Annotated in this window: 48 protein-coding genes (1 of these 48 only partly in view); 39 read left to right on the forward strand and 9 right to left on the reverse strand. The window is 62.3% G+C overall.

Translation table 11 applies throughout. The features are described 5' to 3' along the window. The 5 genes from FJ979_RS28005 to FJ979_RS28025 form a co-directional block, all read left to right on the forward strand. A protein-coding gene (locus FJ979_RS28005) for a ParB/RepB/Spo0J family partition protein (protein WP_140584370.1) crosses the window boundary here: on the forward strand, positions 1 to 1,596 show its 3' portion. 537 nt of this gene lie to the left of the window's left edge; 1,596 of the gene's 2,133 nt are visible here — the last part of the coding sequence; its start codon lies off the left edge, out of view; its stop codon occupies positions 1,594 to 1,596. Positions 1,597 to 1,689: 93 nt separating this feature from the next. Continuing rightward, a complete protein-coding gene (locus FJ979_RS28010; RefSeq protein ID WP_140562144.1) occupies positions 1,690 to 2,166 on the forward strand; it encodes a hypothetical protein in 477 nt (158 codons plus the stop codon). 323 nt (positions 2,167 to 2,489) lie between these two features. Beyond that, positions 2,490 to 6,818, forward strand: a complete 4,329-nt coding sequence (locus FJ979_RS28015) for a strawberry notch family protein (protein WP_140562142.1) — start codon at positions 2,490 to 2,492, stop codon at positions 6,816 to 6,818. After that, a complete protein-coding gene (locus FJ979_RS28020; protein ID WP_181172813.1) occupies positions 6,815 to 7,852 on the forward strand; it encodes a toprim domain-containing protein in 1,038 nt (345 codons plus the stop codon). The genes FJ979_RS28015 and FJ979_RS28020 overlap by 4 nt, the downstream gene beginning before the upstream one ends. Positions 7,853 to 8,193: 341 nt before the next feature. After that, positions 8,194 to 9,114, forward strand: coding sequence for a DUF2493 domain-containing protein (locus tag FJ979_RS28025; RefSeq protein ID WP_140562141.1), 921 nt, complete (start codon positions 8,194 to 8,196; stop codon positions 9,112 to 9,114). A 201-nt stretch (positions 9,115 to 9,315) separates the two neighbouring features. Here the strand turns inward: FJ979_RS28025 and FJ979_RS28030 are convergent, their stop codons facing one another. The 3 genes from FJ979_RS28030 to FJ979_RS28040 all read right to left on the reverse strand — a co-directional run bounded on the left by FJ979_RS28030 (position 9,316) and on the right by FJ979_RS28040 (position 12,047). Further along, positions 9,316 to 10,179, reverse strand: coding sequence for an aldo/keto reductase (locus FJ979_RS28030; protein ID WP_140562139.1), 864 nt, complete (start codon positions 10,177 to 10,179; stop codon positions 9,316 to 9,318). 54 nt (positions 10,180 to 10,233) lie between these two features. After that, entirely contained in the window at positions 10,234 to 10,830 is a 597-nt protein-coding gene (locus FJ979_RS28035; protein ID WP_140562137.1) for a flavodoxin, read from the reverse strand. 71 nt (positions 10,831 to 10,901) lie between these two features. Beyond that, positions 10,902 to 12,047: an aldo/keto reductase gene (locus FJ979_RS28040; protein ID WP_140562136.1), complete on the reverse strand. Its 1,146-nt coding sequence runs from the start codon at positions 12,045 to 12,047 to the stop codon at positions 10,902 to 10,904. A gap of 215 nt (positions 12,048 to 12,262) precedes the next feature. Between FJ979_RS28040 and FJ979_RS28045 the strand changes: the two genes are divergently transcribed. The 29 genes from FJ979_RS28045 to FJ979_RS28185 all read left to right on the forward strand — a co-directional run bounded on the left by FJ979_RS28045 (position 12,263) and on the right by FJ979_RS28185 (position 36,453). Continuing rightward, on the forward strand, positions 12,263 to 13,201 hold the full coding sequence (locus tag FJ979_RS28045; protein ID WP_140562134.1) for a LysR family transcriptional regulator: 939 nt from the start codon (positions 12,263 to 12,265) through the stop codon (positions 13,199 to 13,201). 498 nt (positions 13,202 to 13,699) lie between these two features. Beyond that, the gene (locus tag FJ979_RS32700; RefSeq protein ID WP_008877981.1) at positions 13,700 to 13,867 is read left to right on the forward strand and encodes a hypothetical protein; all 168 of its coding nucleotides are present in this window, start codon (positions 13,700 to 13,702) and stop codon (positions 13,865 to 13,867) included. A gap of 132 nt (positions 13,868 to 13,999) precedes the next feature. Further along, positions 14,000 to 14,440 carry a hypothetical protein gene (locus FJ979_RS28050; RefSeq protein ID WP_140562133.1) on the forward strand — a complete coding sequence of 147 codons (441 nt, stop codon included), beginning with the start codon at positions 14,000 to 14,002 and terminating at the stop codon, positions 14,438 to 14,440. Positions 14,441 to 15,044: 604 nt separating this feature from the next. After that, positions 15,045 to 15,371, forward strand: a complete 327-nt coding sequence (locus tag FJ979_RS28060) for a DUF736 domain-containing protein (protein ID WP_140562131.1) — start codon at positions 15,045 to 15,047, stop codon at positions 15,369 to 15,371. Between the two features lie 177 nt (positions 15,372 to 15,548). Further along, entirely contained in the window at positions 15,549 to 15,809 is a 261-nt protein-coding gene (locus tag FJ979_RS28065; protein WP_140562129.1) for a DUF2285 domain-containing protein, read from the forward strand. Between the two features lie 134 nt (positions 15,810 to 15,943). Then, entirely contained in the window at positions 15,944 to 16,192 is a 249-nt protein-coding gene (locus FJ979_RS33205; RefSeq protein WP_140562127.1) for a DUF6499 domain-containing protein, read from the forward strand. Continuing rightward, on the forward strand, positions 16,164 to 16,709 hold the full coding sequence (locus FJ979_RS28075; RefSeq protein WP_246678485.1) for a DUF2285 domain-containing protein: 546 nt from the start codon (positions 16,164 to 16,166) through the stop codon (positions 16,707 to 16,709). Before FJ979_RS33205 ends, FJ979_RS28075 begins: the two co-directional genes overlap by 29 nt. A gap of 141 nt (positions 16,710 to 16,850) precedes the next feature. Next, positions 16,851 to 17,132, forward strand: coding sequence for a helix-turn-helix domain-containing protein (locus tag FJ979_RS28080; RefSeq protein ID WP_140562126.1), 282 nt, complete (start codon positions 16,851 to 16,853; stop codon positions 17,130 to 17,132). 17 nt (positions 17,133 to 17,149) lie between these two features. After that, positions 17,150 to 18,310: a replication initiator protein A gene (locus tag FJ979_RS28085; RefSeq protein WP_140562124.1), complete on the forward strand. Its 1,161-nt coding sequence runs from the start codon at positions 17,150 to 17,152 to the stop codon at positions 18,308 to 18,310. Beyond that, positions 18,307 to 18,795 (forward strand): DUF2840 domain-containing protein, encoded by a 489-nt coding sequence (locus FJ979_RS28090; RefSeq protein WP_140562122.1) that lies wholly within the window; start codon positions 18,307 to 18,309, stop codon positions 18,793 to 18,795. Before FJ979_RS28085 ends, FJ979_RS28090 begins: the two co-directional genes overlap by 4 nt. After that, positions 18,792 to 19,337: a S26 family signal peptidase gene (locus tag FJ979_RS28095; protein WP_140562121.1), complete on the forward strand. Its 546-nt coding sequence runs from the start codon at positions 18,792 to 18,794 to the stop codon at positions 19,335 to 19,337. The genes FJ979_RS28090 and FJ979_RS28095 overlap by 4 nt, the downstream gene beginning before the upstream one ends. A 70-nt stretch (positions 19,338 to 19,407) precedes the next feature. Then, a complete protein-coding gene (locus FJ979_RS28100; RefSeq protein ID WP_140562169.1) occupies positions 19,408 to 19,743 on the forward strand; it encodes a DUF736 domain-containing protein in 336 nt (111 codons plus the stop codon). A 111-nt stretch (positions 19,744 to 19,854) separates the two neighbouring features. Continuing rightward, positions 19,855 to 20,520, forward strand: a complete 666-nt coding sequence (locus FJ979_RS28105) for a lytic transglycosylase domain-containing protein (RefSeq protein WP_348640429.1) — start codon at positions 19,855 to 19,857, stop codon at positions 20,518 to 20,520. A 519-nt stretch (positions 20,521 to 21,039) separates the two neighbouring features. Beyond that, positions 21,040 to 22,779 (forward strand): VirD2 family relaxase/mobilization nuclease, encoded by a 1,740-nt coding sequence (locus FJ979_RS28110; protein ID WP_140562117.1) that lies wholly within the window; start codon positions 21,040 to 21,042, stop codon positions 22,777 to 22,779. A gap of 26 nt (positions 22,780 to 22,805) precedes the next feature. Continuing rightward, a complete protein-coding gene (locus FJ979_RS28115; protein WP_140562116.1) occupies positions 22,806 to 24,791 on the forward strand; it encodes a conjugal transfer protein TraG in 1,986 nt (661 codons plus the stop codon). A 7-nt stretch (positions 24,792 to 24,798) separates the two neighbouring features. Then, a complete protein-coding gene (locus FJ979_RS28120; protein WP_140562114.1) occupies positions 24,799 to 25,254 on the forward strand; it encodes a ribbon-helix-helix protein, CopG family in 456 nt (151 codons plus the stop codon). A gap of 393 nt (positions 25,255 to 25,647) precedes the next feature. After that, the gene (locus FJ979_RS28125; RefSeq protein ID WP_140562168.1) at positions 25,648 to 25,995 is read left to right on the forward strand and encodes a type II toxin-antitoxin system RelE/ParE family toxin; all 348 of its coding nucleotides are present in this window, start codon (positions 25,648 to 25,650) and stop codon (positions 25,993 to 25,995) included. Then, positions 25,992 to 26,309, forward strand: coding sequence for a helix-turn-helix transcriptional regulator (locus FJ979_RS28130; RefSeq protein ID WP_006338687.1), 318 nt, complete (start codon positions 25,992 to 25,994; stop codon positions 26,307 to 26,309). Before FJ979_RS28125 ends, FJ979_RS28130 begins: the two co-directional genes overlap by 4 nt. Before the next feature lie 215 nt (positions 26,310 to 26,524). Beyond that, positions 26,525 to 27,541, forward strand: coding sequence for a P-type conjugative transfer ATPase TrbB (gene trbB, locus FJ979_RS28135; RefSeq protein ID WP_140562113.1), 1,017 nt, complete (start codon positions 26,525 to 26,527; stop codon positions 27,539 to 27,541). 35 nt (positions 27,542 to 27,576) lie between these two features. Further along, positions 27,577 to 27,870, forward strand: coding sequence for a TrbC/VirB2 family protein (locus FJ979_RS28140; protein ID WP_246678489.1), 294 nt, complete (start codon positions 27,577 to 27,579; stop codon positions 27,868 to 27,870). Further along, a complete protein-coding gene (locus FJ979_RS28145; protein ID WP_181172812.1) occupies positions 27,870 to 28,166 on the forward strand; it encodes a VirB3 family type IV secretion system protein in 297 nt (98 codons plus the stop codon). The genes FJ979_RS28140 and FJ979_RS28145 overlap by 1 nt, the downstream gene beginning before the upstream one ends. Before the next feature lie 13 nt (positions 28,167 to 28,179). Then, complete coding sequence (gene trbE, locus FJ979_RS28150) at positions 28,180 to 30,633, forward strand: conjugal transfer protein TrbE (protein ID WP_140562109.1); 2,454 nt, start codon at positions 28,180 to 28,182, stop codon at positions 30,631 to 30,633. Then, positions 30,630 to 31,388: a P-type conjugative transfer protein TrbJ gene (gene trbJ / locus FJ979_RS28155; RefSeq protein WP_140562107.1), complete on the forward strand. Its 759-nt coding sequence runs from the start codon at positions 30,630 to 30,632 to the stop codon at positions 31,386 to 31,388. The genes trbE and trbJ overlap by 4 nt, the downstream gene beginning before the upstream one ends. 10 nt (positions 31,389 to 31,398) lie before the next feature. Beyond that, positions 31,399 to 31,800, forward strand: a complete 402-nt coding sequence (gene trbK-alt / locus FJ979_RS28160; protein ID WP_140562106.1) for a putative entry exclusion protein TrbK-alt — start codon at positions 31,399 to 31,401, stop codon at positions 31,798 to 31,800. Between the two features lies 1 nt (position 31,801). Further along, entirely contained in the window at positions 31,802 to 33,163 is a 1,362-nt protein-coding gene (gene trbL, locus FJ979_RS28165; protein WP_140562104.1) for a P-type conjugative transfer protein TrbL, read from the forward strand. A gap of 2 nt (positions 33,164 to 33,165) precedes the next feature. Beyond that, positions 33,166 to 33,849 carry a conjugal transfer protein TrbF gene (gene trbF / locus FJ979_RS28170; RefSeq protein ID WP_140562103.1) on the forward strand — a complete coding sequence of 228 codons (684 nt, stop codon included), beginning with the start codon at positions 33,166 to 33,168 and terminating at the stop codon, positions 33,847 to 33,849. Next, positions 33,846 to 34,985 (forward strand): P-type conjugative transfer protein TrbG, encoded by a 1,140-nt coding sequence (trbG, locus tag FJ979_RS28175; protein ID WP_246678484.1) that lies wholly within the window; start codon positions 33,846 to 33,848, stop codon positions 34,983 to 34,985. Before trbF ends, trbG begins: the two co-directional genes overlap by 4 nt. After that, positions 34,982 to 36,226 carry a TrbI/VirB10 family protein gene (locus FJ979_RS28180; RefSeq protein ID WP_140562101.1) on the forward strand — a complete coding sequence of 415 codons (1,245 nt, stop codon included), beginning with the start codon at positions 34,982 to 34,984 and terminating at the stop codon, positions 36,224 to 36,226. Before trbG ends, FJ979_RS28180 begins: the two co-directional genes overlap by 4 nt. A 2-nt stretch (positions 36,227 to 36,228) precedes the next feature. Beyond that, positions 36,229 to 36,453: a DUF2274 domain-containing protein gene (locus FJ979_RS28185; protein WP_127365941.1), complete on the forward strand. Its 225-nt coding sequence runs from the start codon at positions 36,229 to 36,231 to the stop codon at positions 36,451 to 36,453. Between the two features lie 43 nt (positions 36,454 to 36,496). Here the strand turns inward: FJ979_RS28185 and FJ979_RS28190 are convergent, their stop codons facing one another. After that, positions 36,497 to 37,456, reverse strand: coding sequence for a LysR family transcriptional regulator (locus tag FJ979_RS28190; protein ID WP_140584371.1), 960 nt, complete (start codon positions 37,454 to 37,456; stop codon positions 36,497 to 36,499). An 11-nt stretch (positions 37,457 to 37,467) separates the two neighbouring features. Beyond that, on the reverse strand, positions 37,468 to 38,460 hold the full coding sequence (locus tag FJ979_RS28195) for a class I SAM-dependent methyltransferase (RefSeq protein ID WP_140562098.1): 993 nt from the start codon (positions 38,458 to 38,460) through the stop codon (positions 37,468 to 37,470). 274 nt (positions 38,461 to 38,734) lie between these two features. Between FJ979_RS28195 and FJ979_RS28200 the strand changes: the two genes are divergently transcribed. The 3 genes from FJ979_RS28200 to FJ979_RS28210 all read left to right on the forward strand — a co-directional run bounded on the left by FJ979_RS28200 (position 38,735) and on the right by FJ979_RS28210 (position 42,334). Then, entirely contained in the window at positions 38,735 to 39,622 is an 888-nt protein-coding gene (locus FJ979_RS28200) for an AraC family transcriptional regulator (RefSeq protein WP_140562096.1), read from the forward strand. A gap of 107 nt (positions 39,623 to 39,729) precedes the next feature. Next, complete coding sequence (locus tag FJ979_RS28205) at positions 39,730 to 40,932, forward strand: MFS transporter (protein ID WP_140562095.1); 1,203 nt, start codon at positions 39,730 to 39,732, stop codon at positions 40,930 to 40,932. Between the two features lie 217 nt (positions 40,933 to 41,149). Beyond that, positions 41,150 to 42,334: a hypothetical protein gene (locus FJ979_RS28210; protein ID WP_140562093.1), complete on the forward strand. Its 1,185-nt coding sequence runs from the start codon at positions 41,150 to 41,152 to the stop codon at positions 42,332 to 42,334. 262 nt (positions 42,335 to 42,596) lie between these two features. Here the strand turns inward: FJ979_RS28210 and FJ979_RS28215 are convergent, their stop codons facing one another. The 4 genes from FJ979_RS28215 to FJ979_RS28230 all read right to left on the reverse strand — a co-directional run bounded on the left by FJ979_RS28215 (position 42,597) and on the right by FJ979_RS28230 (position 47,444). Beyond that, positions 42,597 to 44,438, reverse strand: a complete 1,842-nt coding sequence (locus tag FJ979_RS28215) for a family 16 glycosylhydrolase (protein ID WP_210240557.1) — start codon at positions 44,436 to 44,438, stop codon at positions 42,597 to 42,599. 297 nt (positions 44,439 to 44,735) lie between these two features. After that, positions 44,736 to 45,566, reverse strand: coding sequence for a glycosyltransferase (locus tag FJ979_RS28220; RefSeq protein WP_140562090.1), 831 nt, complete (start codon positions 45,564 to 45,566; stop codon positions 44,736 to 44,738). A gap of 181 nt (positions 45,567 to 45,747) precedes the next feature. Continuing rightward, entirely contained in the window at positions 45,748 to 46,356 is a 609-nt protein-coding gene (locus tag FJ979_RS28225) for a hypothetical protein (protein WP_140562088.1), read from the reverse strand. Further along, entirely contained in the window at positions 46,353 to 47,444 is a 1,092-nt protein-coding gene (locus FJ979_RS28230; protein ID WP_140562087.1) for a hypothetical protein, read from the reverse strand. Before FJ979_RS28230 ends, FJ979_RS28225 begins: the two co-directional genes overlap by 4 nt. A 752-nt stretch (positions 47,445 to 48,196) precedes the next feature. On the opposite strand from FJ979_RS28230, the gene FJ979_RS28235 reads away from it, so the two are divergent. Continuing rightward, entirely contained in the window at positions 48,197 to 50,599 is a 2,403-nt protein-coding gene (locus FJ979_RS28235; protein ID WP_140562085.1) for an AAA family ATPase, read from the forward strand. After that, positions 50,592 to 52,490, forward strand: a complete 1,899-nt coding sequence (locus FJ979_RS28240) for a UvrD-helicase domain-containing protein (protein ID WP_140562083.1) — start codon at positions 50,592 to 50,594, stop codon at positions 52,488 to 52,490. Before FJ979_RS28235 ends, FJ979_RS28240 begins: the two co-directional genes overlap by 8 nt. Positions 52,491 to 53,006: the final 516 nt, after the last annotated feature.

Genomic DNA, 53,006 nt, shown 5'->3' on the forward strand with positions numbered 1-53,006 from the left:
CTCGATCAGCTCATGGCCTTCACCGTGGCCGACGATCACGCCCGTCAGGAACAGGTCTGGGAGGCGCTCGAACATTCGTGGTCGAAGGAGCCGCATCAAATCCGGCGCATGCTGACCGAAACCACGGTCCGGGCAAGCGATCGCCGGGCGCTGTTCGTCGGTGTCGAGGCCTATGTCGCAGCCGGCGGGATAGTGCTGCGTGACCTGTTCGAGGCCGACAATGGCGGCTGGCTGCAGGACCCTGTGCTGCTCGACCGCCTGGTTCGCGACAAGCTGAAATCGATCGCAGATGAGATCGCCGCCGAAGGCTGGAAGTGGATCGTGGTCGATGTCGATCTGCCCTATGGCCACAATCACGGCCTGGGGGCGCTCGCTGGCACGCCCGCCGATCTGACCGAACCGGAGCGGGCACAACGTGAAGCGTTGCGCAAGGAATACGATCGGCTGGAAGCCGAGTATCGCGAAGCCGACGAACTCCCCGACGAGGTCGATCAGCGCCTCGACGAGATCGAGTCCGCGCTCGAGGCCTTCGAGAGCAGGCCGATGAACTACGATGCGGCCGAGATCGCTCGCGCCGGGGTGTTCATCAGCATCGATCGTGATGGCGATCTCGTCATCGATCGGGGCCATGTGCGCCCCGAGGATGAAGCGACACAGGCGGTCGGCGGCGACTCCGCCCAGCCCTGCGGTGCGACCGGGAGTGAGGATGGCAGCGACGAACTTTCGGTTCGCAGCGCGACCATCACCACCGGCGCGCAGGCGTCCGAGCCCGAGGAGGATGAGGGCGACACCATCAAGCCGCTGCCCGAGCGCCTGGTGATCGAACTCACCGCTCATCGCACCTTGGCGTTGCGCAATGCCGTGGCCGAGAACCAGCATGTGGCCATCACAGCGCTCTTGCATCGGCTCGTCCTCGACACATTCGGTCAGCGTTCCGCGACCGGCTGCGTCGAGGCGTTTGTCCGGCATATCCACCTGCCGGCGCAGGACGCCGACCTCAAAGACAGCCCGGCGGCCAAGGCGGTCGATGAGCGCCATGCGGCATGGAAGGGCGACATCCCGCTCGGTGACGACCAGACTCTGTGGGTCTGGCTCGAAAGTCTCGATGAAGCCAGCCGACAGGCGCTGCTGGCACACTGCGTCAGCTATGGCATCAACGCCCTGTTCGAACGGCCCAACCCCTATGGCAGCGGCGTCTCCCAGCACGGGCTGGATCAACGGCTGCGCGAGGCCGATCGGCTGTCTCTTGCCACCGGGCTCGACATGGTGGCTGCGGGTTGGCGCCCAACGGTCGCAAACTATCTCGGCCGGGTCACCAAGTCCCGGATCCTCGAAGCCGTGCGTGAGGGCGCTGGCGAGCAGGCGGCCCAGCTCATCGATCATCTCAAGAAGGGTGACATGGCCAAGGAGGCCGAACGCCTCCTGGCCGATAGTGGCTGGCTGCCTGAACCACTCCGTCTGACCGCTCAGGACGCACCGGCCATGCAGCCGGACGAGGGCGAGGAGGGTAACTTGCCCGAATTCCTCGCCGGCGATGATGAAGACGACTCGGTGGCAGCCGATGAGGTCACGGCTCACGCGGTCGCAGCCGAATAGAACCTATCGACAGCGCGGCTCCGGTCGCGACGTTCCCCTTCACCTCACGGCCCGGCTCCCAGCCGGGCCATTTTCGTTTCAGGAGATATGTCCATGTCAGCCCACATCGTCTACGACAACGCCCCGCTCGGTTCGCTCATCCGCTATTCGGACGGTGCGCCGAAGCCGCCAGCGCGCTTCACCCGAAAACTCGCGGACTGGGAGCGCCGCAACGGTCTCGGCAGGCTGGTCCGCAAGTCACCCCCGCGCGACCGTCCGACCTACAGCGCTCCGGCCTCAATCACGCTCAACGAAGGGAATTTTTCCTCCGGCGGCATCATCCTCGTGACCATTATGCGCACCTACTCGCTCGACAGCCCGCTCAGCTTCGAGATCGTCGAGCGGCCCACGATCGGCATGGTCCGGGTCCTGCAGCAGATCGGCGACCACGACGAGTTGCTGCACCTCGCCGAGAGCCGCGATGCGGCCGAACTCTGGAGGGCCAAGACCGGATACCGCAATGCGCGTCTTGAAGACATCACCGCCGACGAGGTCGGCGCCGATGTCGTCGAAGGGCGGGCGGCGGCCTGACCCGCGCGGCGTCACACCGCACACCCATAGCGTCGATCCTTCCACCCTCGCGGCCCGGATTCGGAGGAGCGCCGGACACCTTTTCAGGATCAGCACGACGACCGCAATCGTTTCCTGCGGAAGCCGGAGCCCGACGGCGGAATATGATCGAGGTCGGTTGATACCGGCAAGCGCTCCACCTCTTGGCGGGGCGCTTGTTTTCATTTTTGGCTTCGGCCGACGCCCTGAGAGGGAGAGGTAGGCCGGGATGGGTTTGAATGCGCGCGGTCCAGAGAGAGCGCCGCGCGGCTCGATCCTGTCCCCGCTCTCCCGAGGTTCACACCATGTACATGATCTCGCCCGCTGCGACGGTTCCCGCTGCCGCGCCGATCTCGCCCGCCCAGTCCTGTGCAGCCGGTGCTATCTTCGCCGCCGCCGGCCTGCTGCTTCCCCGTCTCGAACGTGGCGAGCGCATCGACGCGCCAAAGCTGCGCTCGGCGATGGAAGCCGCATTCGGCGCCTCCGACACCGCCGGCGCCTGGGACTGGAGGCAGGCCTACGATGCCTGCGAGGCCGCCACGGTCCTGTTCCTTCGCAAGTATGGAAAGGCGCTGTTTCGCAAAGCCGCGTCGCCAGCGCTCCGGCTTTCCGCATTGTCGAAGATGGCCCGGCTCATGCCGACGCATACCCGCCGATCCGAAGAGGCGCAGACCTTCCAGCAGTTCTCGACGCCGATTCCGCTCGGCCTGGTCGCGGCAACGGCCGCCGCCATCACCCCGGCCGACCGTGTGCTGGAGCCTTCTGCCGGCACTGGGCTGCTCGCCATCCTGGCCGAGATAGCCGGCGCCTCGCTCGTCCTCAACGAGCTTGCCGAGACGCGCGCGGCACTTCTCTCCTTCCTCTTTCCAGCCGTCTCCGCCAGCCGCTTCGACGCCGCCCAGATCGACGACCATCTCGATCCCGGCGCCGTTCCGAGCGTGGTGCTGATGAACCCGCCCTTTTCGGTCATGGCTAACGTCGAGGGCCGCATCGCCGACGCGGCCTGGCGGCATATCGCCTCGGCGCTGGCGCGCCTTGCGCCCGGCGGACGGCTGGTGACGATCACCGGTGCCAACTTCGCGCCCGATCATCCGGCATGGACCGCCGCCTTCACTCGCCTGCAGGAACGTGGGCGCGTCGTCTTCTCCGCCGCCATCGACGGCTCGGCCTACGCCAAGCATGGCACGACCTTCCCGACACGCCTGACCGTCATCGACAAGCTGCCGGCAAAGGATCCCACCGTGTTCGCGGATGCTCCCGGCATTGCCTCGGACACGGCGACGCTCCTCGCGTGGATTGAGGAGCGCCTTCCCGCACGGCCAACGGTAGTGATGGCCGCCGTTTCCAGCGCGGCATCGGCGGTCGCCAGACCCCGCACCGTGCACGGCTATCTCACACGCTCGGCGAGAACCATGCCACCCATGTCGATCGCCGAACCGGAAGCCATCGACCTCGCCTATGAGGCCGTCAACTGGCAGGCGGCCGAGGACGGCCAGATCAGCGACGCCATCTATGAAGCCTACGGGCTTCAGGCGATCCGCATTCCCGGCTCGCGGGCTCACCCCACCCAGCTCGTTCAATCGGCAGCCATGGCCTCGGTGGCGCCGCCCAAGCCGAGCTATCGGCCGCGCCTGCCGCGGAACGTGTTCGACCTGCTGTCGGATGCGCAACTCGAGACCGTCATCTATGCCGGCGAGGCCCACACCGACTATCTGGCCGGCGCCTGGACCCTCGACGACACTTTCGACGTGGTGAGCGCCGCAGCCGACGACGCAGCAGGTGCCGTTCGCTTCAGGCAAGGCTTCATGATTGGCGACGGCACCGGTGTAGGCAAGGGCCGCGAGTCTGCCGCAGTAATCCTCGACAATTGGATGCATGGCCGTCGCAGGGCGGTCTGGATCTCGAAGTCCGACAAGCTCATCGAGGATGCGCAGCGCGACTGGTCCGCGCTAGGCATGGAGCGCTTGCTGGTCACCCCGCTCTCCCGCTTCCCGCAGGGCAGGCCGATCGTGCTGCCGGAAGGCGTCCTGTTCACCACCTATGCCACGCTACGTTCCGAAGACCGCGGCGAGAAGGTTTCGCGGGTCAAACAAATCGTCGAATGGTTGGGTCCGGATTTCGATGGGGTCATCATTTTCGACGAGGCGCACGCCATGCAAAACGCCGGCGGCGGCAAGGGCGAACGCGGCGACGCCGCTCCCTCCCAGCAAGGCCGTGCCGGCCTGAGGCTCCAGCACGCCCTGCCGAATGCCCGAATCGTCTATGTGTCGGCGACTGGCGCCACCACCGTGCACAATCTCGCCTATGCCCAGCGGCTCGGCCTCTGGGGCGGCGAGCATTTTCCATTCTCGACGCGCGCCGAGTTCGTCGAGGCGATCGAGGCCGGCGGCGTGGCGGCGATGGAGGTGCTGGCACGCGACCTCAGGGCACTCGGCCTCTATACGGCCCGCTCGCTTTCCTTCAACGGCGTCGAATACGAGCTGATCGAGCATGAGCTGACGCCGGAACAGATCCGCATCTATGATGCCTATGCCGACGCCTTCGGCATCATTCATAACAATCTCGATGCGGCCATGCAGGCCGCCAACATCACCGGCAGCACCGGCACGCTCAATGCCCAGGCCAAGTCGGCCGCGCGCAGCGCCTTTGAAAGCTCCAAGCAGCGCTTCTTCGGTCATTTGTTGACCAGCATGAAGACGCCGACCCTGATCCGCTCCATCACCCGCGATCTAGAGGAGAGCCATGCGGCGGTTGTCCAAATCGTCTCGACGGGCGAGGCACTGATGGAACGGCGGCTGGCCGAGCTGCCGACCGAGGAATGGAACGACGTCCGAGTCGACATCACGCCGCGCGAATACGTCCTCGACTATCTCGCCCATTCCTTTCCGGTGCAGCTCTATGAGCCCTTCACCGACTCCGAAGGCAATCTGTCGTCGCGTCCGGTCTACCGCGAAGGCCAGCCCGTCGAGAGCCGCGAGGCGGTCGCCCGGCGCGACGAGCTGATCGCCAAACTCGCCAGCTTGACGCCTGTCCCCGGCGCGCTCGACCAGATCGTCCAGCATTTCGGGGTGGACATCGTGGCCGAGGTCACCGGCCGCTCGCGCCGCATTGTCCGCAAGGGCGAGCGCCTTGTCGTTGAAAACCGCGCCGCGTCAGCCAACCTCGCCGAGACGCAGGCCTTCATGGATGACCAGAAACGCGTTCTGGTTTTTTCGGACGCGGGCGGGACGGGGAGGAGCTACCACGCCGAACTCTCCGCACGGAACACGCGGCTGCGTGTGCATTATCTGCTCGAAGCCGGCTGGAAGGCCGACACCGCCATTCAGGGCCTGGGCCGCACGCATCGCACCAATCAGGCGCAGCCGCCGCTCTTCCGGCCGATCTCGACCAATGTGAAGGCGGAAAAGCGCTTCCTCTCGACGATCGCGCGGAGGCTCGATACGCTAGGCGCGATCACGCGCGGCCAGCGGCAGACCGGCGGCCAGGGCCTGTTCCGGCCAGAGGACAATCTGGAAAGCCACTATGCCCGCGATGCGCTACGGCAACTCTATCTGCTGATCGTACGTGGCAAGGTCGAGGGCTGTTCGCTCGAGCGTTTCGAGGCAGCGACCGGTCTCAAGCTGATGGATGCCAATGGCATCAAGGACGAGTTGCCGCCGATCACCACCTTCCTCAATCGCCTGCTCGCACTGACCATTGCGCTGCAGGGCGTCCTGTTCGGTGCCTTCGAGCAACTGCTGGCGGCGCGCATCGAGGGCGCGATCGCATCAGGCACCTACGACGCCGGGCTGGAGACGCTGCAGGCCGAAAACTTCGTCGTCACCGATCGGCAGGTGATCTACACCCATCCTCGCACCGGCGCCGAAAGCCGCCTGCTCACGATCACCGAACGCAAGCGCAATCGGCCCGTCACGCTCAATGCGGCGCTCGATCATCTCCGCGATCGGCGTGCCGCACTGCTCATCAACGAGCAATCAGGCCGCGCCGCCGTGCAGATCCCGACCCCCAGCGTGATGCTCGACGATGGCGAGGTCGAGCGACGTGTCCGCCTGATCCGGCCGATGGAAGGCCAGAACATGCCGCTCAAGGCCATGGGCGAAACACGCTGGGTCGAGGCCGACCGCGAGGCTTTCACAACTGTCTGGACGGCCGAACTCGCCGGAGTGCCGGAGTTTTCGGACTCGGTCCTGCACATGGTCACCGGCCTGCTGCTGCCGATTTGGAAGCGCCTGCCCAACGAGTCGACCCGCGTTTATCGACTTCAGACCGACGAGGGCGAGCGCCTCATCGGCCGCCGCGTCTCGCCGGCATGGGCCGCCGAGGCCTCTGCGACGAACATGGTTGCGCTGTCGCCGGAGCAGGCGTTTGCGGCGCTGATGGGCGGCCGGACCATCCTCGATCTTGCCGAGGATCTCCAGCTTCGCCGCAGCCGTGTCATGGGCGCATGGCGCATCGAACTGTCGGGCTTCACCGACGCGATGCGCGAGCGCCTCACCGCATACGGTCTCTTCCACGAGATCATTTCGTGGAAGCTCAGGATGTTCGTGCCGATCGACGCCAACGGGCTCGCCGTGCTGGAGCGCGTGCTCGAGCGCTTCCCAATCGAGCGGGTCAGTGAGCGGGAGGCTGCATGATTGCGCGTCACGCTGCATCCGAACTCGCACACCGCCTCGGCGAACATGCCGAGGCGGTGTGCCGCCACTACCTCTACAATGGCCGTCGCCAGGGCAGATATTGGACCGTCGGCGACGTTCGCAACGCGCCGGGCCGCTCGATGTTCGTGCGTCTGCAGCCATCCCCGAAGGGGCCGCCAGGCAAATGGACAGACGCCGCCACCGGCGAGCATGGCGATTTGCTCGACGTCATCCGTGAATCCCTCGGCCTAGCCGATTTCAAGGAGGTGGCCGAGCAGGCACGCGCGTTTCTCGCCATGCCGGATGTTGAGTCCGTGCTACGGCCTACGACGAAGCCAGCGGCTCGCACCGGTTCTCGAGAAGCAGCCCGACGACTTGTCGCCATGTCGAAGCCCATCATCGGCACCGTCGTGGAAACGTATTTGCGCGGACGCGGCATTACGACTTTGCACGGCACCGGATCGCTGCGGTTCCATCCGCGCTGCTACTACCGGCCCGACGATCTTGGACTGACCGAGACCTGGCCGGCGATGATCGCCGCTGTCACCGACCTCGATGGACATCTCACCGGCGCGCACCGCACCTGGCTCGCACCGGACGGCACCGGCAAGGCACCCGTCGACACACCGCGTCGGGCAATGGGTGACCTTCTCGGTCACGCCGTTCGCTTCGGCGTGCCTGGCACCGTCATGGCGGCAGGCGAAGGCATAGAGACGACGCTCTCGCTAAGGTCGACGTTGCCCGACATGCCGATGGCTGCGGCACTCTCGGCAGCCCATCTCGCCGCCATCCTGTTGCCTCCGAACCTGCGGCGGCTCTATGTCATCCGCGACAACGATCCGGCCGGTGAAGGTGCCCGTGACAGCCTGATCGAGCGCGCGACGGACCTTGGAATCGAGGCAATCGCGCTGTCGCCGGCGATGCAGGACTTCAACGACGACCTCCGCCATGTCGGACTTGGCGCGTTCCGGACCTCGATTGCGGACCAGCTCATGCGCAAAGATCGCATCTGCTATCTGACACGGCCGGCATGAGCCGGGAGGTGAAGCGTGCGTTGTGGGGTGTGGCCGCATCGCATGGATCGAAGCCCACCGGCAGAGAACCGCGGCCCGGCCTTCAAGAGGGCGATCGGGCCCACATCCGTGCCGGTCAGGCAATGGCGGCGGCCGACTATTTTCCGGCGGCACGCGACTGCTCGCGAATGGCAGCGATTGGTCGCGACGCCTTTCCATCGCGAGGCAAAATAGCCGGCCGCCGCCATCCTCCGCCTGCGCTCCGGCCCTCCGCTTCGCTGCGGGTGTCGGGACCGTCCCGCCCGTGGGCTCTCGTCGCCATGAAGGCCGCGAGGGTCGCGGTCACCCGACGGGAGCATCCGATGAGCGAGCACGACGACATAGAACCGCACCACGCCGCTTCTCCGACCGATCACATCCTGACCGAACTCCAGCTCTATGGCTGGCGCCCATTTGCCGACGAGCCCGATCCGCGACCGCTCCCCGGCGGCGACCACGTGGCCGGAGCGGTGGCCGACATCTTTGACGCCCTCGTCGCCACCTTGGCCGATACGCGCCTCGAACCCGACCTCGATGACCTCCTCTGGTCCGTCACCAATGTCTTCCACCGAGCTGTACAACGGATCGAGCGGCAACTGGACGACAACGAGCAGTCCCAGCGCCGCCTGCAGCGCGAACAGGACGGCACCGAGATCAAGGCAGTTGAACTCGAGACACTCACTGCCCAGGGCCAGACCATGATCGAACGGCGCGACGCCTTCGAGCTCATGCGTGACCAGGCCGCCGACCACTACGATCAGTACACCGGCTCGGCCTGGCGACCGCGCACGGGGTCGATGGTCAACCGCCACCATCTCACCGCCGCAATGATCGATAGCCGCGACTTCCTCGCAGCAAGGCGGCGCGCGGAAACCGAAATCATGTTACCCGCCGGCCCCAAGATCGCCTTCTCCGGCGGCGATACCGCCGATCACCAGTTGATCTGGGCAAAGCTCGACCAGATCCGCGCCAAGCACCCCGACATGGTGCTGATGCACGGCGGATCGCCGAAAGGCGCCGAAAAGATCGCCGCCCGCTGGGCCGATCATCGCAAGGTGCCGCAGGTCGCCTTCAAGCCCGACTGGAGCAAGCATGCCAAGGCCGCTCCCTTCAGGCGCAACGACCAGATGTTGGCGGTCATGCCGATCGGCGTCATCATCTTTCCGGGCACCGGCATTCAGGAGAACCTCGCCGACAAGGCCCGCAAACTCGGCATTCCGGTATATCGGCTCGGCAGCTCGTAGCGCCCGCCTTCCTCAACGCACCGAAATCCCAGGGTGGCCAGCGTTATTCCGCAATGTCATCGAAGTGGCCGAACGTCACAATGCGAACGGCGGCTTTGCGCCTCATAGTGGACGGTCGTGTACACTTCGCTGCCACACAAAAGCGGATGCTCAGCCGGATCTGATGGCTGGAGTCGTCTGAAGCCGCCTAGGCGAGGCGATTTAAGCTTGGAGTTTCCGGGTTCCCAGCCGCTTGACCATAGCAGGGTCGCGATGATCGAAGAAGCTGCTGGCCTTCTGGTCGAGCGTAGCGATCTCGGTGAGATCGTCGTCGTCCAGCTCGAAATCAAAGATCGCGAAGTTTTCGGCCATACGTTCCTTCCGCACCGATTTCGGAATGGCGACGATCCCCCGCTGATTGAGCCAGCGCAGCACGACCTGGGCAATGCTCTTGCCGTGCTTCTGGCCGATCGATCGGAGCACATCGTTCGAGAACAGGCCGTTCTTGCCCTCGGCGAACGGCCCCCATGCTTCGGGCTGAACCTTGTATTCGTCGAGGATCTTCTGCGCATCGTCCTGTTGGTGGAAAGGATGGATCTCGATCTGGTTCACCGCGGGGGTGATCTCGTTGTGGAGCACGAAGTCCACGAGGCGATCGGGATAGAAGTTGCTGACGCCGATGGCGCGGATGCGGCCGGCGCGGTGCAGTTCCTCCATTGCTCGCCACGCCCCGTACACATCGCCATAGGGCTGGTGGATCAGCCAGAGATCGAGATAATCGAGCTGCAGTTTGTCCATCGAGCGGTCGAAGGCGGCCTTCGCGCCTTCATAGCTCGCGTCCTCGATCCAGAGCTTGGTCGTGACGAACAGCTCGCTTCGGTCGATCCCGTGGTTCTTGATTGCGGCGCCAACCGCCTCCTCGTTGCCGTAGGAGGTCGCAGTGTCGAGTAGCCGATATCCAACATCGATCGCGTCGCGGACGCTGCGTTCGCACTCGGCTGGGTCCGGCACCTGGAAGACGCCGAACCCGAGGCTCGGCATCCGTACGCCATTGTTCAGTGTCACTGCGGGGATGTTGGTCGTCATTCTCATATCCTTTCGATAGATGAGGCTGTGACGGAGAGCTGCTACGCACTTCCGTTATTTGTCGACGCTCACTTTGGTGAGCCACTTCCGAACACTTTCCGTCGTGCGCCGTTCCTGGAGCCCTTCCATCACGAAGCCTTCGGCAAAACGCGCTTGTGGCGCGGCGCGGGTAATGACCTCGAGACTGTCTCCCAACCCGAAGCCGCCGTGCAGGTTGAACGGCACGACCGCCAAGCCGGTAAAGTCGTGAGCTGCAAGGAAGGAGCGGATGACTGAGGGGGCAGAGCCGCCCCACACCGGGAAACCGAGAAAGACCGCATCATAGGGGGCGAGGTCGCGAACGATAGCTTTCAGCGGTGGCAGATAATCCCGCTCGCGTTCTTTCCTCGCTTGCTCCACGGTCTCGAAGTAGTCTGCCGGATAAGGCCTCGCCGGTTCGATCTCGAACAGATCGGCGCCGAGATCGCGGCTGAGGAGACCGGCAATGGTGCGCGTATTACCACTGCGGGAGAAGTAGGCGACCAGCGTTTTACTCCCAGCTTCAGATGCGGCTGTGGCCGGCGAGGTCAAGGCGCCGGCCCCCGCCGCAAGCGGCAGGAGCAGCGATGACATGAGGATCTTTCTTCGGGCTGGATTGTCGATATCGGTCATGAGCGTGAATCCAGGCTTGTCGCCAGCGTGCGCTGCGACGCGTTCCGGTCTCCTTGCGACTGATGGTGCACTCAGCTTTTCGCGGGCGCCTCAACGCCAGAGTAGGCCAGGACAGCATCCGGCAGGCGCGCACCCTGAACTTGTATTGCTCGCACCGCCGCGTTGAGTTCCGCGATTTCCTCCGAGGTGAACCGCACCCCGCCCGCGCCAATATTATCTAGCAAGTGGGTAATTTGAGTGGTGCCGGGAATAGGCACGATCCAAGGTTTCTGGGCCATGAGCCAGGCCAGCGCGATTTGCGCGGGTGAACTCTGCTTGCGTTCCGCCCAGCTTTTCAGGAGATCGACGAGCGCGAGATTGTGCGACAGGTTCTCCGGCGCGAAACGGCCTTCGATGCCGCGAATATCGCCCTCGGCGAACCGCGTCCGGCTGTCGATGGCGCCGGTCAGAAATCCGACCCCCAACGGGCTCCACGGCACGAAGCCGATGCCGAGTTCTTCGCAAAGCTGCAGAACATCCTGCTCGGGGCCGCGCCACAGCATGGAATACTCGCTCTGCACCGCGGCCAGCGGTACGGCCCCGTGGGCGCGCCGGAGCGTTTTGAGACCCATTTCGGACAGACCCCAGTGCCGGATCTTGCCTTGGTCCATTAGGTCCTTGACGGCGCCGGCGACATCCTCGATCGGCACCTGTGGGTCGACGCGGTGCTGGTACAGCAGGTCAATGTGGTCCGTCCGAAGGCGCTTAAGGGAGCCCTCGACGGCGAGCTTGATATGCTCGGGCTGGCTGTTCAGTCCTGGCCGGCGCTCGCCGGTCTCCAGATCGATGTTCCACCCGAATTTCGAGGTGACTACGACTTTGTCACGAAAAGGCGTAATGGCGTCGCCAAGGATCCGCTCGCATTCATGCGGGCCATAGGCTTCGGCCGTGTCGAAGAACGTAACGCCCCGGTCGAATGCCGTGCGGATCAGGTCGATCATCTCAGGACGATGGGGAATGGTCGTTTCATAGGTCCGATGCATATTCTGTACACCCAGGCCGATGCTGGAGACCTCGAGCGTGCCAAGCTTGCGCCGATCGGTCAGCGCCACGGTGCTGGCGTGAGTAGAGGCTTGTTGTCCTGTCGCCTGGGTAATTGTGGCTGCGAGCAGCGGCGCCGCCGCGGCGACACCCAGGAAGCTGCGGCGGCCCATTTTCGGTGCGTTATCAGAGGTCATGTTGGCGGATCCTTTTGATCGGTCGGTTCAACGGTTGACGAAGCGCTGGTGGGACGCCGGGTAGCGGCCGCCCTGGACGGTATTGCCGGCGAGCGACGTTTCAATTCGGGTGAGATCATCTGTGCTCGCTCATGTGCTCAACATAGGGCATGCCCCACCTTGCGATAACCTGCTACAATCGGGATTAGCCTTTAAGCAGAGCTAAGCAATCCATCATGCAGAACTTCAATGACCTGGCCGCCTTCGCCGCAGTCGCCTGCGAGCGGAGCTTCACGCGAGCCGCAGCCAAACTGGGCGTGTCGCCCTCCGCTTTGAGCCAGACCATCCGCAATCTTGAGGAGCGGCTCGGCCTCAGGCTTCTGACCCGTACGACGCGCAGCGTCGCGCCCACTGGTGCAGGGGAGCGGTTGTTGCGTACGGTGGCGCCACGCTTCGAGGAGATCGAGACCGAACTAGCAACCCTGAATGACTTACGCTCTACGCCCGCGGGCACGGTACGAATTACCGCCGGCGAGCATCCCGCGATTTCCGTGCTCCAGCCAGCGCTGAAGCGGTTCTTGCCCGATTACCCGGACATTCAAGTCGAGATCATCGTCGATTATGGCCTGACCGACATTGTGGCTGAAGGATACGACGCCGGCGTGCGCATGGGGGAACAGGTGGCCAAAGACATGATTGCGGTCCGCATCGGACCGGATCTGCGCATGGCCGTCGTCGCTTCGCCAAGCTATTTTGAGCGCTTCCCAATTCCGGAAACCCCGCAGGATCTGACTGGGCACAGATGCATCAACATGCGTCTGCCGACTTATGGCGGGCTCTTTCCCTGGGGCCTAGAGAAAGATGGCCGGGAGGTGAAGGTCCGCCCCCAAGGGCAACTGGTGTTCAACAACCTCGGTATGCGCCTAAGCTCCGCCCTGGACGGGCTAGGTGTCGCCTACATGCCGGAAGATCAGGTGTTGCCACACATTCAGGCAGGGCGCCTGGTGCAGGTCCTGGGTGACTGGTGCCCATATTTTCCAGGCTATCACCTCTACTATCCGGGCCGGCGTCATACGTCGCCGGCCCTGTCGCTGCTCGTGGACGTCCTGCGCTATCGGGGCAATGATAGGCCCCGCTCGGGCCGCGATAGAGCCAGCTCCATACGTCCTAGGTGACGGATCTCCTAACGGAGTGCTCAACTACTTGGCAGCTCGCTGCCCTGCAAAAGCAAAACGCCCCTCGCCAATGGAACTATTGTGGGCGTGCGTTGCTTAAAGTCCGAGCTTGAACGGCAGCAATCTGCCGAACGCTGCCCGATAGCGGACTGACGGCTTTCGGTCCCAAAATCAGCTATTCGACTGGCGGCGGACGACCACTCTTCGAGCCGAGGTGCGGCGTTCACCCGGAAGGAATGGGGCAGGCGGGTTCGGCAGATCGCCTGTCGCCGGCCATTGTCCATCCCTCAGTTTCCTGGAACGAAGCACCATCCCTGCTGTACGACGCTGATCCTTGGTTCAGCCGATGGCCTGACGCCATCAACCCGCAAGGGGTCGGACTACGCGTAGCGTGCCGCCGCTCCGGCTTCGCCTTCGCGGTGATCGCGGCCATCGGCCGAACACATCGGGCGCCTGTCAGCGGGGGAGGGTCCTCCGCTTCAAACAGGAGCCGGATCAATGTCCTTCGCCGACGCACATGCCTTCGCCTTCAGCCTCGCCGCCACTCTCATGGTCACCATCGTCATCTTTCGTGCCGGCGACGGCACTCTCTCGGTCGTGCCGGCGAACGAGTATGACGGCGACGACACCGCCATCATCGGCGAAATCGACCCGTTCGCCCCATGACGGGGCGGACATCGCGCCTGGCGAAAGAATACCGGCGGGTTTCACCCGCGCTTTTCCTTTGCTATGCTGTGCACTGCGCCAGGTGGTGGTGGAAGGCGCAATCGCCAGAGTCATTCTCTCGGAGACACCACCATGATCATCCTCGGCATTCTCCTTTGCGTCGCGGCCATCGGCATCTTGTGCTGGTTGCTCTTCACGCTTGCTATCGTCGCCCTCCCGTTGTTCGTCGGCGTCAACGCAGTTGCATGGGCATTCAACAGCGCTGCCGGCTGGCTTGGCGCGCTCCTTGTCGGCATCCTCGCAGCCGGGTTGACGCTCGCCATTGGCCAAATCCTCCTCGGCCTCATCAGGCCGATTTGGGCGAAGCTGGCGATAGTGATGGTCTTCGTCGCTCCCGCGATGGTTGCCGGCTACCATGCCACTCATGGCATTGCGAAGCACATAATGCCTTCGGAAACTTGGCAGGTCGTCTTTTCCGTCATTGGCGCGATCGCCGTCGGCGTCACGGCATATCTGCGTGTTGCGGGCATGGTCGCCGCCGACCAATCCGGCAGGGACATGGTTCAAGCTTAAACCCGCGCCAGCGAGGCGGGTGGACCAGACCGACGAGGGCTAGCCTCCTCGTCATCGGTGGTTGGAGCAATCGGGCTGCATGCCAAGGATCGAGCAACGGCCACGCCGGCGCGGCCTTGTTTGGACTTGGACTTTCTGTCGACGCCGGAAGGCAGGCGACCATTCGGGCAGGATGGCAGCGCGACCGGTCGCCCGGTCGTTGGAGGTGCGCGGATCAGATGCCTGGATTTAGGCGATGCCAGTGAAGCTCGCAGCGATCTGCTGGCGGCGCGTTGGACGCCGAACGTCTCCGAAGCCAATCCGTCCCAAGAGCGCTCCAAACGGCCTCTTCAATGGGCTGATCTGGCCGAAGGACGGCTGAAGCCTCGACCGCCTGAGCCGCAACGGCGCGTCCCGACTTTCTTCCCCTGCCGGCTCCCACCCCATGCAGCAAGCGCATGGGGACCCCGCGCGCCGTCATTCCTCGCGAGACAACAAAGTCGTTCCTGCGCCGTCCTCCGCGTTGCTCCGGTCGCAAGCGATGCGTCGTCGGTCGCCTCCGGCCAAGTGATCGCCATCGAGGCCGCATGGTGCGGGCTCGGGAACAGAAAACGGAGACTTTACAATGGCTACCATCGGCACCTTCAAGAAGACCACCGCGAACGAGTTCACCGGCGAAATCGTCACCCTCAGCGTCCTGGCCAAGAACGTGCGCATCGTCCCAGACACCCGCGCCACTGGCGAGAACGCTCCCAGCCACCGGGTGCTGGTCGGTCGCGCCGAGATCGGCGCCGCCTGGTCGAAGACCTCCAACGAAGGCCGCGACTACCTGGGTCTCAAGCTCGACGATCCGAGCTTCAACGCCCCGATCTACGCCAACCTCTTCGACGACGAGGAAGGTGAGGGTTTCTCGCTCATCTGGTCCCGCCCGAACGCGCGGCGGGGTGACTAAGGACCCGCGCAGGCCCCGGCCGGAAGGCCGGGGCCTTCTTCCGCGGACGTCCGGTTCGGTTCACTCAAGCCGAGAGCGATGCTGAAACCGCATCGCCTGATGCCGATCAACCGTCCTCCGTCGGCGCTGTTGTTTCTATAAAATGCAGGCTTTAACTCTGTGAAGACGAGGCAAGCGATGATCGAGCCGTTTGACGAAACCGCGCCGACCAGTGACGAACTCACCGAATACGATCGCGAACACGTCAAGCTCTATGCGCGGCTGCTTGACGCCGCCGACGACGGCGCGGACTGGCGCGAGGTGGTCGAAATTCTCTTCGGCATTGACCTGACGAAGGAGCCACAACGCGCACGGCGGATCCATGACAGCCATCTGGCGCGAGCGCGCTGGATGGCGCGTGCTGGCTACCGCCATCTCTTGCGTCAACCCGGCAGCTAGCACCGCCGCTCCTGTCGTTCCCGGGTGATGCCGAAACGGCATCACCCGATGCCCGGCAAGGGTCTTCCGCCAATCGCTACAACCCGGAATCGTTTTGAGGCGGGGTCTGCGCGTTTCTTGCGAGGAGCTCTTGGATGAGGCCGGATACATCGCATTGGCGAGACAATGCCAGCTATGATTATTTCGATACATTGCCCATCGAAGGGCTCGCCTGGGAGTGTCTGCGGCGTCACGAACCCTATCAACGGCACTACCAAGCGCTCCTGACCACCAGATCCGAAAAAGCACCCTTCCACCCTGAGACACAGCGGCTGTGGGGGTTACGATTTCCCGGCCAGGCCGGATTTGTCCGCCTTGGCGCAGGATGTTCTGTGGTCGCCTGACGTCGATCCAGCTGTGGTTTCTCTCGTGCCGGCGCCGGAATTTCTGTCGTCCTTGCGATCGGTGCCTTTGACCGGTCTGGGGGCGGTCCACGACAGCCCGGAAGGACGTCACATCGTCCACAGTGCGGGCGTCGCGACCCAACTTCTCCTTCTGCCCGGCAGTGATCCGCACGGCCACCTGGCGGCGCTGATCCCCTTGGATGCAGAAACGTTGGGACGGATCGAAGCACTCACCCGTTTCTGGCGTTCCTTGCAGGGGCGCCCAACGGCTTCGGACACGCGTATGACCCCACAGCAGCGCCGCCGGTTTCGTCTGATGATCCAGGCCGCTGACGGCCGTGCGAACGGCGCGAGCTACCGCGACATTGCGGTTGCGTTCTACGGATACAGGCGCATCGCCGCCGATCCTTGGAAGACCTCGGCGTTGCGCGACGCGGTGATCGGCCTGGTCGAAGGCGCCACCGCCATGATCGGCGGCGGCTATTTGCAGATCCTGCGTCATCGCCGTCGACCGTAGCGGTTCTGGCTCCGGACGAGGGGGTGGGATTTTAGCCTCCCTCAACTTCCCCATCCCTTGCGAAGCCCATTCTCCGCCACCGTGGTCGCCGTCCACCGCTGAACGCCAGCGGCTACCCAAAACCCCACGGAGGTCCGACCCATGCGACCCGATATCGCCGTCTTGCCGCCGCGCTTCCTGCGCACCAAGGAAGCCGCGGATTTCCTCAGCCTGTCCGCCCGCACGCTCGAAAAGCACCGTACCTATGGCACTGGTCCTTCCTACCGCAAGCTTGGCGGCCGTGTCGTCTATGCCGTCGACGATCTTCAGGCTTGGGCCGAACGCGGCGCTGTCACCTCTACATCCGATCCGCGTGGATCGGTCCTGCCGGCCAAGCGTCACACAGCGACGCCGCCGGCGCATGGCGGACGATACGCACGCTGACCGCGCGCGGATTTCAAATGGTGGCGCGAAACCAATCCCTTTCGGAGCGCGGGCAACTCGACCTGTTCCGGGCGCTGCCTGGCGACTTTGCCCCACGCGACGCGCAGGATCTCATGGCCTATCCGTTCTTCTCCCTTTCCAAGACCCATCGCATCACCCCGATCGATTTTGCCGCAGGCAACGTCACGATCCGGGTCGAAGCCGTACCCGATCATGGGATGGCGACCATCTGGGACGCCGACATCCTGATCTGGGCCGCGAGCCAGATCGTCGAGGCGCGCGACACCGGGCTTCGTACCTCGCGCCTGATGGCCACCACGCCCTATGAGATTCTCACCTTCGTCGGCCGCGGCAAGAGCCTTCGCGACTATCAACGCCTGAAGGCGGCGCTTGACCGGCTGCAGTCGACCACTGTCTCGACGACAATCCGTCAGCCCGCCGAAGGCCGGCGTCACCGCTTCTCCTGGATCAATGAGTGGCAGGAGCGCATCGATCGCCATGGCAAGCCTGCGGGGATCGAATTGATCGTCCCTGACTGGTTCTACCAGGCAGTCCTCGATAGCGCGCTCGTGCTGACGATCGATCGCGCCTATTTCGGCCTGACTGGCGGGATGGAGCGCTGGCTCTATCGCCTGGTGCGCAAGCATGGCGGGCGCCAGCGCGACGGCTGGCGCTTCGACTTTCGTCACCTTCACCTGAAATCCGGCAGCCTCTCGCCCTACAAGCGCTTTGCCTTCGAGTTGCGCGACATCATCCGCCGCCAGCCGCTGCCCGGCTACACGCTCTTCCTCGAAGTGGAGATGGGCGGCCGGACGCTGCTCGCCTTCGAGCGGATCGCCGCCCGTGGAAAGCCTGTGGACGGCCTCGTGCTATCGGGAACCGGGCCTGTCGTGCCATCGGGAACCGCAGGCACGTGCTATCAGGAACTCAAGCAGGCACTAACCTCCAGAAAGCAAAGCCGAAATCGCGCCCTTAACTTAGACTCTAACCCAGAGTCTAACTTTGAAGAGCGCGCGCTTGATGCGCAAAAGTTCGTCCGACGAACCAGCGACGCACTCAGCATAGACACCGACAAGACCACGAATGCGTCATCGGCTTCTGACGACAGCAGCACAGCAACCAGCGTCTCCGAAGCCCCTAATCCGCCTCTTGATCCGCGCTCGGGAGCCATCCGATGATCGGCGCCACGCACCACGCTCGCGACAATCTCGTCCATGTCGAACTGATCTGGGTCGAGAAGAGACAAGAGAACTGGATACGGTTCGGCACCCACGCCCAAGAACAGATTGTTGATCGTCGCCGGCGTATCCTGTCCTATCGTCCCGGCACGGTCTTCGCGTTCGTTCGCTGGGCCGCCAACGACTTCGGAACGATCATTTCACGCATCGATATCGTGCGTGCGGTCGCACGCGGCGATGCCTATCAGACACTGCCCTTCGTGCGCCCCGGCGGCGACATCCTTCTGAAGGTGGAGAGCTGGCCCAAGGTCGAACGCGTGCTGCAGGCAATCGACGCCGTCCAGGGCCTCGACATCGAGCCGGAGTTGGTGTCGCCCGATCATTGGCGGCACATCCACAACCGGATAACTGCCGGTCAGGAGCCGCGCGCCTACACGCTCGACCAACATCGCGCCTTCCTGCTGCGCAAGAGGACCGAGCCGTGAGCCGCGCCGGGATCATCGTCGCTAGCGTTCTCGCTACCGTGGGCGTCGGCTATCCCGGCCTCACTTCGATGCCCACGAAGCTCATCTGGAATGCGTCGGCTAGCGCGCCGATCGGCTTCTATACGATCGACTACGACGGACCCTTCGAGGTCACCGATCTTGTCGCCGTCGACGCGCCCGAGCCACTCGCGGCGTTCCTCGCTGATCGCGGCTATCTGCCGAGGGGCGTGCCACTGTTGAAGCGCATCCTTGGCGTTTCCGGGCAAATTGTCTGTCGCTCGAACCTCACCATCACCGTCGATGGTGTCGAGGCGGGCGTGGCGCTCGAGCGTGATCGAGCCGGCCGTGACCTGCCTGTCTGGCAGGGCTGCCGCCGCATCCCGACCGGCGAAGTCTTCCTGATGAACTGGCAGGTCCGCGACAGTCTCGACGGACGTTACTTCGGCCTCCTCGCCACCAGCCAGATCATCGGCCGCGCCGTCCCGCTGTGGACGGACGAGGGCGGCAATGGCCGCTTCGAATGGCGCGCGCCAACGCGGTGAGCGCGCGACCGGCGGCGCGCGTCGTGCCGCCAGCCATCATCACCGCACCACTGAAAAACGGGAGCCAGACATGCAGCAGATCGGAGAATTCACGCGCCAGAAGACTGGCTATAGCGGGCGCATCCACACGCTCAGCCTCAACCTGGATATCGCCATCGTGGCGGCAGAGGCTAGCGAAACGGAGAATGCGCCAGACTACCGCGTTCACGCTGGAAGCGAGGACGGTCCCGAGATTGGCGCGGGCTGGAAACGCTCCAGCGAAAAAGCCGGAGACTATGTTTCGATCCAGCTCGACGACCCGACCTTCGCGCAGCCGATCCGCGCGAACCTCTTTCGCAATGGCGATGACAAGTCGTCCTGGTCGCTGCACTGGGCGCGACCGCGCGACCGCAGCGAGAAGGATTGAACGATGCGCGCTCGGCGTCCGTCGACGAGCCATCGCGGTGCGCCCGGGCCGCTTCGTGCTGCCCGGCGTATGGCTGTCTTCCTCCTTTGCGGCTTGTCCGTTGCGACCGCAATGCCGGCAGCGGCAGTGGCGCAAGGCTTGGTCCTCGCGCGGTCGTCGCAACGCGATCCGTTCGGCGCGCACATCGCAGAAGCCTCGCACCGCTTCGGCGTTCCGGCCGCTTGGATACGCGCCGTCATGCGCACGGAGAGTGCGGGCGACGCGCGCGCCGTCTCCAGCGCAGGCGCCCGCGGCTTGATGCAGATCATCCCCGGCACATGGGATGATCTACGCGCCCGCTGGTCCCTTGGCCGCGATCCGTTCGACCCTCGCGACAATATCATGGCAGGAACGGCGTATCTGCGCGAACTGCACGATCGCTACGGTTCGCCGGGGTTTCTGGCCGCCTACAACGCCGGGCCTGCGCGCTACGAAGCTTACCTCGCCGGGCGTCCGTTACCGGCCGAGACCCGCGCCTATGTCGCAGCACTTGCCCCGCTTGTTGGAGGCCCCGCGACTACCCGCCCTTTCGCCATCACGTCTGCCGAGGCCATTCCCTGGAAGGATGCCTCGCTTTTTGCAGGCCAGCCGAGCCGCCAACAGGCTGTCGCCTCCGTACCGGCCGAGCGACCGCCAGATGATGCTGGCTCTGCAGCTCCACTGCGCGATGTCTCCGCAATCGTGCCGCTGTCCGAAGGCCTCTTCGTGGCGCGAGCCGGCGAAGGGATCCAGCCATGAGCACGTTTGGGCGTTTTCGCGCAACCGCAAGCTCCAGCGCACCGTGGCGTGGATGGAGCCCCAAGGCGGGCAGAACAACCGAACAACCTAACAACCGCGCCGCGTCGTTGCCGGCGAAGTACTTCAGCCAGCGATCGAGCGTGTCCTTCGTCAGGCGATGCACACGGCAATATTCCGTCCGCGTCAGACCGCTGCGCCGCCACGCCTCGACGTGAACCACCCAATAGGATTGCCGCGCCTTGTTCTCGAAATGTCTCAAATTCACCGGACATCCTCCATGCAACGAAGGAGCCCGACATGTCGCGCCATTGCACTACGCAATCTGGGTGCAGAGACCGGACGCTTACTAACAACCGGAGGATGGCGAGATAAAAGGCCGCGAGGTGCGGCGTCGGTCGGTTGTGTCATTTCAATAGGTTATGCAGGGTTTCGGCGAGGTGCGAGGATTTGGCGCACCTCGCCGGAGCGCTGGTTTGCCTGTGATTTCCGTGCCTTGGCACGAGGTGCGAGATCTCTCAGATGACTGGCGAGGACGATCTTCGAATCCGCCCAGGCCGCATCCGCTCATCGGGCGCCCAGCGCGCCAGGCCCTTCGTCGCGCAGGCGCTTGCCGCTGCCCAGAAGGCCGGCGCCCGCATCTCCCGCTCCGGCCGGATCAGTCCGGGCAATCGCTCGACGTTTGGGCGTGGCCGCTCCGCCAGCGTGCGGGCCAATCGTCTCCTCAACGGCCGCTCTCGAATCGTGATCATCAAGACACGGCTGGTGCGTCATCAAGCGCGCGGCGCCCCGCTTGCCGCCCATCTCACTTATCTACGCCGCGAGGGTGTCACCCGTGACGGTGAGAAGGCAAGGCTGTTCGGGCCGGGGACCGGGGAGGTGGATGGCGGTGCTTTTGCCGAGCGGTGCGGCGACGATCGGCACCACTTCCGCTTCATCGTCTCGCCGGAAGATGCAGTCGACATGGCGGATCTCAAGTCCTTCGCCCGCGATCTGATGCGCCAGATGGAAAAGGACCTCGGCACAAAACTCGATTGGGCTGGCGTCGATCACTGGAACACCGACAACCCGCACCTTCATATCATCCTGCGCGGCCAGACCGATGACGGGCAGGATCTCGTGATTTCCCGCGATTACATCAAGGAGGGGATGCGCGCCCGCGCGGCCGATCTTGTGACCCTGGAGCTCGGCCCGCGCACCTATTTCGACATCCGTCGCAATCTGCAGCGCCAGGTCGAAGCCGAACGCTGGACCCAGCTTGACCGGCAGCTTGTTCGCGACGGCCGCGACACCGGCATCATCGACCTTGCCACGGCCGCGAGCGCCCAGCCCGATGAATATCACGTGCTGAAGGTGGGGCGGGTGCGCAAGCTCGAGACCCTCGGCCTTGCCGAACAGGTCGGCTCGGGCCAATGGGTGATCGACGACAAGGCCGAGGCGGCGCTGCGCGAGCTTGGCGAACGCGGTGACATCATCAAGCGGATGCATCGCGCCTTGACCGAAAGGGGCATCGAGCGCGGCTCGGCGAACTATGTGCTAGCGGCGGAGCCCCTTGAGACGCCGATCGTCGGTCGGCTGGTCGACCGCGGTCTCGATGATGAGCTGAAGGGCAGCGCCTACGCCGTGGTCGATGGCACCGACGGCCGCACACATCACATCAAGCTGTCCGACCTCGACGCCGCCGGCGACAGCGCTCCGGGTTCGATCGTCGAGCTGCGCAAGTTCCATGACGCGCAGGGACATCCGCGCGCAGCACTCGCTGTCCGTTCCGATCTCGACATTGAGCAGCAGGTTGCCGCCGCCGGCGCAACCTGGCTTGACCGCCAGAATATCGCCCGCGAACCGATTGCGCTTTCAGAAGGCGGTTTCGGCGCCGAGGTCCGGCAGGCGCTGCAGCGCCGTGCAGACCATCTCGTCGAACAGGGTCTCGGCGAGCGGCATGGCCAACGCATCAGCTTCAAGCCCAATCTGATCGACACGCTGCGTCGCCGCGAACTGGAGGCACTCGGCGAAAAGCTCTCGGCCGAAACTGGCCAGCCCTTCAACCGCGCCCGCGGCGGCGAGTACGTCACCGGTTCTTACCGGCAGCGCTTCACGCTCGCCTCCGGCCGTTTCGCCATGGTCGATGACGGCCTCGGTTTCCAACTGGTGCCCTGGACGCCGTCTCTCGAAAAGCATCTTGGCCGCCACGTCTCCGGCATCGCTCGCGGTGACGGCGGCGTCGACTGGAGCTTCGCCCGCAAGCGTAGCCTCGGTCTCTAACCTCTTGTGAAGAAAGGACCGCTTCTATGTCCGCCACCAAGATACTCTGGGGCCAGATCCTGGCGGTCGTCGCGATCGTACTGTTCACGACATGGGGCGCAACGGAGTGGGTGGCCTGGCGCCTGGCGTTCCAGCCCGAGCTCGGCAGGCCATGGTTCCGTGTCCTGGGCTTTCCGTTTTACCTTCCGCCGTCATTCTTCTGGTGGTGGTATGGCTTCGATGCCTACGCGCCGTCGATCTTCGTCGAGGGAGCCTTTATTGCGGCTTCCGGCGGTTTCGCCTGCGTCGCCGTCGCCATCGGCATGTCGGTCTGGCGGGCACGCGAGGCCAAGAAGGTCGAGACCTACGGCTCCGCCCGCTGGGCCGACAAGCAGGAGGTCAAGGCAACGGGCCTTCTCGGCCCCGATGGTGTGGTGCTTGGGCGATATGACGACGACTATCTGCGCCACGACGGGCCTGAGCATGTGCTGTGCTTTGCGCCCACACGCTCGGGCAAGGGCGTCGGCCTTGTCGTCCCGTCATTGCTGACCTGGCCGAGCTCCGCTGTCGTGCATGACATTAAGGGCGAGAACTGGCAACTCACCGCGGGCTTTCGCGCCAGGCATGGTCGCGTCCTGTTGTTCGATCCCACCAATCCGAAATCCTCATCCTACAACCCGCTGCTGGAGGTGCGCCGCGGCGAATGGGAAGTCCGTGACGTCCAAAACATCGCCGACATCCTCGTCGATCCGGAAGGATCGCTCGAGAGACGCAACCATTGGGAAAAAACAAGCCATGCTCTGCTCGTCGGCGCGATCTTGCATGTTCTCTACGCCGAGCCGGACAAAACGCTTGCCGGCGTTGCCGGTTTCCTCTCCGATCCAAAGCGTCCGATCGAATCGACGCTGTCGGCGATGATGAAAACAGCGCATCTGGGTGAGGGCGGTCCGCACCCGGTCATCGCCAGTGCCGCGCGGGAGCTCCTGAACAAATCCGACAACGAGCGCTCAGGGGTACTGTCTACCGCCATGTCGTTCCTTGGCCTCTATCGCGATCCTGTGGTGGCAGAGGTGACCCGCCGCTGCGACTGGCGCATCACCGATCTTGTCGATGACAAGCATCCGACGACACTCTACCTCGTCGTACCGCCGTCCGACATCAACCGGACCAAGCCGCTCATTCGCCTGATCCTCAATCAGATCGGTCGCCGCTTGACCGAAGATCTGCAGGTGAGGGCGAAAGGGCACCGGCTGCTCCTGATGCTGGACGAGTTCCCGGCGCTTGGCCGCCTCGACTTCTTCGAGTCGGCGCTGGCCTTCATGGCCGGCTACGGGCTGAAGAGCTTCCTGATCGCTCAATCCCTCAACCAGATCGAGAGGGCGTACGGCGCCAACAACTCGATCCTCGACAACTGCCACGTCCGGGTAAGCTTTGCCACCAACGATGAGCGCACCGCCAAGCGGGTTTCCGACGCGCTCGGAACAGCGACGGAGATGAGGGCCATGAGGAACTATGCCGGCCACCGGCTGTCGCCGTGGCTCGGTCATCTCATGGTCTCCCGCTCCGAAACGGCTCGCCCGCTGCTCACGCCGGGTGAAGTGATGCAGCTGCCGGCCACCGACGAGATTGTCATGGTCTCGGGTGCGCCGCCGATCCGCGCCAAAAAGGCGCGCTATCATGAGGATGCTCGCTTCAATGAGCGCATCTTGCCGCCCCCGGCGTTGGTAGCGACAGTGGAGGGGAGACCGGATGACTGGACCAGATTGCCTCTGCCTTCCCGTCCTGGGATTGCCGAAGCCACGTCGGCGCCCTCGGCCACGGATGAGGACCAAACTGAATCCGAGCGTCGTCGGCAACCCGAGCTCAGTCGCGTCGAGCAGGTCGTGAAGTCTTCGACCGAGAACGAGTTCGAGATCGATCACCTCGATAACGTCGACGAAGACAATGTTGCGCGCAATCGTCGATTGACGCGCCTCATGCAGGGCATTGCGCGGCAGGCGTCGCTCGACCCCGGCGACGGCGTGGATATGTGAGGCTCCCATGGTAAAGACACCACGCAAACAACGCCTGTCCGTCTATCTCGATCCGAAGGTCATGAGCAGGCTGGCCGAACATGCGGCGCGCCGTGATCTTTCGCGGTCGCTCGTCGCGGAGGCGGCGATCGAGTCGTTCCTGTCACCCGATGCCGCCGAACGCCAGGAGGCGGCGATCACCAAGCGGCTCGACCAGATCGATCGGCGTATCGCACGCCAAGAGCGCGATCTCGCAATTGCGGTGGAGACGCTCGCCGTCTTCGTCCGCTTCTGGTTGGCGACAACACCAGCGTTGCCCGAGCCCGCGGCGCAGGCCGCCCATGCCAAGGCGGGCGAGCGCTATGATGCCTTTGTCACCGCGCTCGGCCGGCGCCTGGCGAAAGGTCCAAAGCTTCGACAGGAAATCTCCGAGGACATCGATGGCGGCCTGGAGACACTCCAGCCAGGTAGGCCCGTGGGCTGAATGGACGGCGGAATGAGCTTTTGCAAGCATCGATATGCTAAATTTATCAAAGCGTTGGAATCACATGTTGTTCTCATAGATCAAGGTTTGCCAACCTGTCGAGTTTGGCAGAACAGAACTAGTCAGCTGCGGGTGGGTCGCTTGCAAGGGAACCACGTTGAGCCAACGATGCGGCAAACACGGCACAGATCTGGCTGGAAATCCGCAATTTGCGATCCGTGGCTACATGAAGGACCACGTCTTCAGGAGCTTCCATGATCACTTGCAAAAAACAGCCGAGTTCTCCCGGATAACATTTTCGGTGGCCAAGCGCTGTCGGGATTCGTCGTTGAAAATTATAGTCTGTATGCTATAAGGCAGGGGAGAATGAAGAACCAAAAGCCCGCTGTATGGATGGGGTCGTCGAAGGCCGACTTGCGCGAGTTTCCGGTCGATGTTCGCCGGTTGATGGGTGTCGCAATCAACGACGCCCAGAATGGTGAGGAACACCCGGCTGTCAAAGCCCTGAAAGGGTTTGGCGGCCGCAGCATCCTCGAGGTGGTCGACGACTTCGACGGAGATACCTATCGGGCCGTCTATGCGGTGCGCTTTGCCGGGGTGATCTACGTGCTTCATTGCTTCCAGAAGAAGTCGAAGAAGGGCAGGGAAACACCCAAGCACGAAATCGATGTCGTGACAGTGCGATTGAAGGCGGCCGAGGCGCACTACCGCGAAAACTATGGGAAAGGAACAAAGTCATGACAGAAGACATCACCGCCGAAGTGAGCAGCGGCAACGTGTTTGCGGACCTCGGCTTTGACAATCCCGAAGAGGAATTGCTCAAGGCCAAGCTGGCCCGCGAGATCCGCGCCATTATCAAGCGCCGGCGCCTGACCCAGGCGAAGTCGGCTGAACTGCTCGGAATGAAACAGCCCGACGTCTCCGCGATTGCCACCGGGCGCACGGGCAAGTTTTCAATAGACAGGCTGGTTCGCTGTCTGGACCGGCTCGACTACAAGGTCGACGTGGTGGTTCGCCACAAGCCTCGACGGTCAACTCGTGCTGAAGCCGCTTGATCAGACGGCTTTGCCGACGAGCGGACAATTGACGGCGAGCGCTACCCTTGCCTGAAGATCGTCAGCCTTGATTTCAGGTCGGCACCGCCAATTTCCTGTATTTGCACGCTACGCCACTACGCCTCGATATAGGTGTTGAAACCACTCGAGATGCGGCTCTCTTAATCATCCCCGTCCAGGGGCCGCCGATGTCCCCGGATCGAAACGGGGACAGGATGGCAGCTTCCCATCACAATTCAGAAGGTCTGGCGCGCGGCGCACGTATGCTGCGCACAGCGCTCGGACCCGCGATCGCGCGCTATCTCGACGACGCGGGCGTAGTTGAAGTGATGCTCAACCCCGATGGGCGGTTGTGGATTGATCGCCTGTCCGAGGGGTTGTCCGATACCGGCGAACGTTTGTCGGCAGCGGACGGCGAGCGCATCGTTCGCTTGGTCGCCCATCACGTCGGCGCTGAGGTCCACGCCGGGAATCCTCGCGTCTCGGCCGAGCTGCCCGAGACGGGCGAGCGGTTCGAGGGGCTTCTTCCTCCCGTCGTCGCGGCGCCCGCATTCGCAATCCGCAAGCCGGCCGTCGCCATCTTCACCCTCGAAGATTACGTCGGGACCGGGATCATGTCGGCGCAGCAGGCGGACGCGCTGCGCCAGGGCGTTGCCAGCCGCGCGAACATCCTGGTCGCGGGCGGCACATCCACGGGCAAGACCACGCTGATCAACGCGCTGCTCGCCGAGGTGGCCAAGACCGACGACCGCGTCGTCATCATCGAGGATACGCGCGAACTGCAATGCGTCGCGCCAAATCTGGTGGCAATGCGCACGAAAGACGGCGTCGCGTCTCTATCTGATCTTGTTCGCTCATCGCTGCGCCTGCGCCCCGACCGCATTCCGGTCGGCGAGGTGCGCGGGGCCGAGGCGCTGGAACTGCTGAAAGCCTGGGGCACTGGTCACCCCGGCGGCCTCGGCACCATCCACGCCGGCAGCGCCATTGGCGCGCTGCGCCGCATGGAACAGCTCATCCAGGAAGCAGTTGTTACCGTCCCACGCGCGCTGATCGCCGAAACGATCGACCTGGTTGCCGTCCTTTCCGGCCGCGGCTCCGCGCGCCGGCTGTCCGAACTCGCCCGTGTCGATGGCCTTCGCCCGGACGGCGATTACCGGGTCGGGCCAGCCGTCCTCGATGGCGCCGAAGGCCCGATCTTGCTCATCCAAAGCCCTGAAGGAGAAAATCCGTGATCCAACGCCTGCGCCTCGCGCGCCATCGCCTCGCCATGACCGTTTCGGTTCCCACGCTCATCCTGGTGATGGCCGCGCCCGCTTTTGCCTCCGGCTCGTCGATGCCGTGGGAACAGCCGCTGCAACAGATCCTCCAGTCGATCGAGGGCCCGGTCGCCAAGATCATGGCGGTGATCATCATCATCGTCACTGGCCTGACGCTCGCCTTCGGCGACACGTCGGGCGGATTCCGCCGGCTCATCCAGATCGTTTTCGGCCTGTCCATCGCTTTCGCGGCGTCAAGCTTCTTCCTGTCGTTCTTCTCGTTCGGCGGCGGAGCGCTGGTCTGATGGCGGGCGCTGTCGAACAGGGCGGCCCAATGACGGATTATGCGGTGCCGGGCTATACGGTCCCCATGCACCGCGCGCTGACCGAGCCGATCCTGCTCGGCGGCGCCCCGCGCGCCATTGCCATCATGAATGGGACGCTCGCCGGCGCCGTGGGACTGGGGCTGCGTCTGTGGCTCGTCGGCATCGCCATCTGGGCAATCGGCCATGTTGCCGCCGTCTGGGCCGCCAAGCGCGATCCGCTTTTCGCCGATGTCGTTCGCCGGCATCTGCGCATCCCGGCGCATCTCACCGTCTGAGGGGGGCCACCGGATGATGAATCTTGCCGAATATCGCAACCGTAGCAGCCGGCTCGCCGACTTCCTGCCCTGGGTGGCAATGGTCGGCCCCGGCATCATTTTGAACAAGGACGGCAGTTTCCAGCGTACCGCGCGCTTTCGCGGTCCTGATCTCGACAGCGCCGTTCCGGCCGAACTGGTCGCCGTCGCCGGCCGGCTCAACAATGCCTTGCGCCGCCTCGGCTCCGGCTGGGCGATCTTCGTCGAGGCGCAGCGCCATGCCTCGACCCGCTATCCCGACAGCCACTTTCCGGATGCCGCCTCCACGCTGGTCGATGCGGAGCGAAAGGCGGGCTTCGAGGAGGCCGGCGCGCATTTCGAGTCCAGCTACTTCCTGACGCTCACCTATCTTGCGCCCGCCGAAGACACCGCGCGCGCGGAAAGCTGGCTCTACGAAGGCCGCGAGAAGAAGGGCCTCGACCCGAACGCGGTACTGACCGGGTTCACTGACCGCAGCGACCGCGTCCTGCGCCTTGTCGAAGCCTTCATGCCGGAGTGCACTTGGCTCGATGACGCCGAGACACTGACCTATCTGCATGGCTGCGTCTCGACCAATCGTCACCGTGTCCGCGTTCCCGAAACGCCGATGTATCTCGACGCCATGCTGGCCGACCAGCCGCTGACCGGCGGGCTCGAGCCGCGGCTTGGCGCGTCGCACCTGCGCATTCTGACCGTCACAGGGTTCCCGACCGCGACCACGCCGGGTCTGCTCGACGAACTGAACCGGCTGGCGTTTCCGTATCGCTGGTCGACACGCGCGATCTTGCTCGACAAGACCGATGCGACCAGGCTGCTGACAAAGATCCGGCGTCAATGGTTCGCCAAGCGCAAATCGCTCGCCGCGATCCTCAAGGAAGTGATGACTAACGAGGCGTCCGTCCTCGTGGATACCGACGCCGCAAACAAGGCCGCTGACGCCGACATGGCGCTGCAGGAGCTCGGCGCCGACTATGCCGGCATGGCCTATGTCACCGCTACGGTGACGGTTTGGGATGATGATCCCGGCATCGCCGACGAAAAACTGCGCCGGGTCGAAAAGGTTATCCAGGGCCGCGATTTCACGGCAATGATCGAAACCATCAACGCGGTCGACGCCTGGCTCGGCAGCCTGCCGGGTCATGTCTACGCCAACGTCCGTCAACCTCCCATCTCCACCCTCAATCTCGCCCACATCATCCCGCTTTCCGCGGTGTGGGCGGGGCCGGAACGGGACGAGCATTTTGGAGCGCCCCCTCTGCTCTTCGGCAAGACCGAAGGCTCGACCCCGTTCCGGCTTTCGCTTCACGTCGGCGACGTCGGCCATACGCTGATCGTCGGCCCGACCGGCGCGGGCAAGTCCGTGCTTTTGGCCCTGATGGCGCTGCAGTTCCGCCGCTACGCACGTTCGCAGGTTTTCGCCTTCGATTTCGGTGGTTCGATCCGCGCGGCGGCGCTCGCCATGAACGGCGACTGGCACGATCTCGGCGGCGATCTCAGCGATGGGGCGATCGACAGCGTCAGCCTTCAGCCGTTCGCCCGCATTCATAATATCCCCGAGCGCGCCTGGGCCGCCGACTGGATCGTGGCGATCCTGACGCGCGAGAATGTGGCGATCACACCTGAGGTCAAGGAGCATATCTGGACGGCGTTGACCTCGTTGGCCTCCGCGCCTGTCGAGGAGCGCACGATCACTGGTCTTGTTGTCCTGCTGCAATCAAATGATCTCAAGCAGGCATTGCGCCCCTATTGCGTCGGAGGTCCCTATGGACGGTTGCTCGATGCCGAGCGCGAGCATCTCGGATTGGCGTCGGTCCAGGCATTCGAGACCGAAGGGCTGATCGGAACCGGTGCTGCGCCCGCGGTCCTGTCCTATCTATTCCATCGCATCGAGGACCGGCTCGATGGCTCGCCGACCCTTCTCATCATCGACGAAGGCTGGCTTGTGCTGGACGATGACAGCTTTGCCGGCCAGCTCCGCGAATGGCTGAAGACGCTTCGCAAAAAGAACGCCAGCGTCATCTTCGCCACGCAGTCGCTGAGCGACATCGATGGCTCGGCGATCGCGCCCGCGATCATAGAGAGCTGCCAGACCCGGCTTCTCCTTCCGAACGAGCGCGCCATCGAGCCGCAGATCACGGCGATCTATCGCCGCTTCGGCCTCAACGACCGGCAGATCGAGATCATCGCCCGGGCTATGCCGAAGCGCGACTACTACTGCCAGTCCCGTCGCGGCAACCGGCTGTTCGAGCTTGGGCTGTCCGATGTGGCGCTCGCGCTTTGCGCTGTATCCGCCAAGACCGACCAGGCCGCGATCGCCGGCATCGTCTCCGAGCACGGCCGCGACGGCTTCCTCGCAGCCTGGCTGACCCATCGCAACGTTGGCTGGGCCGCTGAACTCGTACCCGCACTAACCAGCCCCGCCCGCACCAACAAGGAGAAATCCCCATGAAAATGCGCCGTTCACTTGCCATGCGGCTCGCTGCCGCCCTGCTTGCCGCTCCCGCCGCGCTTTCGCCGATGCTGGCGACGCCGGCACAGGCCTTGATCGTTTTCGATCCCTCGAACTATACGCAGAACGTCCTCACGGCGGCGCGCTCGCTGGAGCAGATCACCAACCAGATCACCTCGCTTCAGAACGAAGCTCAGATGCTGATCAACCAGGCCCGCAATCTCGCGAGCCTGCCGTTCTCCTCGCTGCAACAGCTCCAGCAGTCCGTTCAGCGCACGCAGCAATTGCTCGGCCAGGCGCAGAACATTGCCTATGACGTCCAGCAGATCGATCAGGCCTTCCAGCAGAAATACGGCAACGTCTCGCTGTCGGCTTCGGATCAGCAACTCGTTGCCGACGCACGCTCGCGCTGGGGCAACACGGTTGGTGGCCTTCAGGATGCGATGCGTGTGCAGGCGGGCGTCGTTGGCAACATCGACACCAATCGCAACGAGATGTCGGCGCTGGTCGGCCAGAGCCAGGGTGCGACCGGCGCGCTTCAGGCAACGCAGGCGGGCAACCAGCTCCTCGCGCTTCAGGCCCAGCAACTTGCCGATCTCACCGCTGTCGTTGCCGCGAACGGTCGGGCGCAGGCATTGCAATCAGCCGAGCAGGCCGCCGCCGCCGAGCAGGGCAGGGAGCAGCGCCGCCGCTTCCTGACGCAGGGCTCGGGCTACCAGCCCGGCAGTGCGCAGATGTTCTATGGCAGGAACTGAGGCTAGCGCGATGGATGGCAAGATCCTCGCGCGCATCGGCGCGGTCGTCTTCATCGCGGTCGCTTTGACAGTGACCGCGATGGAGATGAGCAGTAAGGATGATGAGCCCGACACCCCGGCGATGCGAGACCGTTCCATCGCGTCACAAGACCCGCTCGCGTCCGAATTGCGCCGCTGTTCCGGGATCGGCGAGGCCGGCCCTCGCGATCCCGGCTGCCTGAAAGCATGGGCAGACAGCCGGCGCCGGTTTCTCGGTCAACGTGACTCGGCAACCGCGCCTGCTCCGGTAGCGCCGACAACGTTATTCCCAGATGTGCCCGCGTCAGCTGACCCAACCCGGAAAGAAGGAGAGCGGCCGGCCCCGACCGGTCCCGCGATGCAGGCCGAGCCGTCCCGGCCGGAGGCTCGCTGACATGGGCGGCATGGGCGTCATCGACCATTTCCTCGAAGTCTTCACGCGCTACATCGACAGCGGCTTCGGCCTGCTCGGCGGCGAGGTCGGCTTCATCGCCACAACTCTGATCGTAATCGACGTGACTTTGGCTGCGCTCTTCTGGTCCTGGGGAGCAGACGACGACATCATGGCGCGCCTCGTCAAGAAGATGCTGTTCGTCGGCGTTTTTGCCTATCTCATCTCCAACTGGAACAATCTCGCCCGCATCGTCTTCGAAAGCTTCGCCGGGCTTGGCCTGAAGGCCTCGGGTACGGGTTTTACCGTCAACAATCTCATGCGCCCGGGCAAGGTGGCGCAGACCGGGCTCGACGCCGGCCGGCCGTTGCTGGACTCGATCTCGAACTTGATGGGCTATTGGTCCTTCTTCGAGAACTTCATCCAGATCGCCTGCATGTTCTTCGCCTGGGCGCTGGTGCTGCTGGCCTTCTTCATCCTCGCGATCCAGCTCTTCGTCACGCTGATCGAGTTCAAGCTGACGACGCTCGCCGGTTTCGTGCTGATCCCCTTCGGTCTGTTCGGCAAATCCGCCTTCATGGCCGAGCGGGTGCTTGGCAACGTCATCTCGTCCGGCATCAAGGTGCTGGTGCTCGCCGTCATCATCGGCATCGGCTCGACCCTCTTTTCCGAGTTCACCGCAGGCTTTGGCGGCAACACGCCGTCGATCGACGATGCCATGGCGATCGTGCTGGCCGCGCTGTCGCTGCTCGGTCTTGGCATCTTTGGACCGGGCATTGCCAACGGTCTCGTCTCCGGCGGCCCGCAGCTCGGCGCGGGCGCGGCCGTCGGCACCGGGCTCGCCGCCGGCGGCATGGCAGCAGTGGGCGCCGCGGCCGCCGGCGCCGTCATGTCCGGCGGCGCGGCTGTCAGCGGCGGTGCCGCGGCGGCGGCCCGTGGCGGTGCCGCGACCGCGGGCAGGGCATCCACAGCCTACAATCTCGGCGCGGCCGGAGAGGCCGGCTTCTCCGGCGTCGCATCCGGCCTCGGCGGTGTCATGAACGCTGGCGCCCAGGGCGCCATCTCACCGCTGAAGCGCGCAGCCAATCATGCAGCAGGCACCATGAACCACAGCTACCAGTCGGGCGCTCGTGCTGCCTTCGAGACGACGGGTGGGTCTTCCACCGCTGGCACAATCGGCGCGAGCGCTGCCGAAGCCGGCTCCGCTCCCTTGGCATCTTCCGCAACCGAAAGTCAGCCCGCCTGGGCGAAACGCATGAAGCGCTCGCAACGCATGACCCACGGCGTCCAGGCCGCCGCCCACGCTGTTCGCAGTGGCGACAGCCATGGCGGCGGCTCCTCGATCAACCTCTCTGAAAGAGACTGAGCATGTTCAAACGACCGTCCACGCACTACGGCAAAACTCCACAACCCGAGACGCCCTACCAGCGCGCTGCCCAGGTCTGGGACGACCGCATCGGTTCCGCTCGCGTGCAGGCGCGCAATTGGCGGTACATGGCCTTCGGTTCCCTGGCGCTCGCCGCGGGGTTCTCCGCCGCCCTTGTCTGGCAAACCGCCAACGGCTCGATCGTGCCCTGGGTGGTGCAGGTCGATCGTCTCGGCCAGGCGCAGGCTGTCGCCCCCGCCGTCGGCGACTATCAGCCGAACGATCCGCAGATTGCCTTCTACCTGGCGCACTTCATCGAACAGGTAAGGTCGATCCCCGCCGATCCGGTCATCGTGCGGCAGAACTGGCTGCGCGCCTATGATTTCGCGACGCAGGGCGGGGCGTTGGCTCTCAACGACTATGCGCGCGCCAATGACCCGTTCACCAAGGTCGGCAAACAACAGGTCGCCGTCGACGTGTCGTCGGTCATCCGCGCATCGCCGGTGAGCTTCCGCATCGCCTGGGTCGAACGCCGCTATCAGGACGGTTCCCTCGCTTCCACGGAGCGCTGGTCCGCCATTCTCACCATCGTCGTGCAGCCCCCGCGCGACGCCGACGCACTGAGGAAGAACCCACTCGGCATCTACATCAACGCCATCAACTGGTCGAAGGAGCTTGGACAATGACGCCCGCACTCTGCAAAGCCGCCCCCCGGGCGCGTCCGGCTTTCGTCATTAGCGCAATGCCGGCGTTGCGTAGGACAGCCTTTCCAGCACTACTGCTTTTGACCTCGGCGCTTGCGGGCTGTGCCAGCAGGCAGAAGCAGCCGGAGATCTCCTATGACGATCCAGTCCCGGCCGTGCAGGCGGTCGATCTGCCCCCACCCGTCAAGGTGGTCGAGCTCTCAAAGCCGCTGCCGCTTCCAGGCCAGTTGAAGCCGGTCGGCAAGGACGCAAAGCCCGAGCCGGAACCGGCCGATCCGGCCGCGCGCGTCAACCTTGCCAATGCGGCCGCGCGCGTCCAGCCGGTCCGCAACGGCTTCATCAACTCGATGCAGGTCTATCCATTCGTCGATGGCGCGCTCTATCAGGTCTATGCCTCGCCGGGGCAGATCACCGACATCGCGCTCCAGCCCGGCGAGCAGCTTGTCGGCTCCGGTCCCGTCGCCGCCGGCGACACCGTGCGCTGGATCATCGGCGATACCGAGAGCGGTGCGGGCGGGGCCAAGCAAGTCCACATCCTCGTCAAACCGACGCGCGCCGAACTGATAACGAATCTCGTCATCAATACCGATCGGCGCACCTATCACATGGAACTGCGCTCGACGCCGTCGACCTATATGGCATCGGTTTCCTGGCAGTACCCGCAGGACCAGCTCATTGCCTTGCGCCGTCAGAACCAGGAGGCCGAGGCTGCACAGCCGGTCTCAACGGGCATCGATCTCGCACGTGTCAATTTCCGCTACCAGGTGACAGGCGATCGCGCACCATGGCGGCCATTGCGCGCATTCGACGATGGCAAGCAGGTGTTCATCGAGTTCCCGCGAGGCATCGGCCAGGGCGAAATGCCACCCCTGTTCGTGGTCGGGCCGGAAGGCGACACGTCCGAACTGGTGAACTATCGCGTGCGCGGCAACTACATGATCGTCGACCGGCTGTTTGCCGCCGCCGAGTTACGCTTCGGCGCCGGCAAGAACCAGAAGCGCGTCCGCGTCTCCCGCACCGATGGGGTAAGGAGCAGTCGATTTTCATGGATGCGTGGTCCTGGTGAGACCCCGCCAGCGACGTCGCTCCGCACAGACAGGGGAGGGTCGTCATCATGAGCGACAAAATGGGTCCCGGGAAGGAACAAGGCCGGGGACCGGCGAATGACGCCGGGCCGGAGGCATCCGCAGGGGATGACCCCCGGCCGTTGACAGGCGAGCCGGCCGCGGCCATGCGGCTGCGCGCCGAGCCGCCGCGCGTGACGCGTCTGTCGCGCAAGGCGCTGGCCGGATTGGGTCTCGCCGCAAGCCTGACTGTCGGCGGTGCGCTGATTTACGCGCTGCAGAACCGTCCGCAAGGCCAGGGTCAGGAGCTGTATTCAACCGACAATCGTTCGACCCCGGATGGGCTCGCCGGCCTGCCGAAGGACTATACCGGCGTTCCGAAGCTTGGCCCACCGCTTCCCGGCGATCTCGGTCGGCCGATCCTCAACGCGCAAAATGGCGGCCCCGTACCATCGACCGGCGTCGTTGGACCGGACCCTGAGCAGCAGCGCCGGGAACAGGAGCTGGAAGCAGCGAGGACCGCGCGACTGTTCGCGTCCACGCAAACACGGCCCGCCAGTGATGCGACTGTCCCTCGAGCCACGACAGACACCATGCCACGGACCGATCTCGCCAGCCGTGGCCTCGCGCCGGAGCCAGCGCAGCCCTCGGCGCAGGACCGCCAGCGCGCTTTCCTCGATCAGCCGCCGGACAAGCGCACCGTCTCGCCTGATCGCGTCGCGCCGCCGGCGTCGAAGAATGTCCTGCAGGCGGGCGCCGTCATCGCAGCCGCCCTCATCACCGGCATTCGCTCCGACCTGCCGGGTCAGATTACGGCGCAGGTAACCGAGAATGTCTATGACAGCCCCACCGGACACATCCTTCTCGTTCCGCAGGGCACGCGCCTCATCGGCCAGTATGACAATGGTGTCGGCTTCGGCCAGCGTCGCGTGCTGCTGGTCTGGACCAGGCTGATTTTTCCTGACGGCCGCTCCATCGTTCTTGAACGTGAGCCCGGCGCGGACGCCGAGGGCTATGCTGGCCTCGAAGATGGCGTCGACTATCACTGGGGCGAGTTGTTCAAGGCCGCCGCACTTTCCACGGTCCTGAGCATCGGCGCGCAGGCAGGCTCATCGGGCCAGGAGAGCGACATCATGCGCGCTCTGCGCCAGGGCGCCTCGGACAGCATCAGCCAGACAGGCCAGCAGATCGTCCAGCGGCAGCTCAACGTAGCGCCGACGCTCACCATCCGACCGGGATTCCCGGTGCGCGTCATCGTCACGCGCGATCTCGTGCTCGAACCCTACGGAGGCTGAAAATGGCCAAGTTGAAACTGGGGCCAATCGCCGACGACAAACCCGTCAAGGTCATGGTGGAACTCCCCGCGGCGCTACACCGTGACCTGACCGCCTATGCCGAGATACTCGGCCGCGACGCGGGACAACGGCCCGCCGATGCGCCGCGCCTCATCGTTGCGATGTTGGAGCGGTTCATGGCGACAGATCGGGGCTTTGCCAGGGCAAAGCGTTCCGAGGGTGGTTAGAGGCCAGACCACTGAGGCGGACCGGGTCAGTCGCGCCTCCCAGTCATGGCGTGACTTCAGAAATCGGGCTGCGGCGTTCCATGCTTCCTGCAGTGACAGGGGCAGGCCCGGGTCGCGTTCCTGTCACCATGTTTCTTGCGGTCCCAACCAGCCGCAAAAGCGCGCGCTTTGGGTTCGATTCCAGCCACACTGCCTTGATAGAACTGATGCAGCTTTGGCCACTGACGGGTTTCCACACCGTAGCGTCGATGGCGACCGTCCTGGCAAAACCCTCGCCCGCCAGAGTCACACCTTGACCGAGTTGCACCTTGAGGATGACCGTTGCTTCGCTGGCGCGACATATCTGGACAGTGGGGCCGCCGTTCGCGGCGATATGCTCCAGCAAACCCGGATCCTGCGGTGATGCGCTTGAAGCCAGCAGGCACGTATCTGCAAGGTCTGCCCATGTGACGGCAGGCCTTTCAGCAAGCGGATGGTACCAGGGCAGGAGAACGAACAAGCGCTCGTGCGCAACTATCTCGCTACGGCATAATGCGGCGTTCTCAAGCCCCTGCGTGAAGACGATATCGAGGCGCCGGCGGCGTATAGCCGCCAGGCACTGTTCGACTGGAACGTCTTCGATCGCGACGCACACGTCCGGATGCAAACGGCCAAAACGATCGATGAGACGTGCCACGAACGTGCGCCCCATCTGGGCGCACAACCCTATCCTGATCGTTTTGGCATCCTGGTGACCGAGGCTACCTCCGGCCATGGCATCGTGCAAGCCTTCATAATGAGCACGGACAAGGTCGACCCAGTCCCGGCCCGCCTCGGTCAGCCGAACGCCATGGGCGTCGCGGTCAAACAACTGCATGTCCAGCAATTGCTCGAGAGCAACGATGTTGCGGCTGACACAGGATTCCCTCACTCTGAGAACTCTTGCAGCCTGCCTGAGGCTGCCATGGTCGACAGCTGCGAAGACATGGTCCAAACGGCGGAGCGTGTTGTTGACCTGTCCCAAGGCTTAAGCGCCTATTCCTGCGCGGCGGGGCGAACCGGCAGGGTCGGATACAAGCTGGTTTCGTAGACGTACTCGTGCGGAATGGCTGGCGTGGCCATCTGGGAGAGGTACCTATTCAGGTTCTCTTGGCTGTTGCTGGCGGCGAGGCTACAGAAATTTCCGCTGTTCCAGGTCAGGGCGCAGTAGCTGAAATGCGCGCGGATCGCGTCGACCATCTGCGCCAAAGTCACCTCATTGCCAAACATCGTATCCAGAACGAGGGTTTGCTTTTTCTCGATTTCGTCCGGGGGAAAATAGCGCGCCTTGAAGCCAAAATCCTTCTGGTATTCGCGACGCCTGTAGTCCGGCTCCTCGGCAGCCCGGAACTTCTCGACGAAGACGAAGAGTCCATCCTGCTTGAGGTGCTGGGTCACGAACTCGATCTGGCTTGCTCTGTTTGGCGAGTACATCTGGAAGGTCGTATCTTCCAGAATAATATCGAAGCCGTGGGCGAAATTTGCCAGTCGCGGATCTGAACCCAGGACGTCCTTGGTCAACTTATGGAAGGGTCCAATGAAGAAGTCGGCGTGCGGCGGTTCGCCATAGGCCATGAAGCTCGTGTAATTCTCCGCGTTTGGGCTGCACGACAGCGTGCGTATCTGTCCTTCGGACAGTTCCGACAACGTTCTCGCCATCGTGCCTTCCGCTGTTCCAAGGCTGTATAGCGCAAGCGGAGCGCCACGGAGCCGTGCGTATTTCAGCACTGCGTAGGCCATCCGGCACTCTTCCTCCAGTCTGTAGGGAATGCTGCCGTGATAGTGCTGGTCGAAAAAACCTTGTCGTGCCGCATGCAGGGCAACCAGGCCGCGCAGCAGTTCACCGCTCGGCAGAAGGCGGGCGTCGGCGACGGGCTTGCGGATTGGCATCCCGCTCTTTCCGGCCGCGGTCGCTGCGAAAAAGCCGGCGAGTCCGTTGATCCGCGGACCATGGTCGCACTCGGCCAGAAATTCATCGAGTCCACGCATCGCAGTATGCCTCCAGCACGTTCGATTGGTGAGATGCCGATACGTCGCTGGGGAAATTCCACTAGGATAAGTGTTTTCTAATATTCACCGGGCTCAGTATTGGCTGAGCCAACTGGTAGGCCTGCCGGATACAGGCGGCTTTCACTCGTTTGCCATTTTTTCGCTAAAGTCACATCTTCTACCAATCCAGAGTTATTTGCGTGTTGTTCAGCAACCCATGGTTCGCCACATCACGCAACGGCTGGTTACTCGCCAGTAAGGAGACTGTGGATACGTGAATACTCTTGCCCTCGACCCGACCGAGAATCGCCGTTCACAGCACCAATCGCTTGCCCACAAGTATGAGAATTGGGGGAGCGTGCGGGCGGACGTGGTCAAAAGAACCGGGCTCGAGCGTCAGGAGACAAGAATCCTGCAGCCAAACCATGTGTTCTTGATGAATCTGAAGGGCACAGCGAGCCGCGGAGAAGACATTGTCGACGGGCGCCGGATTGCTTTTTTGCCGCGCCGCGCCGGTTCGATAATCTTCATTCCCGCCGGCAGTGATTGGAATGGGTGGGACGAGGGGGACGCGACCGCCTCCTACCTCCTGGTCTCGATTGAAAAAGGGTTCGCCGACGACGTGTTTGCGGGAATGGCTCGCAATCGCGCGGCAGTGCTGCCGCCTTCGATCGGATTTCGGGACACCACTGTAGAGTTGGCGTTGCAGAGGATTGTCTTGGAGCTCAAGCAGCCTGACCCCATCAGTGCAACGATGGTGGAGTGCCAGGCTACGCAATTGCTCGGGCAAATGTTCAGGTTGAACGGCGTCCATCAGGAACCCGCAAAAGGCGGTTTGTCATCGTTCGATCTCAAGCGAGCGGTGGCAATGATCGAGGCCTTGTCGAGCGGCAGGCCTACGCTCGCCGATTTGGCAAAAGAGGTTGGGGTTAGCCGGTTCCATTTCTGGAGGGCCTTCAAGCAATCGACAGGCATGACGCCGCACGCATACATCGCGCAGCGCCGATTGGAGCACTCCGCGGATATGCTGCGATCGACCAATTTGTCGGCGACGGAGATCGCGATGGAATGTGGTTTCGGCAGTTCGAGCCATTTCACGACTGCCTTTAAGCGGGCCTTCGGCGCGGCCCCCACGGAATTTCGTCGTAAGTGCAGAATCTAGGCCGCCGCTTGTCGGTTCTCAGCAAGTATCGGAAAACCCCAACGTCACAGTAAAGCAGGCCTGGCGGAAGAAGGTATCCATCGGCGGTCAGCCCGGATGCGCCGCTCATGTCAAACCTGGTTCGAATTCATCATGCCAAGGGACGGCCCAACTGGTCCAATCCCCGCTTCGGATTCCTGGCCAGCACGCTATCGGCGGCCGTCGCCCGGAACGGCTACTACATCGCATCCGCCTGGATTCTCGTCGAGCGGGGGTACGGAACTGCCGGCGTGGCGACGTTCCTTGCGATTGCAAGCATTGTCGAATTCATCGCGAGCCCTCTGGCCGGCGTAGCGGCGGATCGATTTGACAGGCGACGCTTGAACGTTGCGGCAGATCTCAGCCGCTTCGTCGTTATGCTGGCGACCGCTTGCGCGCTCCTTTACATGGACGTGTTTCTGATCATCTGCATGTCAGCGGCCCTGTTTTCGTTTTGCGACCGTGTCACCCTTACGAGCTCTCAATCAATGATCCCCGTGATAGCTGACGGCCGCGATCTTGTAGCCTCGAATTCCGCTGTGTTTTTCGTCATGCAGTTCGGCAACCTCGGCGCAGCTCTGCTTGCAGGGCCTTTGCTACATCAGCGCTCCCCAGCCCTGCCATTCACCGTCCTTGCTGCCTTCTTCCTGTTTTCAGCGGGCTGCCTTGCCTTGATGCGGCTGGAACCGGTTTCGCGCGATGTCCGCATCGCTAAAATCTCTGCAGCCCAAATCGATCCGAACCTGCGTCGTCTGATTGCCGTCTACGCGCTCCTCTATACAGGCGCGGTGCTTGTCAGCGTCATGGGATCGAGTTTCGTCTTCCAGGAGCAGAAGGGTACTGCCGTGGATTTCGGCTACATCGAGGCCGCATGGTCGGCGGGCTCACTGATCGGCGCGGTCTCTCTATGCCGGATTGAAAGAGCGATGAGTACGCACGCGCGGCATCTCATGCTTTTGGGCTTAACGGCACTTGTGCTCATGGCGCTGGCATCTCTGCGCACGCCCTGGACAGTGATCCTTTTTGCCGCGCTCGGATTTCTATACAATCTTGGCCGCGTCAGCGTTGAAGTCACATTGCAGTCGCGTGTATCCGTTTATCTGTTGGGCCGGGCCAAAGGCATTATGCACAGTGTGGCCGTGGCGCTCGGGTTACTCGTCTTCGGCATCGGCGCCGCTGTAGGAGATCGAGCATTTCCTTCGACGATTTTCTTCAGCTTTGGAGTGGTGCTCCTCATCAGTATTTCGTGTTTGAACGTCGGCGTTCAGACGCAAGAAAAGGGTGAATCGTGAGGTGGAAGAGCTAACAGTAGGCGTAGATGCGAAACAGGCAGTCCTGGGGTCGCTGACGGCACTTTACCCCTGGATAAGCCCATATCATTCCCGGCCGATCCGCGACTATGCGTGTCGCCTGTTCGAGGCGCCAGCTTCCAGGACCGGGCCAGAAGTCCGGTTTCGAGCCTTCACCAAACTACTCGACATCATCAGGAAGGCAGCGACACGAAACGGGTTGTCGACCGATACCGCCTCGGAAATCTGCAGGGATTTCGAAAAGCGCCGTGTGATGCAGACAGGGCCTCATTTGTTTCTCCTCATGGAGCCGGAAGCCTTTTACACACACGTCTTCAGCCTCCTTGGCCTCTCGGCGCATAGCTGCTCGACCTACGTTTCCTATGCCGTTTCGACGGTGAACCTTGTTGAAAAACCACGTAAGGGGCCAGGCTGGCTCACCATTGACGGGAAGCCGATCAACGTCTTCGGCCTCAGCCGAAGCCGGATGAACGGATACAGCCTGTTAGCCGGGCAGGGACCCTACAGGTTCGAGTTGTTGCCGACGGAGCCAAACACTGGGGAAGACGCGCTCAGGCTGCTTCGTAGCTTTCTGCCGAAGACGCAATTCGAGCGGCCCGCGCATGCCATCAAGGCAGCCAATCAGCTCCTCTGGCCAAAAATGTTCGGAGGCCGCTTTGCTTTCCTGCAGATCGACGATGAGGATGTTGCCGACCTGGTGGCCGACCATCTGTCGGACGAAAATTCCTGGCTACGCATGAGACTGCTGGAAGACCCGAATTTCGCTTCCAATATCCTTGCCGGCCTCGACGGGCTCGCGTCCGGCCCCTGGAGTGGCTGGCTCGCTCGCGGCACTGATTTCTTCTGGTTCTATGAAAATGGAAAACGCCGCCCGCTGCGTCTGATCGCAGGCGAACTCATCGATCCTGCGACTGGTATGAAGGTGGCGTGCTTCACGGCCCCCGACATCATCCAGCGGCTGGCAAACCGCAGCCTTGTCCCGAATCTCCTGCTAATGTTTCTGGTTTTGTCGATCCTGCCCGGCGTGCGCGCGCTTGGAGGCAGCTATCAGCCGATCTACTACCCCTTGATGCGCTATGTCGTCTGCCAGGCGCTCGAGGCGGCAGGCGTGGATGGAGATCTTCGGCAGGCTCTCGCAACCGACGACGTGCCGGGTGCTTGGGGACATCGGGTCATTGAGTGTGATGATGACCCGCTCGAGCTGTTCCTAAATGGCATGAACGGCGGGGTGAGTGATCTTATCGACCGTTTGGGCGACATTTCCTTCGCCGAGGCCTGTGGGAGCATGGAAGGCTTCGTGACTGACCCATCGTGGCATGAACTTCACAAGCGACTTCGGCAGGGAGTGGTCACGCCGGCTGATGCGGAATGGGCCTTTTCTTGAAATGCTTCATGCGCTTCCAGCAACTGGCATGTGTACGCCGGGTTGCGAATGGCTGCTTCGCGCCGCAACTAAGCCGTTCCGGATCGAATCTGCTGATCCTGAAACCTGCCGTAAGTTCATAATTGGCATGGCCGCATATTTTGGCTGCGGCACGTGCGTGTTTGAGCAGCTTTTTGCTCTTAGCCTCCTCTCGAACGTAGCAAAGGGGGAATTTTCACCCCAACGGACTTCCCGCGTGTAACGCGGGCACCGCCAGCTGCGTTTACATGCATACCGAAACGTTCCTGAAGTGGGCCGTTGCGGGCAAAAAGGCCTCGTTGAGCGGACCTGCCAATTCTTCAGAGCGAGGCACCCATAGGTTACCGTGCAAGTGCATCGGGAGGTGCGGAATCGGTGTTGGGTCCCAGCTGACTCGCTCGTGGACAACGTGGCCATCTACCGACCAAATGATGACGTTGGGTCGCCATTCAATCGCGTAGGTATGGAAATCTTCAGTCGCGTCGAAGCCTAGTTCGATACGGCACGGAGATCCTCGGTAACCGAAACCCATCGCACTCCCTTCATCACCAGGGTTGAAGTAAACATTGACCAGCATGCTCTGCGGGTCGTTTCCGGAAAGCTCGACGTCGATTTCTTGTCGCGGAGACTCTCGATGAAGGAAGAAACCGGTCACGAGGCCCGATCCCGGGGCGGCCTTGATTTCAGCCTCGAAACGCCCGTGACCGAAGGGGCGCGTTGAGGCGAAAGCGCCAGAATGAAATGGCCTGACCCCGTCGATCGCCTTTGATAGGGTGAGCTGGACGCTATCGGGCCCGTACCGTAGCCCCCCCGTGGCGAAGGAAGCCAGATTGCCTGGAAAAGTCTCTACGAGAATTTTTAGCCAAGGGCTCGGGCTGTTCATGCTGGCTGCCAAGACGGTCGTCCCCGGCGAAGACATATGCCGGTTCGACACCCGCCCACGCTCCCATATGGCCTGTGCGGGCAAAACCCAAGGAGAGTCATCGAGTAGGGACTTCTCGATAGAGGTTCTCGCAATCGCGTTAGGCGAGCCATTCGATCGGTCGTCGCGGAACATCCTCCAGGTACGGGGTGGGCCAATCGGGAAGGCGTGTATAGGTTCGGTCAGACCTAAAGCCGCGCAGAGCGGCGTCCAGGTCCGGCCATCTTGGCGCTCGTCTAGCACCGTCAATCGGGAAGGTCGCAGTTTCTTCAGCTCAAGGGCTGTCCGGAACGCGGCGTTCGGCTCGACAATGAATTTCGTCCCACTTTGTTTGATCGCCGCAGACAGGGCCTCGGGCGTCAGCGGGGCATCGACGAGAGCGTCGAAGATGACTCCGAGTGTCGAAAGCTGGTTGGCATCGATTGGCTTCTCGTCGCCGTTGAAGGCTCTCACACGCAGTCCTAGCATCGACAGTGCCATGGCCAGGCTTTCCTGTTGACCGCCGGCGCTCCAGGCCAACACTCGGCCAGACGGCGCCTGGCCCGGCCGCATTGCGCCTGATCCGGAATCAACAATTCCCGCCCGCGCGAGATAGGGCAACACCGAGTAGGAATTGTCCGACGGCCCGTCCTCCCTCTGGAGGATCGCTGGTGATGCCAACGCAAGTGCGGCGAGCTCGGAGAGCCGATGGTTGATCCAGAGATCGGCCGGTCCCACCACCGGCATCGATCGTAAAAGCGCTGCGGCCCCATCGCGCGACAGCACGTAGCCCGACAGAAACCAGAGACCGCGTACGGGGCGAAACAGCGCTTCGCACGCGTCGATTCGTTCTGCGGTGCCTCCCGCGTCCCGATAAGACAGATAGAGCAGTTGCGGTCCGCGATCTTTCCCGCAGCGCTCCAGTGCTGCGCGCCACCCTCGGTCGATAGCGGCGGCAGCGCCGCGTCGGAACCAAATGTCGTCCTCCAGCACTAGGACGTGCCCATCAGATCCGTTCGCAATGGCCTTCCATGCCTCGATGTGCGATCTGGCGACGGCGACTTCCTGCCGCGTCATCCTGATCGGCTCATCGAGCCCGAAACACTCTTGGAGCCGCGCGTCGGGTTGGACGAACAACTGATCGCCCATGCGGTATGTTGTGTCGACATCCGCGGTCGCGGCCACTGCCCTGCCATCGCGAGCATCTATCGCCGCAAGCCGACGGGCTATTGATGTCAGCGAAGCGCCATTGTGTGTTCGGAAACGACCGAGTTCCCGGCAAACGCGTCTCCATCTATTTGGCTGCCTGTCCAGGTTTATCACCAGGATAGACTCAATCCTGCCTTTGCCACGACCAAACGCTAAGATCCGAGGGCCGGGGATGGCACTTAGCACCGCGCGAGATATACGGAAGGTGAATGCGCGTACCGAACTCGAAGCTTCTAGAAGGTTCATTGAGCCAAACTTCCTGAAATGCCAGTCTCAGCAGACGTCCATTTTCCGCCAATTGCGGGCATCGTTTCGATAGGAAAGGTCCCAGCGCGTTTCCGCGACCGCGCTCCAGTCCCGGATCAGTTCAAAATCCAGCTCGGTGCCGACGCTTTGCAACGCATGTGCATGTGCTGCGAGGCTGGCCGTAAGGTTACCGGGGCCGGTCGTAGACTGGATTTCCGGTTGCGGGCCTCTGCCCAGCAGTCTCTCCGTTGCGCGGGCGAGAGCGCGTCGTAAAAGGGGGTGCCTGGGTGGCGCTATAATGGGATTGTTGTTGACGTAAAATATGCGATCGGCGGTGGGCAGATCGTGTTGCCATATTTGTGCCGCCGCAATCATTTTGCCGGTCGGAATGTCGTAGCAAAGCGGCTGCAGCTTTAACTTGCTATCGAGAAGAAATTGCTTCCAGCCGTTGCCCACCAGCACGTCGTCAGCATCGACATACAGGCCACCCTCGGCCAACATGACGCACATCCGCAAATAGTCGCTGCGCATCGCCGGATGCCGACATCGCTCGAACGCCGTACGCTCGGGCAGCCCGTATACATCACTGATGTATGCAGCGGCTGACGCGTCATGAAAGATTCGAAGCTCGAAGCCCTCCTCCTTCTGCAAGGGGTTCCAACTGTCGAGGCATTCTCGCACGTCGCCCGGTATATCGTTCGGATCGTGCCAGTATTGCACCAAGATTCGGGGGATCGCCGCACCATCTGTCGCTTCGCTGATCCTAGGCAAGGAGCATTCATTGAGCTGTTGCAAGGTGAGGTGCCGAATGAAGGCAGACCGTAAATGATCGTCCTCCTCGAAGCCGGGTGAGTACATGCCAAAGGCACCTCTTTGATTGTGAACGATTTGACTGCGAAGTGGCGGGAAGATGGGCTTGTAACAAGGTCATGCCGGTAGAGGCAGTCGGCTCTCGGATCGATAAGCAATTCGCACAGGAATCCCTCAGGTGGACGTTCGGCGACCAAAATAGGCCATCCGCGCAACTCGCAGCTGATGGCTAGCTAGACCGCTTTTTAAATAGGTCGTCAAAAATGCGATCGGCACCCCATGCCTGGGCGGATGTGAAGGCGAGCAAGCGTTCATCTTCAGGGTTAAGCGGTTGCTCTCCTGGCTTGTAGCCGAGATCGTGCTCTGCTTCGGACCATGCGTGCTGAAAAAGCGTCTTGATCTGCAACTCAAAGACATCCGGGACGAGTGCTTTGTCCTCAGCAGCGCCATAGAGGTCGCTCGGCATTAGAAGGATGTGGTGCCTACCAAAGTATCCGAACTCCCATTGGTGCTGAGGAACGACGTGTTTCGATTCGATTGGTCGAAACTCCCGAAGGATGACCTCTTCGATCACCGGAACGTCGCTTGAATAGAAGGCAATTATCCTCGAGCCGATCTGATCTTGAATCTGGTTGAGCGGATCATCGTATTTAAGCTTACCACCGTCGGCCTTCGCCGCCTTGCTCATGAAGCGATCGATTGACTTTGGACGTGCGGTCACGCGGTCAACGCGAGGTGTGCCCGCCAAGATTTCGGTCAGATTGCCGACCAACGCTGTCGCTACTGGTGTCAGCGCTTTGGTGTATCGGTTCGTATAGTCGGTTCGAAGGTCCGTCATTTTGACCTCGCTATCTTCTCGGTCACGACAGAACCTACGGTGGAGTACTTGTATTCTCCGTCAACTTCTGCGTGGACCGGCTCCTTCGTGAAGACCTCATCAAAGTCGGCCGACGGCGCTGTAAGCACCGCTCCGGAGCTCAGCTCCACGGTACGGTACGGCACCTGCTCAGTGAAGACAGGAGCGTCGAAAACGAAAGTTTCAGCCTGGATTGCCGGATCCTTTATCTCGGCGAGGATTGCATTGCGGGTTGGCTCAGAGAAGTGGAAGTGATCAATAAAGCCGTTCACGCTCGTGGTCTGTCCCTGCATACCTGGGCCGAGTGTGACCGCCGACGCGATCTCACTTTTGACGGTTACGTCCTTGGCCTTGCTGACCGCTGCTTTGAGCGCGAGCGCAAGCCGGCGCGTTCCGCGCGTAGGGGTCGTGCGAAGGCCAGAATCGAGGAAATCGTTGATCCAGTACTGAGAGACCTCACGCTCTCGACTCTCGATCTGTTTGTCGACGGCGCGGCCCGTCCAGAAGCCGTTGGTCAGCGACGTATGCTGGTAGACGACCGCTTTGTATGAGTAGGCGTTTCTCATAAAGACGCGCTCAAGAAAGGCGAGGGTCAGGGTTGCCGCTTCTGCCTCCGCCAACACTGCACTGTGCGCTGGGAAGCGAGACACCACGATCTTACGGTCTTGGCCGTCCTGACCCGCTACGAGAAACAACAGTCCCAGGCCTGATCGTTTGGTGGTGTGCTGGGCCAGCCGCTCGGCCAATAGACGGCCAGTGTCGATCGTCCCGTCGGTGAGGTGGTTGATGAGAAGTGCTCGGCATGGGTTCGTCTGGGTGCCGTCTGCTCCCGGGCTGAACGATATGTCGATTGTATACTCGTTATCTGAGCGCAGATACACCTCTTCCAACAGGTCGAAGAGCTTACCCTGTAGTGGGACAGCAGAGCCATTGATAGCGCCGATCTCGTCGACACCTTTACCAGGATAGACAAGGTATGTGTAAATGCTCTGAATAGGCAAGCTATTCCCCCCTGAAGTAAGTGCAGAAAAATCGCAAAACGATCCCTTTGCTGCGGCTTGCTCTGCCACATAGAAGCTTCTAGCACGGAATGTATCTCAAACATTTGCGTGAAGATTGTCAAACGGCAGGCGCTAGAATCCGCTGCAGAAAGCAGGACCGACCTCCCCATGATGCGATCTCCGTCAACGGGAAGCTCTCATCGGGCCATTCTCAGACCTTCGCTATACGGAACAGAAGGCCGGCCGTCGCTGATGAGCGATACACATCTGCCGGTTCGCTACCGGCCCAAACGCTGTGTCGGCAATGCGCCTATCTCAGTCGTGTGGACTGCGCCACACTGTCTCCAAAAGCAGGCATTGTGTCCGCGAGGCTAGCCTTGCGCCAATAAGCAAATATTTTGTCCGGTTTCCCGATCCACCGTTGGCTACTCAGTCTGACAAGCCGTTCCGGGTCTATCGCATCCAAACGAGTTGGCCAGTCGTCGACAGAGTCGTCAAAGCAAGGATTGGACGGCACCAGGTCTGGCAATGGGGCCATCTCAACGGCCGGTGTAGGATGGACATTTGAAACATCTTGACGCGCTCATGTTTGAGCACCGCGCCCTGTGTCCCCAAAAGAACCGGCCATCTTACATTGTGGCATTTTGCGAGAGTCTTTTTTAGCGCCATGCCTGATTAGAGACTTTCCGTGCTGCAAAAGATAAGATTCGCTTCATTACAGCTGGCTTTTTGATTCTTCATGATGCAGTGCGCAGATGGCACCGATACTTGGCGGCCGATTTGCACCGTCATGACAAATACAATGCCTGGGGGGACCACTCATGATTATCTCGCACCTCGAAATTGCCAACTTCCGCAAACTCCTTTCAGTTCGGGTCGACTTGGCACAACAGACAACCCTCTTTGTTGGAGCCAATAATAGCGGCAAGACCTCAGCCATGCTGGCAATGAGACGCTTTCTTCTTGGGCGCAGGCAGCACCAGTTTCAGCCTTATGACATCACTATCTGTCACTGGTCCGGAATTGCAAAGATCGGGGCCGATTGGCTGGCAGCGGCTGCATCCGGCGGGGTACCGGATCTCTCACTTGATGCGTGGACCCCCTTCCTTCCAGCCATGGACATTTGGCTGACTGTCGAGCCCTCAGAACTTCATCACGTTAGCAAGCTCGTCCCGGTTCTCGACTGGACCGGTGGGCTGCTGGGAGTGAGGATGCGGCTGGAGCCAGATGATCCAGAGAATCTGCACCGGGCCTTTATCCAAGCGGTAGCCGACACCAAAGCAATCAAGGATGCCGGGGCGGCTAAGGAAGACACCGCCGCGACCACAGGCGAACTGACTCTTTGGCCGGTCGACCTCATGGACTTTCTGTCGCGAAAGTTGGCGACCCACTTGGTCGTCCGTGCATACCCACTTGATCCCACTAAGCTGGTCGCGCCGGAGCGCTCGGTTGCGAAACCACAATTCCTTACGGACGCCGTGCCTGCTCTGGAAGGGGATCCCCTCTCAAGTCTTATCCGGGTCAACGAGATTTCGGCCCACCGTGGCCTTGGCGTCAATGCGAGCTATGCGGACGACGACGGTCGAGGGGCGTTGAAGTCGTCCACGAAGCTCTCCGAGCAGTTGCGCGCGTACTACCAAAAGCATCTTGACCCTTCGGAGTTTCCAGAGCCCGAGGACATCGATGCTTTGCGCGCTATCGAAGCTGCACAGCATGCTTTTGATGGTCGGCTCACACAAAGCTTTGATGCGGCTTTCAAAGAGGTACAGGGTCTGGGGTACCCAGGGGTAACCGACCCCAAACCTCACATAGCGACCCGGATAAGGCCCGTGGATGGTCTCGATCATCAATCATCGATCACCTTCGAAGTCGATGTCGTGAAATCCGATGGAGTTGTCGAGCCGATTGTCCGTTTGCCCGAGGATAACAACGGTCTCGGATACCAAAACCTTATTTCAATGATCTTTCGACTGATGGCTTTTCGCGACGCGTGGATGCGGGTTGGCAAGGCCGCTCACGCCGCGGACGCGTCCGAGTTTGAACCTCTGCAGCTTGTGCTCGTCGAAGAGCCGGAGGCACATCTCCATGCGCAAGTCCAACAGGTATTCATAAAAAAGGCCTACGGCGTACTCCGCGCCCATCCCGACCTTGGAAGCAGCAATTTGCTTCGAACGCAGTTAGTGGTCAGCACGCATTCAAGCCACGTTGCACACGAAATCGACTACGCATCACTTCGATACTTTCGGCGTCAGCCGGCCGGCATGAACGGGGTGAGCGTGCCTGTTACGGTCGTGGTCAACTTGACCAGGACATTCGGCCAAGCAGACGAGACGTCTCGCTTCGTTACCCGCTATCTTCGGACCCAGCATGCAGACCTTTTCTTCGCAGATGCCCTAATACTGGTCGAAGGCACGGCAGAGAAGATGTTGCTCCCTCACTTCATCCGCAGGGATTTCCCGCGCGTAGACGAGGCTTATGTCACAGTTCTCGAAGTCGGCGGCAGCCACGCGCATCGCCTTCGGCCGCTTATCGAACAACTTGGCCTTATTACTCTCATAATTACCGATCTCGATGCGCAGGAAAAGACAGTAACCGCGGCAACCGACACCGCGCCAGCCAAGACAACCTACCATGCCACGCAACCCAGGCTCGGAGCAGAGCTAACCACCAACAACGACACGCTCAAGAGCTGGCTACCTGCCAAGAGCATTGTCGACGAACTTCTTGCGGATGGGGTCAACAAGGTTCTACGTGGTGACGAAGTGCACGAGGTTCGCGTGGCGTATCAGATGTCCATAGAGGTGACTTGGCCGGCGGAGAATCCGACGTCACAAACCGCGTATCCCTATACGTTCGAAGATGCCCTCGCCTTTGCAAATCTGACAATCTTCAAGGAGCTTAAGGGGAGTGGTCTGGTTGCTCGGTTCCGCGAAGCCATCGGCACCTCCAGTGATGTTGCCACGATCGGAAAGGCCTTCTTCGACGCCTTACGCAACAAGGCCGATAAGGGAAGTTTCGCCCTGAACGTCATGCAGGCCGACCAATTCGAGGCTCTCGCTTCACCCAACTACATCGTCGAAGGGCTTGTATGGCTTGAGGCCCAGCTCAAACGAAAGCAGATAGAGATTCTGACAGCAGCTCCTGTTCCGGCGGACGCTCCTGCCTCTGGAGATGCTCCTGCCACGGGGGAAGCTCATGTCGTCTCAGGGGACGCTCATGCCTGATGCCCAAGCCATAGCCGACGACGATCACTTCGACGCAAGTGCCGACGCCGAGATCGCCTCGTGCCTCAACCTCGATACGCCGAAGAGCTTCTTTCTTTTCGCAGGGGCTGGCTCAGGCAAGACGAGATCGCTGATCGATGCGATCAAACACGTCCGCAGAACCTACGGACGTCGACTGGCGCTTACGCGGCAAAAGATTGGCGTAGTGACTTACACGAACGCTGCCTGCGATGAGATTCTGCGCCGGCTTGACTACGATCCTCGGGTAGTCGTTTCGACCATCCACTCTTTCGCATGGTCTCTAATATCGGGCTACAATGACGATATTCGTGCGTATCTGAAGGTCTCGTTGGCCAAACGGATCGCCGAACTCACCGAGGAGCTCGCCAAGGCCCGGAATACCACGACCAAGACCTATCAGGACAACCTGCGCTCTCTCGCCAGCCGAAACAAGAGACTGGCCGCCCTCGATGGGATCAAGAAATTCGTCTACAGCCCGACGGGCGACAACCGAACGCGCGACGCCCTGAACCACGCCGAGGTCATCCAGATCACCTCTCAGTTTCTGACGGAGAAAGTGACTCTGCGAAGCCTCCTCATTTCGCAGTTTCCTATCCTCTTGGTGGACGAGAGCCAAGATACCAACCGGCACCTGATGGATGCTTTGCTCAGCGTCCAGCGCAATCACAAAGCCTCGTTCGCCTTAGGCCTGCTTGGCGACACCATGCAGCGCATCTACGGGGACGGAAAGGTCGGTATCGAGAAGGCTCTTGGCGACGACTGGATACTTCCTCGCAAAACGATGAACCACCGTTGCCCCCAACGTGTCATTCGATTGCTGAACCGGATTCGAAGAGACGTCGACGCCACAACGCAGAAAGGCAGGAGCGACAAGCCGGAAGGCTACGTTCGCATCTTCGCCATTCAAGAGAATGGGGCCAACAAGGCAGCGGTCGAAAAGTACGTTAGCGAGCGTATGGCTGCCATTACTGGCGACCCGGGCTGGAGCCCCGACGCGCGCGGGGTGAAGACGCTCACGTTGGAGCATCACATGGCTGCGGTTCGTTTCGGCTTCGCCGAAATGTTCGCTCCGCTCTACCCGCAAAGCAGACTTCAAACGGCGCTTATCGAGGGCACTCTTCCAGCTCTAAATTTCTTCGCAAAACAAGTGCTGCCGACCGTGAAGGCTTTGGAGGCCCGCAACGACTTCGAACTGGCCAGCATAGCGCGAAAGGCTTCGCCTCTCTTGTCCGATGAAGCACTGAAAACTGGTGGTTCCCAGCAACTCGTATTGGCCAAGCAGGCGGCGACTTCCTTGTTTGCAATTTTCGGTAAGGAGGCCCGCGTGACGTTTCGTGCTGTTCTGGAAAACGTCGCCACGAGCGGTCTTTTTGAAGTGCCCGAAGCACTTGTCCCCTTCGCCTCTCCTGATGCCCCTGGGCTCGACGTTGAAGCGGTCGATGAAAGAGAGGCCGGCGAGGCCGCCGCGTGGCGTGAAATGCTTCAGACTGACTTCAGACAGATCGAGGCCTACGACCAGTACGTCACCAAGCTCTCCCCATTCGGGACGCACCAGGGAGTGAAGGGCCTGGAATTTCCGCGGGTGATGGTCATTATCAGCGACGAGGAATCGCGCGGCTTCCTATTCAAATATGAGAAGCTCTTTGGGGTCGAACCGCCGAGCGATACGGATCGAAAGCACGAGGCTGCGGGTGAGGAAACTGGCAACGACCGAGCTCGACGATTGTTCTATGTCACGTGTAGCCGGGCAGAGGAAAGTCTCGCGATTGCCTGTTACACCAAGGCGCCGGACCTACTCCTCCGTAATGTGGTGGAACGAGGCTGGTTTGAAAGAGCCGAAACCGAACTGGTGCCAGGAACTGCCAGCTAACCAGTGGTCCATGGCGCGAGGCGGTCAAGCGAAGTGGGCCAAAAGACGATGAGCGGATATCTTGAACATGCTCTGCAAGAATGCAATCAGGCCTTCACAATGCTTGCGGCCGATGCCGAGAATGTGGCATTATCTAAGCGCGCTACAATCATGTTCGGCGTTGCCGCGATCACGTTGGATGCCGCGCGTGCAGAGACGGCAAAGGTTCCTCCAGGGATTGAAGGCGACGTGGAGCAGGCCATAGCCTTGGCCTACGCGATCCGCTGCTGCCCTGCACCGACATCTCAGAACCAGTTTGGGACTTGCGAAAGGCGAAGTACTGCAGAAAGTACACTGTCCAGGGCTGGAGCGTCGACTTGACTGGCCGAGATGGCAGTGCTTTCGCATTGGAGCATGTCGGGGGGCACGGCATCCTTCGTCACCTCGCAACGTATCTACGGTAAGCGGTGTTCTCAGGCCACGGCCTTTAGCTCAGGCGCCCGGATGTAGGCCCACGGCAGCAGGTCGTCGATCTGG

The sequence above is a fragment of the Mesorhizobium sp. B1-1-6 genome (genome assembly GCF_006443035.1).
Lineage (GTDB): Bacteria > Pseudomonadota > Alphaproteobacteria > Rhizobiales > Rhizobiaceae > Mesorhizobium.

What these genes read in the sequence shown, in the direction of transcription:
- trbL (WP_140562104.1), top strand. Translation starts at nt 31,802, where the DNA reads ATGGGCGGCATGGGCGTCATCGACCATTTCCTCGAAGTCTTCACGCGC.
- FJ979_RS28060 (WP_140562131.1), top strand. Translation starts at nt 15,045, where the DNA reads ATGGCTACCATCGGCACCTTCAAGAAGACCACCGCGAACGAGTTCACC.
- FJ979_RS28225 (WP_140562088.1), bottom strand. Translation starts at nt 46,356, where the DNA reads ATGACGGACCTTCGAACCGACTATACGAACCGATACACCAAAGCGCTG.
- FJ979_RS28110 (WP_140562117.1), top strand. Translation starts at nt 21,040, where the DNA reads ATGACTGGCGAGGACGATCTTCGAATCCGCCCAGGCCGCATCCGCTCA.
- FJ979_RS28085 (WP_140562124.1), top strand. Translation starts at nt 17,150, where the DNA reads ATGGTGGCGCGAAACCAATCCCTTTCGGAGCGCGGGCAACTCGACCTG.
- trbK-alt (WP_140562106.1), top strand. Translation starts at nt 31,399, where the DNA reads ATGGATGGCAAGATCCTCGCGCGCATCGGCGCGGTCGTCTTCATCGCG.
- FJ979_RS28140 (WP_246678489.1), top strand. Translation starts at nt 27,577, where the DNA reads ATGACCGTTTCGGTTCCCACGCTCATCCTGGTGATGGCCGCGCCCGCT.
- FJ979_RS28100 (WP_140562169.1), top strand. Translation starts at nt 19,408, where the DNA reads ATGCAGCAGATCGGAGAATTCACGCGCCAGAAGACTGGCTATAGCGGG.
- FJ979_RS28080 (WP_140562126.1), top strand. Translation starts at nt 16,851, where the DNA reads ATGCGACCCGATATCGCCGTCTTGCCGCCGCGCTTCCTGCGCACCAAG.
- FJ979_RS28235 (WP_140562085.1), top strand. Translation starts at nt 48,197, where the DNA reads ATGATTATCTCGCACCTCGAAATTGCCAACTTCCGCAAACTCCTTTCA.
- trbF (WP_140562103.1), top strand. Translation starts at nt 33,166, where the DNA reads ATGTTCAAACGACCGTCCACGCACTACGGCAAAACTCCACAACCCGAG.
- FJ979_RS28090 (WP_140562122.1), top strand. Translation starts at nt 18,307, where the DNA reads ATGATCGGCGCCACGCACCACGCTCGCGACAATCTCGTCCATGTCGAA.
- FJ979_RS28185 (WP_127365941.1), top strand. Translation starts at nt 36,229, where the DNA reads ATGGCCAAGTTGAAACTGGGGCCAATCGCCGACGACAAACCCGTCAAG.
- FJ979_RS28180 (WP_140562101.1), top strand. Translation starts at nt 34,982, where the DNA reads ATGAGCGACAAAATGGGTCCCGGGAAGGAACAAGGCCGGGGACCGGCG.
- FJ979_RS28130 (WP_006338687.1), top strand. Translation starts at nt 25,992, where the DNA reads ATGACAGAAGACATCACCGCCGAAGTGAGCAGCGGCAACGTGTTTGCG.
- FJ979_RS28040 (WP_140562136.1), bottom strand. Translation starts at nt 12,047, where the DNA reads ATGACCTCTGATAACGCACCGAAAATGGGCCGCCGCAGCTTCCTGGGT.
- FJ979_RS28105 (WP_348640429.1), top strand. Translation starts at nt 19,855, where the DNA reads ATGCCGGCAGCGGCAGTGGCGCAAGGCTTGGTCCTCGCGCGGTCGTCG.
- FJ979_RS28010 (WP_140562144.1), top strand. Translation starts at nt 1,690, where the DNA reads ATGTCAGCCCACATCGTCTACGACAACGCCCCGCTCGGTTCGCTCATC.
- trbJ (WP_140562107.1), top strand. Translation starts at nt 30,630, where the DNA reads ATGAAAATGCGCCGTTCACTTGCCATGCGGCTCGCTGCCGCCCTGCTT.
- FJ979_RS28145 (WP_181172812.1), top strand. Translation starts at nt 27,870, where the DNA reads ATGGCGGGCGCTGTCGAACAGGGCGGCCCAATGACGGATTATGCGGTG.
- FJ979_RS28205 (WP_140562095.1), top strand. Translation starts at nt 39,730, where the DNA reads ATGTCAAACCTGGTTCGAATTCATCATGCCAAGGGACGGCCCAACTGG.
- FJ979_RS28020 (WP_181172813.1), top strand. Translation starts at nt 6,815, where the DNA reads ATGATTGCGCGTCACGCTGCATCCGAACTCGCACACCGCCTCGGCGAA.
- trbG (WP_246678484.1), top strand. Translation starts at nt 33,846, where the DNA reads ATGACGCCCGCACTCTGCAAAGCCGCCCCCCGGGCGCGTCCGGCTTTC.
- FJ979_RS28065 (WP_140562129.1), top strand. Translation starts at nt 15,549, where the DNA reads ATGATCGAGCCGTTTGACGAAACCGCGCCGACCAGTGACGAACTCACC.
- FJ979_RS28125 (WP_140562168.1), top strand. Translation starts at nt 25,648, where the DNA reads ATGGGGTCGTCGAAGGCCGACTTGCGCGAGTTTCCGGTCGATGTTCGC.
- FJ979_RS28115 (WP_140562116.1), top strand. Translation starts at nt 22,806, where the DNA reads ATGTCCGCCACCAAGATACTCTGGGGCCAGATCCTGGCGGTCGTCGCG.
- trbB (WP_140562113.1), top strand. Translation starts at nt 26,525, where the DNA reads ATGGCAGCTTCCCATCACAATTCAGAAGGTCTGGCGCGCGGCGCACGT.
- FJ979_RS28015 (WP_140562142.1), top strand. Translation starts at nt 2,490, where the DNA reads ATGTACATGATCTCGCCCGCTGCGACGGTTCCCGCTGCCGCGCCGATC.
- trbE (WP_140562109.1), top strand. Translation starts at nt 28,180, where the DNA reads ATGATGAATCTTGCCGAATATCGCAACCGTAGCAGCCGGCTCGCCGAC.
- FJ979_RS28195 (WP_140562098.1), bottom strand. Translation starts at nt 38,460, where the DNA reads ATGCGTGGACTCGATGAATTTCTGGCCGAGTGCGACCATGGTCCGCGG.
- FJ979_RS28050 (WP_140562133.1), top strand. Translation starts at nt 14,000, where the DNA reads ATGATCATCCTCGGCATTCTCCTTTGCGTCGCGGCCATCGGCATCTTG.
- FJ979_RS33205 (WP_140562127.1), top strand. Translation starts at nt 15,944, where the DNA reads ATGAGGCCGGATACATCGCATTGGCGAGACAATGCCAGCTATGATTAT.
- FJ979_RS28240 (WP_140562083.1), top strand. Translation starts at nt 50,592, where the DNA reads ATGCCTGATGCCCAAGCCATAGCCGACGACGATCACTTCGACGCAAGT.
- FJ979_RS28030 (WP_140562139.1), bottom strand. Translation starts at nt 10,179, where the DNA reads ATGACGACCAACATCCCCGCAGTGACACTGAACAATGGCGTACGGATG.
- FJ979_RS28035 (WP_140562137.1), bottom strand. Translation starts at nt 10,830, where the DNA reads ATGACCGATATCGACAATCCAGCCCGAAGAAAGATCCTCATGTCATCG.
- FJ979_RS32700 (WP_008877981.1), top strand. Translation starts at nt 13,700, where the DNA reads ATGTCCTTCGCCGACGCACATGCCTTCGCCTTCAGCCTCGCCGCCACT.
- FJ979_RS28120 (WP_140562114.1), top strand. Translation starts at nt 24,799, where the DNA reads ATGGTAAAGACACCACGCAAACAACGCCTGTCCGTCTATCTCGATCCG.
- FJ979_RS28045 (WP_140562134.1), top strand. Translation starts at nt 12,263, where the DNA reads ATGCAGAACTTCAATGACCTGGCCGCCTTCGCCGCAGTCGCCTGCGAG.
- FJ979_RS28220 (WP_140562090.1), bottom strand. Translation starts at nt 45,566, where the DNA reads ATGTACTCACCCGGCTTCGAGGAGGACGATCATTTACGGTCTGCCTTC.
- FJ979_RS28025 (WP_140562141.1), top strand. Translation starts at nt 8,194, where the DNA reads ATGAGCGAGCACGACGACATAGAACCGCACCACGCCGCTTCTCCGACC.